Consider the following 56,494-nt stretch of genomic DNA (forward strand, 5'->3'; position numbering starts at 1 on the left):
CCTCGCGCGGCGCCCGGGTGGCGCTGCTGGCGCGCCGCCAGGCCGCCCTGGAGAGCCTGGCGGCCGAGATCCGCGCGGCCGGCGGCCAGGCGCTGGCATTGCCTGCCGACGCGACCGATGCCGCTTCGGTCCAGGCGGCCGCGCAGGCGGTGCGCCGCGAGTTCGGCTGCGCCGACCTGGTTTTCAACAATGCCGGCCTGATGCTGCCCGGCGCCGTGGGCGAGCAGCCGTTCGAAGAATGGCAGCGGCAGATCGACATCAACGTGACCGGGGCCATGCGCGTGATCCACGCGTTCGTGCCGCAACTGGAGCAGGCCGCGGCCCGGGGCGGCCCCTCGGACCTGGTCAACACCTCGTCGATCGCCGGGCAGTACGTCTATGGCAATTTCGCCGTCTATTCGGCGACCAAGGCCTACGTCAGCCACCTGACCCGCCACCTGCGCCTGGAGCTGGGGCCGCGCGACATCCGGGTCGGCATGATCGAGCCGGGCATCACGGCCACCGAGCTGCAGGATCATTTCACCTTCCAGGGCGCCAAGGACTGGCTGGCCGGCGCGGCGCAGTCCATCGAGTTCCTGCGGGCCGAGGACGTGGCGCAGGTGCTGGGCTTCATCGTTTCGCAGCCCAGGCACGTGAACCTGCAGCAGGTGGTGGTCATGCCGACCCGCGAGGGCATCTGAGCGGCGGCCCGCGTGCGCGGCCAGGCTGCTTTACCATAGCGTCGCTGCATCGTTTCCCGGACATAGGCATGATGAACCGATTGTTGCTGGCGCTGTTGTGCATCCTGGCCCTGAGCGCGGGCCGCCCGGCGGGCGCGGCCGCGCCGCAGGCTCCCGCCGGCGAGGCCCCGCGGCAGGCGCAGGCCATCGCCGTGGGCGATATCGCCTGGCAGGCCGACGCCGACGAGCAGTTGGCGGGCGAGATCGCCGCGCGCGCGGCGCAGGCCGATCCCCTGGGGCGCATCGAGCCGGCGCTGATCGCGCTGGAGCGCTCGGTCGGCGACAAGCGCGCCATGTTCCGCAGCGAAGACCTGCTGGTGCTGCCGCAGCTGCAGCTAGACAGCCTGGAGCGGCATTGGCGGCTCGATGCCGCCCGGCTGGCGCGCTGGAAAGCGGACCTGCGCGTGGCGATCGGCCCGAGCCTGCGCGACGTGGCCGACATGGCCGAGCGCCGCCAGGCCTGGCTGGCCACGCGGGCGGCCCATCCCGCCGGCTCGCTGCCGCAGGCCCTGTCCGACCGCATCGATGCGGTGCTGGCGCAGATCGCGCTGGCCGAGGCGGCGCTTTCCGCGCCGCTGGCACGCCAGATGGCCCTGGCCCAGCGCGTGAACGTGCTGGAGAACAGCGTGCAGGCCGGGCAGGAAGCGGTGGCCGACGCCATCGATCATATCGACCGGCGGCTGCTGCACGTCGATGCGCCGCCGCTGTGGCGCGCCGAGCAAGCCGGCGCGGCGGCCGGGGTGGGCGCGGGCCTGGGGATGCAGCTGGCCTTCCTGCGCCAGTACGGCGAGGCCGGCGGCGGCGGGCGGCGCGCGCTGGCGCTGCTGCAGGTCCTGATGCTGCCGCTGCTGGCCGTGCTGGCCGTGCGCGCGCGCAGGCGCGATGCGCCGCTGCGCGATCCCGAATCGCTGCGCATCCTGCAAAGGCCGGTTTCCGCCTGGATCCTGCTGACGATGATCGGCGTGCTCACGCTCGAGCGCGACGGCCCGCCGCTGCTGCACCAGATCGCCATGGTGCTGGCCTTGCTGCCGGTGCTGCGGCTGCTGCCGACCCGCCTGCGCGAGCAGCTCGGCGCCTGGCCCTATGTGGTCAGCGGCTTTTACCTGCTGCAGCGCGGGGCCTTCCTGCTGCTGGCCGACAACCTGCTGTATCGCTGGTACACCTTCTGGCTGGCCTTGGCGGCCCTGGCCCTGACGCTCTGGCTGGTGCGGCGCCCGGGCGCCGCCGCCGGCGCGCGCACCGGCGGGCTGCTGCGCGCGGGCGCCTGGTGCGCGGCGGCGCTGCTGGCGCTGTCGGTGCTGTGCAACCTGCTGGGCAACGTCTCGCTGGCCGAAATGCTGGTCAACGGCGTGATCCTCACCGCCTACATGGGCCTGGTGCTGTACGCCGCCGTGGCGGTGTTCGAAGCCTTGCTGCGCGAATGCCTGGGCCTGTCCTACGTGGCGCGCCTGCACCTGGCCCGCGTGCGCGGCCAGGCCATCGTGGCATCGCTGGTGCGCGCCTTCACGGCGGTGGCGGTGCTGGCCTGGGTGGTTTTTACGCTGGACGGCTTCCGGCTGTTCCGGCCCTTGTACGGCTGGCTGCACGCGGCCCTGACCGCCCGCATGAACTATGGCGAACTCTCGATCAGCCTGGGCACCGTGCTGCTGTTCGTGTTCTCGGTGTGGCTGGCGTTCTGGATCGCGCGCACGGTGCGGCTGGTGCTGCGCGAAGAGGTGCTGCCCCAGGTCGCGCTGCCGCGCGGGGTGGACAACAGCATCGCCTCGCTGAGCTATTACGCGCTGGTCTTGCTGGGGCTATATGTGGCGCTGTCGGCGGCGGGCTTTCAGATGGGGCAGATGGCCTTCCTGTTCGGCGCCCTGGGCGTGGGCATCGGCCTGGGCCTGCAGGGCGTGGTGAACAATTTTGTCTCGGGCCTGATCCTGATGTTCGAGCGGCCCTTGCAGCCGGGTGACGTCGTGGACATCGGCGGCACCGCCGGCAGGGTGCGCAGCATCGGCATGCGATCGACCACGGTGCGCACCTTCGAAGGCGCCGACGTGGTGGTGCCCAACGGCATGCTGCTTTCGGAAAAGCTCACCAACTGGACCTTGCTGGACCGCACCCGGCGCGTCGACGTCGAAGTGGGGGTGGCCTACGGCAGCGACGTCGAGCGGGTCAAGCAGCTGCTGCACGAGGCCGTCGCGCGCGTGCAGGGCATCCTGGGCGAGCCGGCGCCGGTGGTGCTGTTCACCGGCATGGGCGAGAGCGCGCTGGATTTCGTGGTGCGCGGCTGGACCGCCGATTTCGACAACTGGGCGGGCATACGCAGCGAGCTGGTCACCAACGTGTACACCGCGCTGCAAGAGGCCGGCATCGAGATTCCCTTCCCGCAGCGGGACCTGCACCTGCGCAGCGTGGACGGGCAGGCGGCGCGCGCACTGGGCGCCGGCGCGCCGCCCGCCGGGCAGGACTGAGCGGCGGGGCGAGCGCTCAGAACCTGTAGGTGGCGCTGGCCACGATGCTGCGGCGCGCGCCGTACCAGCAGTCGCCGCGCGACAGGCAGGTGGCCACGTAGGTCTTGTCGGTCACGTTGTTCACGTTAAGCGCATAGCGCCAGTGGCGGGTTTCGTACGAGACCATGCCGTCCCACAGCACGACCGATTGCGTGGTGGGCGCATCGCCGTCGCGAAAGGCGCTCATCCAGCGCACGCCGGCGCCGGCCGCAAAGCCGTCGATGCCGGCCACCGAGAAGCGGTACTTGCCCCAGGCCGCGGCCTGGTGGCGCGGCATGCCCTCCAGTTCGTCGTCCAGGTCGATGTAGTTGTAGTGCGCGATCAGGTCCACCGACGGGCTGATCTGTCCGCGCCACTCCAGCTCCAGGCCGTTGTTGCGGGTCTTGCCGGTCTGCACGTTGTTCAGCGGGCCGCTTTCGTCGGGCACCAGGCGGTTCTTTTCCTTTAGGGTATAGACGGCGGCGGTGAACAGGTTGCGGCCGTCCTCGGACAGGTGCTTGACGCCCACCTCCCACTGCTCTCCGCGCAGGGGTTCGTAGGTTTCCGGCACGCCGCCTTCCGGGGTGCTGCGCGTGGTGCTGGCCTGCGGGGTGAAGGATTCGCTGTAGTTCACATAGGGCGACCAGCCGTTGTCGGCCACGTACATCACGCCCAGGCGCTTGGTGGTCGCCTGGTCCTTGTCGGTGCGCCCGCCGTCCAGGCCGCTGCGCGCGCGGTCGTGCCGCAGGCCGGCGGCCACGATCCAGTTGCGGCCGATCTTCATCTGGTCCTGCAGGTAGATGCCGGTCTGGCGCAGCTTGAAGCGCGGCTCCTCGGTCAGCGTGGGCGGCGTGAAGTTGCCGTAGACCGGGTCGTAGGCGTCGATGGTGCTGTAGCCGAAGCCGCTTTCGCGCTCGCGCCGGTACTGCAGCCAGTCAACGCCCAGCAGCAGGCGGTGCTCGACGATGCCGGTGCGCAGGCGGCCCTGCAGGTGCTGGTCCAGCGTATCGATGCGCACCTCGGTGATGCTGTCGTCGGCATAGCGGCCGATGATGCGCTGGCCGTCCGGATCCGCGGCCCAGCCCCCCGGCAGGCTGAACGAGTCGGCATAGTGGGTGAAGTAGTCGACCTTGTTGCGCGCGTGGCGATACCCCTGGCTGAAGGACCAGTCGTCGTTGAAGCGGTGCTCGAACAGCCAGCCCACGCTGCGGCGCCGGGAGTCGTAGCGGTCGTGGTCGGGCTCGCCGATGAAGCGGCGCGTGGGGATGCGGCCGTTGGGGTTGGGCGTGCGCATGCCGGCCCAGGGCAGGAATTGCGAGGTCGAGCCCGATTTGTCGTCCTGGTACAGCGCCTGCAGCGTGAGCGAGGTGGCGGCGCTGGGGCGCCAGGTCAGGCTGGGCATGAGCACGGTGCGGTCGTCCGGCACGTGGTCCACCTGGGTGTCGGCCTGGCGCTTGAGCGCCACGATGCGGTAAAGCCATTGCCCGTCCTCGGTCAGCGGGCCCGTCAGGTCGGCCTGGATCTGCTTGCGGTCGTGGCTGCCGTATTGGATGCCCACCTCGCCCTGGAAGGTGTCTTGCGGCCGCTTGCTGACCATGTTGACGATGCCGGCCGTGCTGCCTTGCCCGTACAGCATGGCCGCCGGCCCGCGCAGCACCTCCAGGCGCTCGAGCGTATAGGGCTCGGTGCGGGTGGTGCTGGTGTAGTAGTCGAAGGCCTGGCGCAGCCCGTCCAGGTAGGTGTCGGGCGAGGAGCCGCGCACGCGCACGGAATCGGTGCGCGAATCCAGCCCATAGGCGTCCGAGCGCACCCCGGCCGCGTAGCCCAGCGCGTCCTGGATGTTGGCCGCGCCCTGGTCCAGCATCTGCTCGCGCGTGACGACCGTGACCGATTGGGGCGTCTCGATCAGGGGCGTGTCGGTCTTGGTGGCCGTGGCCGAGCGCTGGGCGGCGTAGCCCTGCACCGGCCCGGTGGCGGTTTCCTGGATTGCATCGGACTGGACCGTGACCTGGGGCAGGGTGGTGACCGCCGGGCCGGGCTGGGCCGCCAGCAGGCCGGGCAGGCCCGCCAGCGCGAGCATCAGTCGTGAGGGCGAAGGAAAAGGGGTGCTCATGAGTTTAATAAAGATAATCAGTCTTATTAAGTTTTATTAAAAGACGCAGTGAACGCCAAACCTCAAGGACTGTCAAGGCCCCGGGCGCGGGCCGGGGCGGCCGGCGCAGGCGGGCGGTGCCGCGCCGGCAGGGCTGCTGCCGCTAGCCCTGGGCTGTGGGCCGGCTGGCCTGGCCGGCGGCCTGCTGCGTCGTGCGGTGCAGGGCGCGCACCAGGTCCGACTGGGTGACGATGCCGGTCAGCACGCCGTCCTGGCGCACGATCGGGATGTGGCGGTGGCCGCGCTCGGCGAACAGCGGGACCAGGCTGCTGACCGGCTGGTCGGGCCAGGCCGTGTCGACCTGGCGCGTCATCGCCTGGCCCACGCGCGGCGCGGCCCAGGGGCGGCGCGCGCCCTTGCGCCATAACGCGCGCAGCCCCGCGCCCCAGCCGCCGCCGGCGGGGGCGCCATCGTGCGGCAGGAAGTCGGCGGCGGTCACGATGCCCAGCAGCTTGCCGTGCGGATCGACCACGGGCAGCGCCTTGACCCGGCGCGCGCGCATCAGCGCCCAGGCGGCTTGCTGCGTCATGTCCGGCGGGACCGCCGCCGGCCGGGCCGACATGATGTCCCGGCAGCGCAGGTGGCCGAAGGTGCGCGCGTAGGCCGCGGCCTGCACATGGTGCAGCAGGGCCGCGAGGTCTTCGCGGCTGACGTCCAGTACGTGGTTGTAGCGGGCCAGCGCGGCATCCAGGTCTTGCGGGTCCAGGCCGCCGCGCGGGGGCGGCCCGGCCGCGGCGCGCCCGGCTGCCTGCGGATACGGCCTGCCGGTCAAGCGGTTGTATGCGATGGCGGCGGCCACCAGCAGCACCGAATTGACCAGCACCGGCAGCAGCGCCGCGCTCCATTCGGCCTGGCCCAGGGCCGCAAGCAGCGCCGCCGCCGCGCCGGGCGGATGCAGGCAGCGCAATGCGAACATCAGGGCGATGGCCAGCGCGACCGCGGCGGCGGCGGTCAAAGCCGGGTCGGCGGCCAGCATGCCGCAGGCCACGCCGGCCACGGTGCACAGGGTGTTGCCGCCGATCACCGGCCAGGGCTGCGCCAGCGGGCTGGATGGCAGCACGAACAGGATCACGGCGCTGGCGCCCAGCGGCGCGGCCAGCCAATATGCGCCGCCCAGGGCTTGCATGGCCCAGCGGCTGCCCAGCGCCATGCACAGAATGCCCAGGGCCGCGCCCACGACCGCGCGCAGGATCTCGCGGCTGTCGACCGAGGGCGCGCGGGGCCAGAGCCAGGCCGGCAGCTTGCGCGCGCCTTGCCCGGCGGCGGGGGGCGCAGGCGGCGGGACGGTGGGAGAAGGGGGCGGCGGGCAGGCGTCTCGGGGCTTCATTTTTTTCACCATTCTAGTGCAGCCCGCCTGAAGCCCACTTGAACGCCGGCGTCCCGGACACGGCATGTCTTTGCTTTGCCATGCAATGCCAGTAGAATTTTTCGCAGTTTGTCCCTCTATCTACTGGTCGGAAGGTTTCATCCATGAGCAATGCCTATCTCGACGCGCTCAAGCAGCGCCGCACCCAATACGCGCTGGGACGCAACGTCTCGCATTCCCGGCAGGCGCTGACCGGGCTGATCCAGGAGGCGATCAAGCACAGCCCCTCGTCCTTCAATTCGCAAAGCTCGCGCGCGGTCATCCTGTTCGGCGAGCAAAGCGAAAAGCTCTGGCAGATCGCCGTGGACGAGGTGCGCAAGGTGGCGCCGGCCGAGGGCTTCGAAAAAACCGAGGCCAAGCTCAGGAGCTTTGCCGCCGGCGTGGGCACGGTGCTGTTCTTCGAAGACCAGGACGTGGTCAAGAAGCTGCAGGACCAGTTCACCCTGTACGCGGACAACTTTCCCGTATGGTCCGAGCAGTCCGGCGGCATGGCCCAGCTTTCGGTTTGGTCGGCACTGGCCAACGCGGGAGTGGGCGCCAGCCTGCAGCACTACAACCCCCTGATCGACGAGGCCGTGGCCAGGCAATGGAACCTGCCGCCCTCGTGGAAGCTGCGCGCCCAGATGCCCTTCGGCTCGAACGAGGGCGGCTTTCCCGAGAAGACCTTCATGGACGACGCCGAACGCTTCCGCGTTTTCGGCTAGGGCCACGCGCCGGCCGCCGCTGCGCGCGTTTCTGTCGCGCGCGTAGCCTTCGCTTATAGTCGTGCGGGTGTATTCCTAGGCGGAGCTCCCGACAATGATGAAGCGTTACGCGGTCTATTTCCTGAGCATCGTGCTGGCCGTGCTGGCCTTTGCGCTGGCGCCGGCCTGGCCGGCCTGGGCCGGCGCCGGCACGGTCTTCGCGCTGCTGGCCGGGCTGGGCACCTGGGATATCGTGCAACGGCGCAGCACCTTGCGGCGCAACTATCCCATCCTGGCGCATTTCCGCTACGGGCTGGAATCCATCGGCCCGGAGATCCGCCAGTACTTCGTGCAAAGCGACCTGGAGGACGTGCCGTTCTCGCGCCAGCAGCGCTCGCTGGTCTACCAGCGGGCCAAGCGGCAGCTGGACGTGGTCGCCTTCGGCACCTTGCGCAGCACCTATGCCACCGACTACGAGTGGATCAACCATTCGCTGGCCACCACCGAAATCCAGAGCCACGATTTTCGCGTGACGGTGGGCGGGCCGCAGTGCACGCAGCCTTACTCGGCCAGCGTCTTCAACATCTCGGCGATGAGCTTCGGGGCCTTGTCGGCCAATGCCGTCCGCGCCCTGAACGAAGGCGCCCGGCGCGGCAACTTCTATCACGATACCGGGGAAGGCTCGATCTCGCCGTATCACCGCGAGTGCGGCGGCGACCTGGTCTGGGAAATCGGCTCGGGCTATTTCGGCTGCCGCGACGAACTGGGGCGTTTCGATCCCGAGCGCTTCGCCCGCAACGCCGCCGACGCCCAGGTCAGGATGATCGAGGTCAAGCTGTCGCAGGGCGCCAAGCCCGGCCACGGCGGCGTGCTGCCGGCAGCCAAGGTCAGCCAGGAAATCGCCGCCACCCGCGGGGTGACGGTGGGCATGGACTGCATCTCGCCCTCGCGCCATTCGGCCTTTTCCACGCCGATCGAGCTGCTGCAGTTCGTGGCGCGGCTGCGCGAGCTGGCCGGCGGCAAGCCGGTGGGCTTCAAGCTGGCCATCGGCCACCCCTGGGAGTGGTTCGGCATCGCCAAGGCCATGATGCAGACCGGCCTGCTGCCGGACTTCATCGTGGTGGACGGCGCCGAGGGCGGCACGGGCGCGGCGCCCGTGGAGTTCGCCGACCATGTGGGCGTGCCGATGAACGAGGCCCTGATGCTGGTGCACAACACGCTGGTGGGCCTGGAACTGCGCGAGCATATCCGCCTGGGTGCGGCGGGCAAGATCACTAGCGCCTTCGAGATCGCCCGCACCATCGCCATGGGCGCGGACTGGTGCAACGCCGGCCGGGGCTTCATGTTCGCGCTGGGCTGTATCCAGTCGCTCAGCTGCCACAACGACCGCTGTCCGACCGGCGTGGCCACGCAGGACCGCAGCCGCTGGCGCCACCTGGACGTGCCCGACAAGGCCACGCGCGTGCACCAGTATCACGCCAATACCCTGCGGGCCCTGCGCGAACTGCTGTCGGCCGCCGGCCTGACCCATACCTCGCAGCTGGGCCCGGAGCACATCGTGCGGCGCGTCTCGCCGGTGGAGATCCGTTCGCTGGCTTCGCTGTACAACTTCCTGTCGCCGGGCGACCTGCTGCGCGGGGTGCCCGGGCATGCGGTGTTCCAGGCGTTCTGGACGCCGGCGCGGGCCGATACGTTCGAGCCGCCGGAAGGGATACGGGCGTTGCGGGAGAGCAAGTCGCGATGAAGGGGGCGCTTTCCTGACGCCCCCCGACATGCCCATCCCCGCTTCTACCACTGATACCCGACCCCCACGGCCCCTCCGAGATCCCCGCGCGAAGTCCCGTTGGCCGCGGCCTTTACCACCCACGACCCGCCCCGCGTGACGTGCGAAAGCCCCATGGCGTAGCCGCTTTCGCCGTTCCAGGCGCCACCGGCCATGGACACCATGCTGCGGCCGGGCAGGTAGGCCTGGGGCAGGGCGGCCGTGGCCATGGCGGCGGCCACGCCGCCGCGCAGCGAGCGGTCGACGGTGTGGACGTCCGAGCGCAGGTCGGCCAGGTGCCGCTGCGTGTCGGCCGAATGCTGCTGCACGCGCTGGTCCACGGCCCGCAACTGCCCGACGTTCACCGCATCGCCGTCCTGGCTGCCGGCCGCCACGCCGGTGATCTGGCGCCCGCCCACGTTGACCTCGCCGCTGGAGGACTGCGGGGCCTGGATGCCGTAGGCCGCGTAGTCCTGGCTGGCGCCGCGCGCCGCCTGCGAGCCGGCGCCCAGGGCCACGCTGTTGGCCGCCGTGGCGCTGGCCTGCGTGCCGATGGCCACGCTGTCCGAGGCGCCGGCCGAGGCGGCCGTGCCCACGGCCACCGTGCGGCTGGCGGTGTTGCCGCGGTTGGCGTCGCTGCCCAGCGAGATGTTGTCGTCGCCGGCCACGCCGATGCCGGCGCCGGTGCCCTGCGCGACGTTGTTCGAGCCGACCACCTGCCGGCCCGCGCCCAGCCCCAGGGCCTGGTTGTTGTTGCCGCGCACTTCGCTGCCGGCATACGAACCCGAGGCGATGTTGTTGTCGCCGGCCACGGTCTGGCCGGCATTGCGGCCGCTGGACTGGTTGCCGTCGCCTTCGACGAACTGGCCGGCATTCTGGCCGTTGGCCAGGTTGCCGTGGCCCGTGACGTTGCGCCCGGCGCCTTGGCCCATGCCCTGGTTGCTGCTGCCGGTGACGTTGCGTCCGGCGTTCGAGCCCACCGACAGGTTGTTGCTGCCGACGGTGTCGGTGCCGGCCCAGAAGCCGAAGCTGTCGTTGTAGTCGCCGCTGACGTTCTGCCCGGCGCTGCGGCCGATCGACTGGTTCCAGCCGCCGTTGACGTTGGTGCCGGCGTAGTAGCCGATCGCCTGGTTGGCGTTCTTGCCGCTGACGTTCGAGCCGGCGCCCTCGCCGATGGCGGTGTTCCAGTTGGTGCTGACGTTGTTGCCCGCGCCGTTGCCGATGGCCTGGTTGTTGCTGCCCGCGACGTTGCGCCCGGCGTTCGAGCCGATGGCGTTGTTCTGGCTGCCCGTCACGCCGGTGCCGGCCCAGAAGCCGAAGCCCTGGTTGTAGCTGCCGGTCACGTCCTGCCCGGCGCTGCGGCCGATGGCCTGGTTCCAGCCGCCGTTGACGTTGTTGCCGGCGTAATAGCCGATCGCCTGGTTGGCGTTGTTGCCGCTGACGTTCGAGCCGGCGCCCTCGCCGACGGCGGTGTTCCAGTTGGTGGAAACGTTCTGGCCGGCGTTTCCGCCCACGGCGATGTTGGTGGGGTTGGGCGCGGGCTGGGCCAGCGCGCCCGTGGCCCAGCAGGCCGCCAGGGCCAGGGCCGCCTTCTGGCCGGCGCGTGCAGGCATGGATGCGATTGCGTGCATGATGGTGTCCTGTCTGTCGTCTTCAGAGGGTGGTGGCCATGGCCGGATCGCTGACGCCGTCCTTGCCGTTTTCCAGGCGGCCGGCGAAGCGGCGGCTCAGGCCTTCGGCACGCAGGCTGAAGTCGTACCAGTTGCCGCTGTCGGCCAGGGCCCAGTGCTGTTCGGCGACCTGCCCGGGCGCGATGTCCAGCGTCCAGGGGCCGTCCTGGCGGTAGGCGTTGGGGGCCAGCTCCACACGTGCGGCCGTCTCGCCGTGGTTCGATACCTTGGCGTAGACGGTGGCGTTGTCCGGGTCGTAGCAGACCTGCAGTTCGCAACGCGGATCGTCGTGGGTATTGCCGCTGAAGGTGCGCACGAAACCGTTGGTGCTGTAGACCCACAGGTCGTAGTCGCCGCCGTCGGCGCGCGCATCCCAGACGTCCTGGAGCTGCTTGCCCGGCTCGACGGTGTAGCGGCGCGGGATCAGGTCCAGGTGTTTCCTGTCGTACACATGGAATACCGCGCCTGCCGTACCGGTATTGGCGAACAGCAGTTCGACCTCGCCGCTCTGGCGCAGGCGGGCGCTCACGTGCAGCTCGTAGGGCAGGGCGCGCGAATAGCGCACGCCGGTTTCCTGGTACAGCGGCTGCGGCGCGGCGGGCGGCGCTGCGCGCGGCATGGCGCGCTGCTGCGCTTCCATGGCGGCGTAGCTGCTCATGTCGGGCAGCTCGGGAAAGGCGGCGCGGTTGGGCGTCTCGAAGTCGAAGGCCGATGTCAGGTCGCCGCACACCGCCCGGTGCCAGGGGCTGATGCTGTCCACCGTGATGCCGTAGCGTTTTTCCAGGAAACGGCCGATCGAGGTGTGGTCCAGCGCTTCGGAACACACCCAGCCGCCCCGGCTCCAGGGCGAGATCACGTACATGGGCACGCGCGGACCCAGGCCCCAGGGCCGCGTGGTGCCGCTGATGGTGTCCTCCGGATTGAGATAGGCGCGCGCCGGGTCCGAGAAATACTCGCCGTCCAGCGGCACGGTGGACTTGCCCATCAGCTTGCCGGACGCGTCGTACGAAGGCACGGCGGGCGGGGGCACGTGATCGAACAGCCCGTCGTTCTCGTCGAAGGTGATGAAAAAGGCCGTCTTGCTGAAGACCTCCGGATTGGCCGTGAGCGCATCGAGAATGCGCGAGAGATAGTCGGCGCCCTGGGCGGTGCTGCCGCCGCCGCTGGGATGTTCGGAGACCGAGGGCCAGGGCAGGATCCAGGAGACTTCCGGCAGCGTGTTGTTGCGCACGTCCGCTTCCAGCCGGTCCAGGTCGAAGTGGGACATGCCCTTTTCGTACAGCGGCGAGCCGGGCTGGGCGTTGCGGAAGCTCTCGAAGGCCAGGCCGCCATGCATGGCGCCGGTCCAGTTGTTGTTCGGGTCCTGGTAGATGCGCCAGCTTACGCCGGCCTGCTCCAGCAGGTCGGGCAGGGTGGCCCACTTGAAGGCCGAGCCGGCATAGGTGTAGCCCGGGTCCGGCCAGGTGCCCGTCACCCAGCAGCGCAGGTTGTTGGGTTCGGAGTCGGCGTCGGTGCAGTTGATGCCCAGGCGGCCCAGTTCGGGGTTGAAGTTGGAGCCGGACCAGAACACGATGCGGTTCGGATCGGTCCCGGTGGTGATGGAGCAGTGGTAGCCGTCGCAAATGGTGAAGGCTTCTGCCAGCGCGTACTGGAAGGGCAGGTCGGCGCGACGGTAGTATCCCATCGAAGGCGGGTTCTTGAACTTGGCCCAGTAGCCGAACTTGCCCTGGTTCCAGGCGGCCTGCGAATCGGAGAACGAGTGCGGCGTGCCCGGCACGAAGATGGCGTTCATCGTCTCCTTGTCCAGGTGAAAGGGCGGCACTTCGCGCGTGCCGTCCGACTGGTACCAGACGGACTTGCCGCTCTCGAGCGGGATCGGAAAGCGGTCGCCAAAGCCGCGCACGCCGCGCATGGCGCCGAAGTAGTGGTCGAACGAGCGGTTCTCCTGCATCAGGATCACGATGTGCTTGATGTCCTGGATGGTGCCGGTCTGCACGTCGGCCTGCACGGCCAGGGCGCGCTGGATCGAGGCGGGCAGCATCGACAGGGCGGAGACGGCGCCCAGGGTGCCGGCGGACTTGCGCAGGAAGTCGCGGCGCGGGGCGTTGCTGGGAAATCGCGGATCGGTCGGGCTCATGGAAAGTCTCACACGTTGGGTCGGAAGGCGGTCGGTGTTTTCAGGGCGCGCAGCGCAGTTGCGGTTCCTGCGGCGCCTGCGGGCCGCCGGGCTGGGTGGGGGGCGGCTCGTTGGCGCCCGGCTCGTCGGAGTCGGAATCGCCGCCGCCGCAGGCGGACAGCAGGCTGGCAAGCAGGAAGGCGGCGGCCAGGCGGCGGCCGTGCAGCAAAGCGAAGGACATGGAAGGCTCCTGGATGAGAGGAAGACCGGATCAGGCCACCTTGCGGCGCAGCCGCGCGGCGAACAGGTCCAGCAGGAATACGGTGAAAAAGATGGCCACGAGGATGGTGCCGACGTGGCCGTACTGGTACATGTCGTAGCGGCCCTTCAGCTCCTGGCCGATGCCGCCGGCGCCGACCAGTCCCACGACGGTGGCCATGCGTACGTTGCGGTCCAGGATGTAGAGCGTGTAGGCGATGAACTGGGGCAGCACTTGCGGGCCGACGGCGTACATCAGCACCCGCAGCTTGCTCGCGCCGATGGCCTGCAGGGCCTCCTGCGGCTTGGGGTCGGCGGTCTCGATGTCCTCGGCATAGAACTTGCCCAGAAAGCCCATCGAATGGATGGCCAGCGCCAGGACGCCGGCGATGGGGCCGAAGCCATAGGCCAGCACCAGGAACAGCGCGGTGATGAGTTCGGGCATCGAGCGAAACAGGCTGACCAGGGCGCGCGCAGCGCCATATACCACGCGATTGGGCGTGTAGTTGCGGGCGCTGGCGTAGGCCAGCGGCAGGCTGCCCAGCACCGCCAGCACAGTGGCCCACAGGGCGATCTCGATGGTCTCGAGCATCTTCACCGCCACGTGCGTCACATAGCCCAGCGGCTCGACCAGATAGCGCCGTTCGGAGACGGTTTCCTCCATGCGCAGGGTATGGGGATTGAGGCTGGCCTCGGTCTGGCGCAGCGTCTCGACGCGCGAGAGCCAGGGCAGCCGGTCGGGATCGAAATGCTCCAGGCGGGCGATCTCGGTGCGTTCGGCGATCTGCAGCGGGAACAGGCTGCCAGCCACCTTGCCCAGGCCCGCGCCGACCTGCGAGCTTTCCTGCAGGCCGACCGCCGAGAGCAGGCCCTGCAGGCTCAGCGCGGCCATCCTGTCCATGTCCACGCGCTGCCCGCCGTAAAGGAACAAGGCCAGCGCCACGATCACGGCCAGGATGGTGCGGGCGCCGTATGGGGGGTCCAGCTTCCAGGAAGGCGAAGGAGTGCCGGATGCGTTGCTGTGCGGGGCGGTCATGATCAGCCTTGTTCGACAGGGGCCAGGGAGTGCGCCGGCATGGCGGGCGCAGGCGGGGCGCCGGCCGGCGAAGCGGGCGCGGCGGCATACAGGGCGGCGGCGGCGGCCGGGCCGAAATCGGCTGGCGGGCCGTCGAACATCACGCGCCCGTGGCGCAAGGCGACGATGCGGTCCGCATAGGCGCGCGCCAGTTCGACCTGGTGCAGGCTGCACAGCACGGTGGTGCCGCGCTCGCCCGCCTGCTGGCGCATCAGGGCCAGCACCTGCGCGCTGATGCGCGGGTCGAGGCTGGCGACCGGCTCGTCGGCCAGCAGCAGCGGCGGGTTGAGCATGAAGGCGCGCGCCAGCCCCACGCGCTGCTGCTGGCCGCCGGACAGTTCGCTGACGCGCCGGTGCAGGTGCTCGGGCTGCAGCCCGACCTCCTCGAGCAGCGCGCAGGCGCGCTCGCGCAGCTCCCGGGGGTACCGCATCAGCAGCGCGCGCCATGCCGGCAGCACGGGCAGCGCACCGGACAGCACATTGGCCGCCACGCTGGCGCGGGTCACCAGGTTGAACTGCTGGTGGACCATGCCGATGCGCGGGCGCAGGCGGGCCAGGCTGGCCGGCGAGACCGGCACGCCTTGCACCGATACCCGCCCGCTGGTGGGCCGCACCAGGCCGTTGACCATGCGCAGCAGCGTCGATTTGCCTGCGCCCGAAGAGCCCAGCACGACGCAGAACTGACCGCGCGGCAGCGCCAGGCTGACCGAATCCAGGGCTACCGTGCCGTTGGCGTAACGCATGCCGACCGATTCGAAGCTGAGCATGATGCGTCCTCCTTGGCGATCAGCGCTGCGCGGCCTTCTTGAGGATCTCGCCCTTTATCTCGTCGGTGAGCAGGGCCATCTTGGCGGCCGGGCCGGCGAACTGCTCTTCGGAGAACTCGGTGTCGTAGCGGTCCAGCTTGGCGCCGCCGTAGCCGCGGATCATCTCCGGCGTCACGCCGGGGGCCTCGTGCACCTTGGCGAAGGCCTGCTTCAAGGTGGCCTTGAGCGCGTCGGGCAGGGCGGTGTTCATCGCCAGCGGGGGATAGGGAATGGGTTCGCTCTTGAAGATCACCTTGACCGTCTTGGGATCCACCGCGCCGCCGCGCACGGCCTTGTCGAAGGAATCGAAGGACAGGGCGGCGGCGTCGACCTGGCCCTGCACCAGCGCGGCCAGGCTGCTGGCGTGGCTGCCCGTCATGCGCAGCGCCGACAGGTCGCGCGCCGGGTTCATGCCCGCGTCCAGCATGGAGGCGACCTGGAAGGTGAAGCTGGAGGCCGAGTTCACGTCGCCAAAGGCGGCGCTGCGGCCCTTCAGGTCGGTGATGGCGCCGATGGGCGAGTCGGCCTTGGCGAACATGGCCGCGTAGTAGGCGGATTCGCCGTTCTGCACGCCCACGGCCAGCAACTGGGCGCAGCCGCGCTGGTGCGCCTGCACGTACGAGACCGGGCCGAAGAAGGCGATATCGGCCAGCCGGTTGCACATGCCTTCGACCACGGCGCCGTAGGACTGGCCGACCTTCAGGTCGAAATGCAGGCCGGTGGTGCGGCTGATGGCATTAAAAACGGGCTCGTAATCGGCGCGGGTGCCCGATTCGGTGCCGCCGTCGGCGGGAATCAGCAGCACGCGCAAGGGGCGTTGGGCGCTGCCGTCGGCGCTTTGTTGCGCTTGGACGGCGGCGGGCAGGCTGAGCAGGGCGCACAGGGCCAGGACGAGGGAGCGGGGGCGAAGAGCGGTCACGGCGGTTTCCTTGCGTGGTGTGGGGAAGAGACGTCACGGGATGCAAGGTTAGGTAGCCAACATGACATTCAAATGAACGTTGTTCAGAAATCACAGATGTAAAACTGAGAAATCTTCAATAGAATGGCAGGATGATTCCGGCGCCCGGGCCGCGATCGGCCGGCCCCCCGCAAGGCGGTGCGCAGGCTCCGCGGCCAGCCCGCCGCCATAGCCCAGCCGAACCTCGATGACCTTGCTACCCCGACCCGATGCCGACTTTTTCACCGAACCGAGCCCGCCGCGCCCGCGCATGCCGGCCGCCGCCCATGCGCCTGCCCGGCCCTGGCGGCAGGAGGCCCAGGGCCTGATCGTCGATCTGGACGGCACCTTGATGCGCGAGGACGAGCCCATGGCCGGGGCCAGCGAACTGCTGCATGCCTATGCCGGGCGCTTCGTGATCGTCTCCAACAATTCGACCCATACCGCGCCGCAGCTCGCGCGCAGGCTGGCGCGGGCCGGCCTGCCGGTTGTGCCGCAGGACCTGGTGCTGGCCGGCGAGCAGGCAGTGCGCCACCTGGCGCGAACGAGCCTGGACCGGCGCCTGCTGTTATGTGGGTCCACGGGCTTGAAGCGGCTGGCCAGCACGCTGGGATGCCGGCTGGTCGAGCGCGATGCCGAGGTGGTGCTGCTGGCGCTGGACAAGTCCTTCAGCTACCGGCGCCTGGCCCAGCTCACGCGCGAGCTTGCCCAGGGCGCGCCGCTGGTGGTCACCAATCCCGACCTGACCCACCCGGGGCCGGACGGGCAGATCGTGCCCGAGACCGGGGCATTGCTGCAGGCCTTGCGCGCCTGCGTGCAGCCCGCGCATACCCATGTGGTGGGCAAGCCCGGGCGCGCGATGTTCGCCGAAGCCGTGGGCCGGCTGCATGCGGCCGGCGCAGGCCGGCTGGTGGTGATCGGCGACAACCCGGACACGGATGCGGCCGGCGCGGTGGCGATGGGGCTGCCCTATCTGCTGGTGGGGCCCGGCCCGCATGCCGATGCGCCGGATCCGGCGGGCTTGCTGGCGCTGCGGCGCCCTGCACGCCGCGGCTTGCCAGGCGCCGCCATGCCGCGCCAGGCTAGTAGCGCTTGAGCGAAAGCACGTCGAACGTGCTTTTCAGGGTGGCGACGGAACGGTCGCTGTCGGCCAGGGCAAGGCAGGCGATCAGCGTGTCGATGATGGCCAGCTGCGCGAGCCGGCTGGTCATGGCTTCCGTGCGAAAGCGGGTCTCGCGCGCCATGGTGTAGAGCAGGATGTCGGTATAGGCGTGGATCGGCGACTTGCCGAAGTTGGTGATGCAGATGGTGCGCGCGCCGGCCTCCTTGGCCAGCCGCGTGGCCAGCACCGTTTCGTAGCTGCTGCCCGAATGGGAGATGGTCAGCACCGCCACATCGGGGCCGGTGCGCGAGGCGCTGATGGCCTGGATGTGCGAGTCCGTCACGGCCACGGCGTTCAGGCCGATGCGCAGCATGCGGTAGTAGGCGTCCTCGGCGATGGTGGCCGAGCTGCCGATGCCGTAGATCTCCACGCGCCGGGCGGCGCGGATGGCTTGCACCGCCTGTTCCAGCGACCCTACGTCCAGCACCGAGGACGTCTCCTGCAGGGTCTGGATGTTGCTGTGGAATATCTTGCTGACCACCGCGCCCGTGCTGTCCGAGGTTGCCAGGTCCTCGTGGATGTACTGCACCGGCTGCACCAGTTCCTGCGCCAGCGCGATCTTGAGCTGCTGGAAGCCCTTGGCGCCGATGGTCTTGCAAAATCCCACGACGCTGCCTTCGCTGGAGTCGGTCTGCTCGGCCACTTCGCTGACCGACATATGCACCACGCGTTCGGCGTTCCGGAGCACGAATTCTCCGATGCGCTGCGCGGCCGGGCCCAGCGTGGGCAGCAGGCTTTCGATGCGCGCGCGCGTGGCGGTCAGGGAGGCGATCGTCTGGGTGTCGGCCTGCGGGGCCGAAGGCTTCTTGCTCATGAGGTTTCCGTTTGCCGGCGCGGCAGAACGCGCGAAGGACAGTGCGCGGATTGTACGAGGGGAATCATGACGCCGGGCATCCCGGAATGCGAGCCGGGCGCAGGGGCATCGAGCCGCGCTATATGCCCAGGGCGGCCAGCATCAGGAAGGTGGCGAACAGCACGAAGTGCGTCATGCCTTCGATGGCGTTGGTCTGGCCGTCGTTCAGGTTGATGGCCGTCACCACCAGGGTGACCAGCACCATCAGGGTCTGGATGGGCGTCATGGCCATCTCGAAGGGTAGGCCGGTGATCAGCGCCAGCGCCTCGATGACCGGCACGGTCAGGATGACCGTGGAAAGCGAGGCGCCCAGCGCGATGTTGACCACTGCCTGCATGCGGTTGGCCAGGGCGGCGCGCAGGGCCGTCAGGATTTCCGGGCTGGCGGAGATGAGCGCGACCACGATGGCCGGCACCGCCGCCGGCACGTCCAGTTCGGCCAGGGATGCCGCCAGGCTGCGCGACATCAGCTCGGCCAGCACGCCGATCAGCACGATGCTGGCGCCCAGCAGCGCGACGGCCGCGCGCACCGGATGCGCCTGGGCGGCCCGCTCGCTGCGCTTGCGGCGCTTCTCGGGGTAGCTGTAGCTGAAGAAGTAGCTGTGCGGGCCGGTCTGCATGCGCAGGAACACCGCGTACAGCGTGACCATCGCCACGATGGTGAATATCGAATAGGCGCGCCAGGCGCGCTGCGGCACGAACTCGGGCACCACCATCGAGACCGCCATCGCGGTCAGGATCATCACGCTGTAGGTGCGCGCCGAATCATCGTTGTAGGACTGCTCGCCGTGCTTGATGCCTCCCAGCAGGGCGGCCAGGCCCAGGATGCCGTTGATGTCGAGCATCACCGCCGCGTAGATGGTGTCGCGGGCCAGGGTGGGCGAGTGCGCATGGAACATCACCAGGCTCAGCACCACGACTTCGACCAGCACGGCCGAAAGCGTCAGGATCATGGTGCCGTAGGGATCGCCCAGCCGGTGGGCGATGCGCTCGGCGTGGCTGGCCGCGCGCACCGAGGCGCAGACGATGACCGCGACCAGCGCCACCGTGGAAACGTAGGCCGCCGCGGGCGTGCCCCTCAGCACGCTGGCCGGCAGCACCGCGCCGGCCAGCGCCGTCAGCGCGGCCAGCACGAGCAGGGCTTCTTGTCTGAGCAGGTTCATGCCTGGGCAAGGCGGCGGTGCACAGGCCGCAGTGTACGCCTGCGCCGCCGGGCCGCGCCTGCCGGGGCGTTGGCAGCGTGCGGCGCAGGCGCTAGGACCGGGCCGCCTGCGGGTTGACGGCCTTCTTGGCCAGCACGCTCAGGTCGTGGTCGGTGCGCTTTTCTTCCTCCAGGATGTCCAGCAGGGCCGTCATGTCGCCGTCCAGCCCCAGCTGCTTGGCCCAGGTCGCCAGCGAGCCGTAGACGGCGATCTCGTAATGCTCGATGCGCTGCAAGGAGCTGATCAGGCCGGCGTCGCGCAGGGCCGGCACGTCGATCTTGTCGGCCCAGCGGCCGGCCTCCTTGAGCAGCGTGCCCATGGCGCTGTCCCGGTGCGCCGCGGGCTCGGCGCGATGGCCCTGGATCAGCGCGTCCAGGCGCTCGCGCTGGCGCTCGGTCTGCAGCGCGTGCCGGTTGACCGCCTGGCGCAGGTCGCTGGCCGAGGCCTTCTCTGCCAGGCGCGGCAGCGCGTCGGCAAGCTGGTCCTCGGCCGAGCGCATCTCCTGCAGTTCGGCCAGGTACATGCGTTTGAAAGTGTCGTATTCCATGGATCCTCCGTGGGATGCCCGCGGCCTTGCCTGGCGGCCGCGCGGCGGTTGGCGCAAGGGCGCTAGGCCTGCCTGCGCAGTTCGGCGGGCGGCAGGTTCAGCTGCGCCCGGTACTTGGATATGGTCCGCCTGGCCACCACGATGCCTTCGTCGGCCAGCAGGCCGCAGATGCGCACGTCCGAAAGCGGGCGATCGGGACTTTCGGCCTCGATCAAGGCCTTGACCCGGGCGCGCACGGCCGCGGTGGCGTGCTCCTTGCCCCCGCCTTGCGGCAGCGCGCGCGAGAAAAAGCGCTGGAAAGGCTGCAGCCCTTGCGGCGTCATCATGTATTTGTTGGCGACGGCCCGCGAGATGGTCGATTCGTGCATCTGCAGGGCGTCGGCCACTTCCTTGAGCAGCAAGGATTGCAGGCCGCGCTCGCCTTCCGCGAAGAAGCGCTGCTGCCGGGTGACGATCTCGGCCGCCACGCGCTCGATGGTGCTGTAGCGGTGAGCCGCGTTGCGGATCAGCCAGCGGGCCTCGTCAAGTTCGCGCGGCAGTTCGCCGCGCTGATGGCCGGGCAGGGCGCGCAGCATCTGCGCGTAGGACCCGTTCAGGCGCGGCGTCACGCGCGCCTGGCGGTTGGGCGCGATCAGCCAGCGGTCCGTGCCGCGCACCACGTAGACGTCGGGCACCACGTACTGGGGGGCGGCGCTGTCGTAGCGATAGCCCGGCTTGGGATCGAGCGAGCGCACCAGGTCGCAGGCCGCGTGCACGTGCGCGGCGCAGGCGCCCAGCGCGCGCTGCAGGGCGCCGTAGTCCTTGCGGGCCAGCAGGTGCAGGTGGTCCTGCACGATCGCCTGCGCCATATCGCGCACCGGGCAGGCCGGCCGCGCCTGCAGCTGCAGGCTCAGGCATTCGCGCAGGTCGCGCGCGGCCAGGCCCGGCTGGGCCAGGTGCTGCACCAGCCTGAGCGCGGCGCGCCATTCGCCTTCCTTGGGGCGGCGCTCGAACAGGCCCGCGGCGGCCAGGTCCTCCAGCGGCGCGCGCAGGTAGCCGTCCTCGTCCAGCGCGTCGATGATGTGCTGCGCCAGCAGGCTGTCGTGGGCGGACAGCGTGTAGGCGCCCAGTTCGCGCAGCAGGTGCTCCTTCATCGTCATCGATGCATGGATCCAGTCCGTCGGGTTGCCCGTGCCGGCCCTGGCGTGCGGCTCGCGTACGCGGGCGGCGGCCTCGGCCGGCGGCGGCTCGCTTGCCGGGGCGATGTCCAGCTGCAGTTCGCTGCCCGACAGGGGCAGGGGGTCCGGGCCCGCCTCGACCACCACTTCCTGTCCGGCCGCCTGCCATGCCGCCTCGCCCGGCGCCTCCAGAAAGGGATTGCTGGCCAGGGCGCCTTGCAGCAGCATGGAGAATTCCACGGTGGACATCTGCAGCAGTTTTACGGCTTGTTGCAGGCGCGGCGCCAGGCGCAATTCGTGGCGCAGGTGCAGGGCCGCAGCGGTGTGTAGAGATTGCATTGCTGTCCTTCCGTATTGCGAAGGCGGCGTCGATGCGGGACATCGCGGCGCATATGGTGGTTTGGAAAGCAATCGCCGTGCCTGGTCGCGAGCAAGCCGCGTACCCGGGTGTAGCGGCGCGCCGGCCCGGCGCGCGGGCCCGATTGGGCGGCAAAACTTACTGGCCCTGAAAAATTTTCGTGCCGCCGGCGCGCAGCGCCGCAGCCGGTGCCGGGGCGCCGGCGCGTGGGCACGGCGCTTGCTGGGCATGGGGCGATTGCATGTTCTTACATAACCGCCATCCCATCCCCGGAGTGTCTCGATGAATGCTTCTGTCCAGCCCATGCCGTTTGACGCCGCTTTCCTGGACGCGCGCGCCGCCGCACGGGCCGTCGACCTGGTCATGCCGATGATGACGGCCTCGCTGGACGACCCGCGCGTGGGCCAGAGCGGCTTTCTGCACGTCGTGATCATGCATCCGCTGGCCGACCCGCAGCGCCATGCGCTGGAGGCATCCATCCTCTATGAGGCCAGCGTCGGCGACCGCGCCAAGTGGGATGCCGACTACGCCGCCTATGCGCGCGGCAAGGCCGAGATGGCCTGGCGCACGCGCATGGACGGCCATGCCGCCTGCGCCCTGTACCCGCACCTGCTGCGCCAGGGCATGCAGCCCTTGTGGGGCAGCGTCTACGCCCACGGCATCGCGGTGGGCGTAAGCGGGGCAAACCCCTGGTTCGACGAGGCGTTCGCCGGCGCCGTGGCCTATGCCCTGCGGGCCGTGGCCAAGGAAGGCGTGCAGTCGATCGTGCAGCCATGAACGTGGCCAGCCGGGAGGTGCTGCGCACCGTGATGCGGGCGCTGTGGCGCAACCGCGGCCGCACGGCCGTGGCGGTGGTGCTGCTGGTGTGCGCCAAGCTGATGATGGTGCTGGTGCCGGTGGCGCTCAAGCACATCGTCGATGCCTTGAGCGCCGCGCCCGCCGCGTTGACGCTGCCGGTCTTCCTGCTGCTGGGCTATGCGCTGCTGCGTTTCGCGGGCAGCGCGCTGACCGAACTGCGCGACCTGGTGTTCGCCCGGGTCGCGCAGCGCTGCGCGGCCGATTTCACGCTGCGCATGTTCGACCATGTGCTGCGCCTGGGCGCGCGCTTTCATGCCAGCCGGCAGACCGGCGTGCTGGCCCGCGACATCGAGCGCGGCACCGCCGGCGTGGCCTTCCTGCTGGGCACGGGGCTGTTCACCCTATTGCCCACGCTGGTCGAGATCGTGACCGTCGTGGGCGTGCTGGTGGCCGGCTACGACGTGCGCTTCGCCCTGGTGGTGGCGGCGACCTTCGGCCTGTACTTCTTTTGCACCTTCTTCCTGACCGAGCGGCGCACGGCCGTCCTGCGCGAGCTCAACGAGCTGGATTCCTCGGCCGGCGGCACGCTGGTCGATAGCTTGCTGAACTACGAGGCGGCCAAGGTCAACGCCAACGAGGCCCTGGAAGGCCAGCGCATGCGCAGCGTGCTGATGCGCTGGGTCGATGCCGGCATCCGCAACCAGCGCTCGCTCAGCGCGCTGCATGTCGCGCAAAGCGCCATCATCGCGGCGGGCGTGGCCACCGTGATGCTCATGGCCGGCCAGGCGGTGGCGGCCGGTACGATGACGGTCGGCGACCTGGTGCTGGTCAACGCCTACATCATCCAGATCTGCCTGCCGCTCAATACGCTGGGCCTGGTGTTCCGGCAGTCGAAGGAAGCCTTCATCAACGCCGAGCGGGTGTGCGGCCTGCTGGCGCTGCCGCTCGAGCCCGCCGGCGCGGCGGCGCTGCCGCCGGTGCGGCCCGGGCAAGGCAGCGTGCGCTTCGAGCACGTCAGCTTCGGCTACGAGCCGGGACGCCAGGTGCTGTGGGACGTGGACTTCGAAGTGCCGGCCGGCGCAACCGTCGCGGTGGTGGGCGGCAGCGGTTCGGGCAAGTCCACGCTGGCCCGGCTGCTGCTGCGCTTTTACGAGCCCGATGCCGGACGCGTGCTGGTCGACGGCCAGGACATCGCCACGGCCGAGCCGGCCAGCCTGCGGCGCAGCCTGGGGCTGGTGCCGCAGGACACCCTGCTGTTTAACGAGACCATCGCCTACAACATCGGCTACGGCCGGCCGCAGGCCTCGCGCGAGGAAATCGTCGAGGCTGCGCGGGGCGCGCGCGTGCACGACTTCATCCAGGCGCTGCCGGCCGGCTACGACACCGTGGTCGGCGAGCGCGGCGTCAAGCTCTCGGGCGGCGAGCGCCAGCGCGTGGCGATCGCGCGGGCCTTGCTCAAGAACCCGCCCATCATGATCTTCGACGAGGCCACTTCGGCGCTCGATACGCGGACCGAGCGGGCCATCCAGACCGAGCTGGACCGCATGGCGCAGGGGCGCACCACCCTGGTCATCGCCCACCGCCTGTCCACCATCGTCGATGCGGATCTCATTCTGGTGATGGACCACGGGCGGGTGGTGGAGCAGGGCACGCATGCGCAGCTCATGGCGCAGGACGGCATGTATGCGCAGATGTGGGCCTTGCAGCGCCAGCAGCACGCGCTGGATGATACGGGCGAGCGCTTGAGCCGCCAGCCCGTCAACCTGGTGGCGGTGGTGGCCGGGGTGCTCGATGCGGCGCGCGAGCTGACCGTGCGCAAGGCAGTGAACCTGTACACCACGATTTCCGACCAGGCCGCGCGCATCACCGCCGACCCCAGTACCGTGCAGCAGCTGGTCTGGGACCTGTGCGCCTATGCCATCGGCGTGGCGCCCCCGGGCGGGCGGGTGGAGATCACGCTGGCGCGCGAGGGCGCGCTCACGCGCCTGTCCGTCGGCACGGGCGGACCCGGCGCGCCCGGGCCGGCGCCTGTGCGGGCGGACGCGCAGGATGCGCCCTTCGCGGCCGGACCGCCAGGCGAGGGCCTGCACGCGCCCGAGCCGGCGCGCATCGCGGCCCGGATGGAAAGCCTGGGCGGCGCCTATGCCTGGCAGCCGACGCCCGATGGCGGGCAGCGCCACAGCCTGAGCTTTCCCTTGCGCGCCGTGGCGCCGGCGCAGCCGGCCGACGAAGGCCAGGAGATCGACCTGGCCGGGGCGAGGGTGCTGGTGGTGGACGACCAGGCCGAGGCGCGCGAATTGCTGGCGGCCCTGCTCCAGGGCCATCACGCCGAGCCGGTCGGCTGCGCCAGCGGCGAGCAGGCCTTGTCCTGGCTGCAGTCCCAGGCGCCCGCACGGTGGCCGGATGTGCTGATCTGCGACATCTCGCTGGGAGACATGGAAGGCTACGAAGTGATCGCCGGCGTGCGCGCCATGGAGGCGCAGCGCGGCGCCTCGCTATCGGACCGCCTGCCGGCCATCGCCCTGTCCGGCCATGCCCGTTCGGAAGACCGCATGCGCGCCTTGCTGGCCGGCTTCCAGTTGCACCTGGCCAAGCCGGTGGATACGGGCGAGCTGCTGGCGGCCGTCTCGGGCCTGCGCCGCTCGGCCGCGCGGCCCGCCGGGCCCGGCGCGGCGGCGGCCGGCGGCGAGTAAGTTTTACCAGGACCGGAAAGAAGTGCCGGATCACTTCTTTTTTCCGGCCCGGCCGGCCCTCTTGGCCGGGTGCGGCATACCGCTTGCTCTATGCGGGTAAGGGATCCATCCCCGTACCTACATGGAGTGCGACATGAAACGAATTGCGATAGTCAGCGAGCATGCTTCGCCGCTGGCGCTTGCCGGAAGCGTCGACAGTGGCGGGCAGAACGTCTACGTCGCGCAGATCGCCCGCCAGTGCGCCCTGGCCGGGCATCAGGTGGATGTGTACACCCGCTGGGACGATGCCAGCCTGCCCGAGGTCGTGCCCTGGCACGATGGCGTGCGCGTCATCCATGTGCCGGCGGGCCCGCGCCGCTATCTGCCCAAGGAAGAGCTGCTTGGCCACATGGACGAGTTCGGCGCGGCCCTGCTGCGTCACGTGGCGCGCCAGGGCGGGCGGTACGACGTGCTGCACGCCAATTTCTTCATGTCGGGCCTGGCGTGCCTGCCGGCCGTGCGCCGCTACGGCATCCCGCTGGTGGTGACTTTTCACGCGCTCGGACGGGTGCGGCGGCGCCACCAGCAGGAGGCCGACCGCTTTCCCGACAGCCGCTTCGAGATCGAGGAGATGCTGGTGCGCGAGGCCGACAGGATCATCGCCGAGTGCCCGCAGGACCGCAGCGACCTCATCGAGCTGTATGGCGCCGAACGGCGCCGGATCGACGTGGTGCCTTGCGGCTACGACCCCGCCGAGATGTTCAGCCTGGATGCGGCGGCCGCGCGCCGCTCGCTGGGCTGGGAGGAGGGGCCGTTTCGCATCCTGCAGCTCGGGCGCATGGTGCCGCGCAAGGGCGTGGACAACGTCATCCGGGGGCTGGCCCGGCTGCGCCGGCGCCACGGCGTGGATGCCCGCCTGTGCGTGGTCGGCGGCAACAGCGAGCAGCCTTGCGAAATCCAGACGCCCGAACTGGGCCGCTTGCGCGCCATCGCGCGGGAAGAGGGCGTGGCGCCCTACGTCGATTTCGTCGGCCGCCGCGACCGCATGGCCTTGCGCGCGTACTACGGCGCCAGCGACGTGTTCGTGACCACGCCCTGGTACGAGCCCTTCGGCATCACGCCGGTCGAGGCCATGGCGTGCGCCCGCCCGGTGGTGGGCGCCGACACGGGCGGCATCCGGACCACGGTGGTCGATGGGCGCACCGGCTATCTGGTGCCTGCGCGCGACCCGGATGCGCTGGCCGAGCGGCTGGCGCGGCTGGCGGCCGACCCGCAGCTGCGCCTGCGCATGGGGCTGGCGGGCCAGCGGCGCGCGCGGCGCGACTACACCTGGAGCAAGGTCGCCCATGCCTTGCTGCGCATCTATACCCGTCTGCACCGTGCCAGCGTGCTGCACAGCGAACGGGTCCACACCACCGCAGCCTAGGAGACGAAGACGTGGCGGAACATGATTCATTGCAGGACAAGGTCGTACTGGTCACCGGCGGAGGCAGCGGCCTGGGCGCCGAAATCTGCCTGACGCTGGCGCAGGCGGGCATGCGGGTGGCCGTGGCGGACCTGCGCCTGCCCAGCGCCCAGGACACCGTGCGCCGCATCGAGTCGGCCGGCGGCACGTCCTGGGCCGTGGAACTGGACGTGGGCTCGGCCGAGGACGTGCAGGCCGGCCTGGCCGATACGGTGGCGCGCCACGGCCGGCTCGATGCCGTGGTCAACAACGCCGGGGTGGACGTGACCGCGCCCATCGGCGAGCTGTCGGTCCAGGACTGGGAGCGCGTGCTGCGCACCAACCTGACGGGGCCCTTCCTGATGGCCAAGCTGGCTTGCCAGCACCTGCCCCAGGGCGGGCACATCGTCAACATCGCTTCGACCGCGGCGCGCCGGGCCTGGCCCAACGCCAGCGTCTATCACGCGAGCAAGTGGGGCCTGATGGGCCTGTCCCAGGCGCTGCACAGCGAACTGCGCGGCGCCGGCATCAAGGTCAGCGCGGTGATCGCCGGCGGCATGCGCACGCCTTTCCTGCTTTCGCGCTTTCCCGATATCGACGAAGGCTGCCTGCAGGATCCGGCCAATGTCGCGCGGGCCGTGAAGTTCGTGCTGCAGCAGCCAGACGAGACCGTGGTGCCCGAGATCATGGTGCTGCCCATGCGGGAGACCTCATGGCCCTGACCCCGGCAATCTTCCTGGACAAGGACGGCACGCTGCTGGCCGACGTGCCCTACAACGTCGAGCCCGCGCGCATGGCGTGGGCGCCGGGCGTGCGCAAAGGCGTGCAGGCGCTGGGCCGCACCGGCCTGCCCCTGGTCGTGGTCAGCAACCAGCCGGGCGTGGCGATGGGGCTGTTCGACGAGGCGGCGCTGGCGCAGGTGCGGCACACGCTGGCCGGCATGTTCGAGCAGGCCGGCGCGCGGCTGGCGGCCATGTACTGGTGCCCGCATGCGCCCGGGCCCGCCGGCGCGCCGGCCTGCGCCTGCCGCAAGCCCGCGCCCGGCATGCTGCTGCGCGCCGCGGCCGAACTGCGGCTGGACCTGCCGCGCTCATGGATGGTGGGCGACATCCTGGACGACGTGGAGGCGGGCCATCGCGCCGGCTGCCGCGCCATCCTGGTGGACACCGGCGGCGAGACGCAATGGCGCGACGGGCCGCTGCGCCGGCCCGAGCATCATTGCCGCAGCTTCGGCCAGGCGGCGGCCACGCTGGTCCAGGCGCTGCAAAGCCGTCCGCAGGCGATGGAGGCCGGGGCATGAGCCCGCTGACCCGGACGCACGACTGGTCGGATGTGGACCACATTCTGTGCGTGCGGCTGGACAACATGGGCGATGTGCTCATGTCCACGCCGGCCATGCGCGCCTTGCGGCAATCGGGCCGCGCACGGCGGCGCCTGACGCTGCTGGGCTCGCCGGCCGGTTGCGCGCTGGCGCCGCATCTGCCGCTGGTGGACGAGTGCATCGCCTACGAGGCGGCCTGGTCCAAGAACGGCTCCACGGGCAACGCGCAGGACCTGGCCGCCATCGAGCGCCTGCGCCGCAGCGGCGCCCAGGCCGCGGTGATCTTCACCGTCTACAGCCAAAGCCCGCTGCCCGCGGCCCTGCTGTGCCACCTGGCCGGCATCCCGCGTGTGCTGGCCTATTGCCGGGAGAATCCGTATCGCCTGATCAGCCATTGGCAGCGCGAGACCGAGCCCGAAGGCGGCTGGCGTCACGAAGTGCAGCGCCAACTCGATTTGGTGGCCGCCGTCGGCGCGCACACCGACGATACGCGCATGGCCTTTCACGTGCGCCAGGCCGACCGGGCCGCGCTGGCCGCCAAGCTGCGGGCCATCGGCGCGCCGCCGCGCGGCTGGATCGCCGTGCACGGCGGCGCCACGGCGGCCTCGCGCCGCTATCCGGCCAAGCTGCTGGCCGGCGCCGTGGCCGGCCTGCGCCGCGCCACCGGGCGACCGGTCGTGCTGCTGGGCGGCGAGCAGGAGCGGGCGCTGAACGCGCAACTGATGCGCGAGTGCGGCCCCGGCGTGCTGGACCTGGGCGCACGCCTGAGCCTGGGCGAGCTGGGCGCGGCCATCGAGGCGGCCGACCTGCTGGTGTGCAACAACAGCGGGCCGGCGCACATCGGCGCGGCGCTGGGCACGCCCATCGTCGAGCTCTATGCCTTGACCAACCCGCAGCACACGCCCTGGCGCACGCCGCACAGGGTGCTGAACCAGGACGTGCCCTGCAGGAACTGCTATCGCAGCGTCTGCCCGCAGGGCCACCACGCCTGCCTTGCGGGCGTGCCGCCCGAGCAGGTGGTGCGCGCCGCGTGCGAATTGTTGGGCCGGTCCGTGGCGCTTGCCGCGTCCACGGCCGCTTGAAGAGGAGTCAGCATGTATACGCTAGGCATCAACGCAGCCTTCCACGATTGCGCCGCCGCCCTGGTGCGCGATGGCCAGGTGGTGGCCGCCGCCGAGGAAGAACGTTTCACCCGCATCAAGCATGGCAAGCGGCCCGTCCCGTTCACCGCCTGGCAGCTGCCCTACCATGCCATCGACTATTGCCTGGCGCAGGCCGGCATCGCGCTGCGCCAGGTCGATCACCTGGCCTATGCCTTGAACCCCGAGCTGCTGGACCGCAGCCAGCTGGTGGACGGCAAGATGATGCTGCCGCTGGAGCCTTCGGCGCAGCCGCGCGCGCATTACGAGGGCTCGCCCTGGGATCCGCTGTTTCTTTCCTATGTGATCAATGCCCCGCGCCAGCTGGCCGACGGGGTGCCGCACCACCTGAGCCGGCGCTGGGAAGGCATGACGCCGGACCGCGCCCAGGAACGCTGGATTTTCCTGGACCATCACACCGCGCACGAGGCCAGCGCCTACCTGGCCGCGCCCGAGCCGGATACGGCGGTCCTGACGCTGGACGGGCGCGGCGAGCGGGTGTGCACCAGTTTCGGCCGCTACCGGGACGGCCGCTACGAACGCTACAAGCAGATCGAGGTCCCGCATTCGCTGGGCCTGCTGTACGAGGAAGTGACGCGCTATCTGGGGTTCCTGCATTCGTCCGACGAATACAAGGTCATGGCGCTGGCTTCCTACGGCAAGCCCCGTTACGCGGACGAGTTCGCCGAGATCGTGCAATTGCAGGAAGACGGCGGCTATACCATCTCGCCGGCCCGCCTGGCCGAGCGTTTCGGCCCGCCGCGCAAGCGCGGCGCGCCCTTCGAAGCGCACCACCAGGACCTGGCCAGTTCCCTGCAGCACCGGCTCGAACAGGCGGCCCTGCACATGACCGGGTGGCTGCGCGAGCGCAGCGGCGCGCGCCATCTGGTCATGGCCGGCGGGGTGGCCCTCAATTGCGTCATGAACGCCCGCATCGCCGCGTCGTGCCAGTTCGAAAGCGTCTGGGTGCAACCGGCCGCCGGCGACGCGGGCACGGCGCTGGGCGCGGCGCTGTACGTGGACAACCAGCGCCGCGGGCAGGGCCGCAGCTGGACCATGGAGCACGCCTACCTGGGGCCCGAGTTCGGGGACGAGGAGATCGGCCGCTTCCTGGAGTCTTCCAAGATCGCGCACCGCCGCGTCGACGACGTGGCTGGCGAGGCCGCCGGGCTGTTGGCGCAGGGCAAGATCCTGGGCTGGTTCCAGGGGCGGATGGAGTTCGGCCCGCGCGCGCTGGGCGCGCGCTCGATCCTGGCATCGCCCCTGGACAGCGCCATGCAGGCGCGCCTGAACGGCCTGAAGGACCGCGAGGATTTCCGGCCGGTGGCGCCCGTGGTACTGGAGTCCAAGGCCCATGAATGGTTCGATGCGCGCGGGCGCGACAGCATCTGCGCGCCTTTCATGCTGTTCGTGTACGACGTGCTGCCGCATCGCGCCGCCAGGATCCCGGCGGTGCGCCATATCGACGGCACGGCCCGGGTGCAGACCATCCGCCGCGAGCACAACCCGCGCTACTACGACCTGCTGGCGGCCTTCGAGGCGATCACCGGCGTGCCGGTGCTGGTCAATACCTCCTTCAACACGCGCGGCGAGCCGGTGGTATGCACGCCGCGCGATGCGCTGGAGAGCTTCTGGACCTCGCCGCTCGATGCGCTGGTGATCGGCTCGTACCTGGTGGAGAAGACATGAGCCTGGCGCGGGATCCCGAGGGCGCGCCGCGGGTGTCGGTGGTGGTGCCCACCTACCGCCGCCCCGATCTGCTGGCGCGCTGCCTGCAGGCCCTGCTGCGCCAGCGCGGCGTGCTGGGCGGCTACGAGGTGCTGGTCTGCGACGATGCCGCCAGCCAGGACACGCAGGCCCAGGTCCAGGCCCTGGCGCAGGCGCGCGGCGGCCAGGCCCCATTGCGCTACATCCCGGTGCGCGCCACGCGCGGGCCGGCTGGCGCGCGCAATGCCGGCTGGCGCGCGGCGCGGGCGCCTGTCATCGCCTTTACCGACGACGATACCGAGCCGGCGCCGGACTGGCTGGCCCAGGGCCTGTTGGCGATGGCGCCGGGCGTGGACGCCGCCTGCGGACGCGTGGTCATGCCCGTGCCGGCCGTGCCCAGCGACTACGAGCGCGATGCCGCGCACCTGGCGAGCGCCGAATTCGTGACCGCCAATTGTTTCGTGCGGCGCCAGGCGCTGCTGGCCGTGGACGGATTCGACGAGCGCTACGCCCTGGCTTGGCGGGAAGATTCCGACCTGCATTTCAAGCTGCTCGAGCGCGGCATGCGCATCGTGCGCGCGCCCGAGGCCATCGTGCTGCATCCCTTTCGGCCCGTGCCTTTCGCCGCAGGGCTGCGCATGCAGAAGAAGGTGATGTACGACGTGCTGCTCTACAAGAAATTTCCGCGGCTTTACCGCGCCAAGGTCCGCGCCGGCCCGCCGTGGCGCTACCTGCTGCATACGGGCTGCCTGGTGCTGGCGCTGGCGGCGGCGCTGGCCGGCTGGTCCGCGCTGGCGCTGGGCGCGGGCGCGGCATGGCTGGCGCTGACCCTGGCCTTTTTCCTGCAGCGGCTGCGCGGCACGCGCCGCACGCCGGCCCTGGTGGCCGATCTTGCCTTGACTTCCGCCCTGATCCCGCTGCTGTCCATCGCTTGGCGCGTGGCGGGGGCGATCCGTTTCCGCAAGGGTTTGCCATGACCGCCGATACGTTTTCGCTGCCTGGCGCGCCGCGCCGCATCGTCGTTTTCCGGGCCTTGCAACTGGGCGACCTGCTGTGCTCGGTGCCGGCCTTGCGGGCCTTGCGCCGCGCCTATCCGCAAGCCCGGATCGTGCTGGCCGGCCTGCCCGGGGCGGCAGGCTTTGTCCAGCGGTTCTCGCATTACCTGGACGGCTTGCTGCCCTTTCCGGGGATAGCGGCCTTTCCGGAACAGGCCGCACGCACGCAGGCGCTGCCCGGCTTCTATCGCCAGGCCCGCGCCCAGCGCTTTGACCTGGCCCTGCAGATGCACGGCAGCGGGGCGCAATCGAACGCCGTGGTCCGGGCCATGGGCGCGCGGACCTGGGCCGGGTTCGTGCCCGAGCGCGCGCAGGCCGTGGCGGGCTTGCGCCTGCCGTGGCCGGACGAGCTGCCCGAACCGGCGCGCTATCTGGCGCTGCTGCGCGAGCTGGGCTTGCCGGCCGAAGATGCCACGCTGGAGTTTCCCTTGAGCGGCAGCGACATGCTGCAAGGGCAGCAGTTGCTCAACGAAACCGGGCTGCGTCCCGAGCGCACGGTGCTGGTGCATCCCGGCGCGCGGCTGGCCTCGCGCCGCTGGCCGGCCGAGCGTTTCGGGGCGGTGGCGCGCGCCTTGGCGCGGCAGGGCTGGCAGATCGGCGTGACCGGCACGCCGCAAGAGGCCGCATTGACCGCCTGCGTGGCGCGGCTGGCCGGGCGCGGGGCGGTGGACTTGTGCGGGCGCACCGACCTGGGCACGCTGGGCACGCTGGTGCAGCGCTGCCGCCTGCTGGTGTGCAACGATACCGGCATCTCGCACATCGCCGCGGCCACCGGCACCCCCAGCGTCGTGGTGGCCTCGGGCAGCGACGTGGCGCGCTGGGCGCCCCTGAACCGCGAACGGCACCGCGTCTGCTTCGCCGACATGCCCTGCCGGCCCTGCGCCTACGACGTGTGCCCCATCGGCCATCCCTGCGCCCTGAACGTGGGCGTGGACCAGGTACTGTCCTGCGCGGCCGGCCAGCTCAAGGAGGCGGCATGAGCCCACCTGGCCGCCCCAAGGGCGAATACCGCGGCGCGCGGCGCTTGCGCATCCTGACCTGGCACGTGCATGGCAACTACCTGTATTCGCTCACGCAGCTGCCGCACGATTTTGTGGTGCCCTACCTACCCGGGCGTGCGGGTTATGGCGCCCTGGGCGAGAAGATTCCCTGGGGCGAGAACGTGCGACAGGTGCCGGCCGACGCCTTGCGCGAGCAGGCGCTGGACTGCGTGATCTACCAGTCGCGCGGCAACCTGGAGGACGCCGCCGCCTTGCTCGATGCGCGCCAGCAGGCGCTGCCATGCGCCTATATCGAACACAACCCGCCCGAGCCGCATCCCACCGATACCGTGCATCCCTTCCGGCACGAGCGCGGCGTGCTGGTGCACGTCACCCACTACAACGCGGCCATGTGGCATGCGCCCGGCATGCCGGCGCAGGTGATCGAGCACGGGGTGCCGGCGCCGGCCGGGCCGCTGTACCGCGGCGAGCTGGCGCGCGGCATCGTGGTGGTCAACCACCTGGCCAGGCGCGGCCGGCGCGTGGGCGCCGACCTGTACCAGGCGCTTTCGCGCAGCGTGCCGCTGGACCTGATCGGCATGGACGCCCAGGCGCTGGGCGGCATCGGCGAGGTGCCGAACATGCAGGTCGGGCGCTTCATCTCGGACTACCGCTTTTTCTTCAGTCCGGTGCGCTACGCCAGCCTGGGGCTGTCGCTGGTCGAGGCCATGCTGTGCGCGGTCCCGGTGGTCGGCTTTGCGGCCACCGAGCTGCCTTGCGTGATCCAAAGCGGGCATAACGGCTATGTGGACACGAGCCCGGCGCGGCTCGAGCAGGCCATGCGCGCGCTGCTGCAGGACAGGGAGCTGGCGCGCCAATGGGGCGAGGCGGGGCGGCGGACCGCCTTGCAACGATTCTCCATGGACCGGTTCGTTGCCGACTGGCAACGGCTGCTCAATACGCTGATGGAGGCGGCATGAACGTATCTTCACCCTTTTCCTTGCGCATCCTGGTAGCCGGCGGCGCCGGCTTTCTCGGCTCGCACCTGTGCGAGCGGCTGCTGTGGGAAGGCCACGAAGTGACCTGCGTGGACAACTTCCATACCGGCAGCCTGCGCAACGTGGCCCATCTGCTCGATCACGAGCGTTTCCGGCTGCTGCGCCACGACATCACCGAGCCGCTGCAGGTGGAGGCCGACCGCATCTACAACCTGGCGTGTCCGGCCGCGCCGCCGCATTACCAGGCCGATCCGGTGCGCACCTTGCGCACCTGCCTGCTGGGCGCCATCAACCTGCTGGAGCTGGCGGCCAAACAGGACGCGCGGTTCCTGCAGGCCTCGACCAGCGAGGTCTACGGCGATCCGCTCGAGCATCCGCAGCGCGAAAGCTATTGGGGCCACGTCAACCCGGTCGGCCCGCGCGCCTGCTACGACGAGGGCAAGCGCTGCGCCGAGACGCTGGTGACCGAACATGCGCGCAAGTACGGCTTTCAGGCGCGCATCGCCCGCATCTTCAATACCTATGGGCCGCGCATGTCCAGCCAGGACGGCAGGGTGGTATCCAATTTCATCGTCCAGGCCCTGGCCGGGCAGCCGCTGACCATCTACGGCGACGGCACGCAGACGCGTTCGTTCTGCTACGTGGACGACATGATCGAAGGGCTGGTGCGGCTGATGGAGGTGCCCGGCGAGCTGCCCGGGCCGGTGAACCTGGGCAATCCCACCGAGCTGACCATGCTGGAGATCGGCGCCCTGATCCAGGAGCTGGCCGGCTCGCGCTGCGCGCTTGCCTTTCGGGACCGGCCCGCCGACGATCCGGTGCAACGCAAGCCCGATATCGGCCGCGCGCGCCAATACCTGGGATGGACCCCGGCCATCGGCGTGCGCGAAGGCCTGTCGCGCACCGTTGCCTACTTCGAGTCGCAGCGCGCCGTCCCGCGCGAGCCCGGGCCGCCCGATGCGCAGCTGGGCGTGGTGCTGGCCGCGCGCCTGCCCCACGCGCCCGAACCGGAGAGCCTGCAGTATGGCCGAGGCTGACGCCGGTGACGGGGCCTGCCCCGTGCCCGGCCGCCTGCTGGCCGTCTCGCCCCACCTGGACGACGCGGTATTTAGCTGCGGCGACCTGTTGGCGCGGGCCGGGCAGGCCTGCGTGCTGACGGTATTCGCGGGCGACGCGCCCCAGGGCGAGCTGTCCACGGACTGGGACCGGCGCTGCGGATTTTCCAGCGCGGCGCAGGCCATGGCCGCGCGCCGCGAGGAAAACCGCCAGGCGCTGGCGGCGCTGGGGGCGCACGAGATCACGCTGCCCTGGCCCGACAGCCAGTACCGCCACGAGGCGCCGGCGGGCCTGCGCGAGGCGCTGCGCTGCGCCTTGCGGTCCTGGCGGCCCGATGCGGTGCTGGTCCCGCTGGGCCTGTTTCACGAAGACCATTGGCGCGCCAGCGATGCGCTGCTGCGGATCGGCGCCGAAGGCATGCTGGCGCCCGGACGATGGTGGGCCTACGAAGAGGCGCTGTACCGCCGCAAGCCCGGCCTGGTCCAGCAGCGCCTGGCCGCCTTGCTGGCGCGCGGGGTGGCCGTCACGCCCGCGCCGCACCTGAGCTGCCCGGCGCACCCGTCCAAGCGCGCGGCGGTGGCCGCCTATGCCAGCCAGTTGGCCGCGCTGGGCCTGGGCCCGGGGCAGGGCGGCGATACGATGCTGCCCGAACGATACTGGCGGCTGGACTGGCTGCACGCGGCATGAGTGCGGCGGCGCGCATCACGCTGGTCCTGCTGACCTACAACCGGCGCCAGGAGGCGCTGCGCACCATCGCCGCCAACCTGCGCAGCGCCGGCTGCCCGCTGGTCGTGGTGGACAACGGCAGCCAGGACGGCACGGCGCAGGCGGTGCGCCAGGCCTTTCCGCAGGTCCGGCTGGTATGCCTGGAGCGCAACCTGGGGGCGGCGGGCCGCAATGCGGGCGTGCGCCAGGTGACCACGCAGTACGTCGCCTTCGCCGACGACGATACGTGCTGGGAGCCCGGCGCGCTGGCCCAGGCGGTGCGGCTGCTCGATGCCTATCCGCAGGCCGGCATCCTGAATGCGCGCGTGCTGGTGGGGCCGCAGCGCAGGCCCGATCCGGCCAATGCGCCGATGGCGGCCAGCCCCTTGCCCGGCCCGCCCGGCCTGGGGCCCGAGCTGATCGGCTACATGGCCGGCGCCTGCGTGATGCGCACCGGCTTGTTCCTGGAGGTGGGCGGCTACCATCCGCGCCTGTTCATCGGCGGCGAGGAAGCGCTGCTGGCCCTGGACGCCATGCAGCGGGGCTGGCGCATCCACTATGCGCCGGCGCTGGCCACCTGCCACCGGCCTTCGCCGCGGCGCGACTCGGCGCTGCGCCGGCGCATGCTGGCGCGCAACGCTGTCTGGACGGCATGGCTGCGGCTGCCGGCCGCGCAGGCCTGGCAAGCCACGCGGCGGCAGCTGGCCTGCGCCGGCGGGCTGGCGGCACGCATGCGGCTGGCCAGCGACGTATTGCGCGGCCTGCCCTGGCTGGTCCGGCACCGGCGGGTGCTTGACCCGGCGGTCCTGGACAAGCTGCGGCGCGTGGCCGCAGGCCCGCGGCCCAGGCGCCGGGATTCAGGCCGAGGCGGCTAGCTTCCTGGCATGCCGGGCCACCAGGTCCAGCAATTGGTCGGTGTCGATGGGCTTGACCAGGTGCACGTCGAAGCCGGCCTGGCGCGAGCGCTGCCGGTCTTCCTCCTGGCCCCAGCCCGTGGCGGCGATCAGGAAGATGCCCGCTCCCCAGGGCGCGGCGCGCACCGCGCGGGCCACCTCATAGCCATCGCGCCGCGGCAGCCCGATGTCCAGCAGCATGACGTCCGGCGGTTGCGCCTGCGCCAGCGCCAGGGCCTGGTCGCCGTCGGTCGCCACGCGGGTGCGGTGGCCGGCCAGTGTCAGGAATTCGCTCATCAGCCACGCAACGTCCTCGTTGTCGTCCGTCACCAGCACGTCCAGGCCCGCCGCGGCCGCTACACGCGGCCCGGCGGCGGCCTGCGCCAAGGGTTCGCCTGGCGCCTCGTCCAGGGGGATGCAGACGGTGAAGCGGCTGCCCTGGCCGGCGCCCTTGCTCTCGCCGCGGACCTGCCCGCCATGCAGCGTGACGATGGCCCGCACCAGCGCCAGGCCGATCCCCATGCCTTGCAAGTCCTGGGTGCTGGTGGGCGCCTGCTTGAACATCTGGAACATCGATTCGACCTGGTCAGGCTCCATGCCGATGCCGCTGTCCTGTACGACGAAGCAGTATTCCTGCGCCGCGCGCCGCGTCGACAAGGTGATGCGGCCCGGCTCGGGCGTGTACTTGACGGCATTGCCCAGCAGGTTGGACAGCACCTGGCTCAATCGGACCGGATCGGCATGCAGCAGGGTATCGGCGTCGCCGATCTCCAGGGACAGCGTGTGGCCGGCCGCCTCGGCCAGCGGCCTGACCGTTTCCACCGCGCTGTCCACGATCTCGCCGGCCCGGACCGCCCGGCGCTTGACCGACAGCTTGCCCAGCCGAAGCCGGGACATGTCCAGCAGGTCGTCCAGCAGCACCTTCATGGTGCGCGACTGGCGCTGCACGATGCTGATCAGCTGCGTGTAGCGGGGGTCCTGGGTGGCCCCGTCCTTGAGCATGTCGCCGGCGCTGTGCAGCGCGGCCAGCGGATTGCGCAGCTCGTGCGACAGTATGGCCAGGAACTGCTCCTTGCCGGCGTCGGACTGCTCCAGCGCCGCCAGCGCGCTTTCCTTTTCCTGCAGGGCCCGTAGCAGCTTGGCCTGGCCCTGGCGCAGCTGTTCCTCGCTGGCGCGCAGGGCATCCTCGGCCAGCTTGCGTTCGGTGACGTCGCTGGCCACGATGAGCACCGAGTCGGGCCTGCCCGCCGCATCGGCCAGCACGTTCACGCTGTTGTGCAGCCAGATGATGCCGCCGTCCTGGCGCACGCAGCGCTTCTCGACCTGGAAGGACACGCCGTCCTCGACCAGGCGCTTGATCTGCTCGATGCTTTGCTTGCGGTCTTCGGGGTGCACGTGATCGAGCAGGGACGAGCCGATCAGCTGCGCTCCGGTGGCGCCCAGCATGCTCTGGTAGCAGCGGTTGGCAAAGGTGATCACGCCCTGCAGCGTGGTCTGCACCACGCCCACGGTCGCTTCGGTCACGATGGCCGCATAGCGCGCCTCGGACGCACGCAGCAGCTCCTGGTCGTTCTTGCGCTCGGTGATGTCGACAAAGGCGATCACCACGCCGGCGATGCGGTCCTCCAGCGTCCGATAGGGCCGCACCCGCACCATGAGCCAGCGGCCGCCGGCCTGCCCGACCTCGCGTTCGATCGGCACCAGCGTCTCCAGCACCTGCCGGGCGTCGTGCTCGAGCCCGGGATAGTCGATGCGCGTCTTCAGGTCGGAAAGCGGACGGCCCACGTCGGTGGGGATCAGGGTGAACAGCTCCACCGCCGAGGGGGTATAGCGCGTGATGCACAGCTCCCGGTCCAGGAACACCGTGGCGATGGCCGTGGCGTCCATCAGGTTCAGCATGTCGCTGTTGGCGCTGCTGAGCTGGTCCACCTTGCTCTTGAGCTCCTGGTTGACCGTGGTCAGCTCCTCGTTGATCGATTGCAGTTCTTCGCGGCTGGTCTCGAGTTCCTCGGTGGCCGAACGCAATTCCTCGTTCATGGCCTGCAGCTCTTCGTTGCTGGCCTTGAGCTCCTCGGTGGAGGCCTCGTACTGCTCCACGGTCTCGCGCAGGTGGAACTTGAGCCGCTCCAGTTCCTGCTCCAGCTGCTGGGCGGGGGCGTCGCCGTCGGCGGCCGCCGCAGGCACGGCCTGGGCCGGCTCGGCCGGGCGCGGCAGCAGGAACACCACCAGCAGGCCGGGCGCCAGCTCGCCGGCCGGCGCCACCCGCAGCGCCACGCGCAGCGGCTCCCCGCCGGCCTGCAGCGCCAGCGGCGCGATCTCCACCGGCGCGCCGGACTGGCCGGCGCGGTACAGCGCCGCCCGCAGCTCGATGCGCAGCGACGGGTGGATCAGGCGCAGCAGGTTGCGGGTGGGTTCGCCGCCGGCGTGAACCAGGAAGCGGCCGGCCGAGTGCGAGGAGTGGACGATGTCGTAATCGGCATCGACCAGCACCGAAGGCGGGGCCAGCAGGTCGATCAGCTTCAGGTGCATTTCGGCCCACGAGCCCGCCCGGCCCTCCAGCGCCAGCGCAGGATGCATGGGCGCCTGCAGGGCGAAGGCGCTGCCGGGGATGACAGGCGTGGCGGCGGCGTGGCGCGCGCGGGCGCGCGCGGCCCAGACTGCCTGGTCGGGCTGCAGCAGCCCGGCACGCGGGCGCGAACGCTGGACGTACAGCCGGTGCTTCTTGTCCAGCAAGGCGAACTGGGGGCTGCCTTCGTCGATGGACTCGGCCGCGCCCAGGAACAATATGCCTTGGGGATTCATCGCGAAGTGGAAGGTGTCCAGCACCCTGGCCTGGGCGGTCTTGGTCAGGTAGATGAGCAGGTTGCGGCAGGTCAGCAGGTCGATGCGCGAGAACGGCGAATCCTTGAGCACGTCATGGACCGCGAACAGCACCGATTCGCGCAGCTCGCGGCGGATCCGGTAGCCCTGTTGCTCCTTGATGAAGAAGCGGCGCAGGCGCTCGTCGCTGACGTCGGCCTGGATGGTGTGCGGGTAGACGCCTTCGCGGGCCGCACGGATGGCGTCCTCGTGCAGATCGGTGGCAAACACCTGTATCTGCGGCGGCGCATCCAGGGTGCGCGCATGTTCGGTCAGCAGCATCGCGATGCCGTAGGCCTCTTCGCCGGTGGCGCAGGCGGCCACCCAGACCCGTACCACGTCGGCCGGGCCCTTGCCGGCGAACAGCTCCGGGATGCGCTGCTCCAGGGCGGCGAAGCATTCCGGGTCGCGGAAGAAGTTGGTCACGCTGATCAGCAGGTCCTGCAGCAGCGCGCCGGCTTCGCCGGCCCGGGTGCGCAGGACGGACAGGTAGCCGGCCAGGTCGTCCACGCCGTTGACCTGCATGCGCCGGCCGATCCTGCGCAAGATGGTGGCCCGCTTGTAGTTGGTGAAGTTGCGGCCGGTGCGGCTGCGCAGAAAGACCAGGATTTCCTCCAGCGCGGCTTCCTGGTCCTGGCCGTTGCGGCCCTCGGCCAGCGGCGCCTGTTCGGCGGGCAGGCGCACGCGCGCCTCCATGCGCTGGTATTCGAAGACCCGCTGGGCCATCTGCTCGACCGGCAGCACCCAGTCGACCATGCCTGTTTCGATCGCCGAGCGGGGCATGCCGTCGACCTGGGCCTGGTCCGGGTCCTGCACGATGGTCAGGCCGCCGCGTTCCTTGATGCGCTTGATGCCGATCGAGCCGTCGCCGTCGGCTCCCGAGAGCACGATGGCCGTGGCATGCGGGCCGTGCGCGTCGGCCAGCGTGCGAAAGAACATGTCCACCGCGATGTGGCGCGGACGGCCCGGCGGCAGTTCCTCGACCGAGATGAATCCGTCCATGGTACGGATGAGCTTGCGCGGCGCGATCACGTACACGGTGTCCGGTTCGAGGCGCTCGGCCTGCGTGACCTGCACCACCCGCATCGGGGTGGCCTGCTGCAGCAGCTGGTCCAGGCTGCTTTCATGATCGGGCGACAGATGCACCACCACCACGAAGGCCACGCCGGGCGAGGGCGGTACGGTCTGCAGGAAGCTGCGCAGCGCGGGCAGGGAACCGGCCGAGCCGCCCAGGCCCACCACGCGTAGCGTTTGGTAACCGAAGCTGGGCACCATGTCGTCCAGTTCGTGGGTTTCGCTGGCGTCGTTCGGGGGCAGGGCGGCAGAGGGCATCGGTTCGTCAGCAGGAAAAAAGGAAAAACGGCCTGTCGCGCCGGACGCGCCAGCGCATTTGTCCCCAAACTAAAGGGTGACGCGCTGGCTGTGCATGGCCCGGCCGGCTTTATTTGGTATCGATTTGTGTCGCTGTTTGGCAAGGACGTGCGTCGCCGGCAGCTTTTGTATCACGACGCAACGCCGGCTGGCGCGCCCGGCCTTTGCACCAGCACGAGCCGTCCTGCACCATCGCCGCGCCTTGCGGGGTATGCCACGTGTCGGTCCCCCGGGGCCGCCGACGATGGCACGGTTGTTGCTTCAGGCAGGCGTATCCCGGCCCCATTGCGCCGGATCCCTGAAGGAACGCCGCCGGCAACGATGAACAAGCACACGCTGGACATTGAATCCGTGACCCACCGCTATGGCAGCTTCGTGGCCGTGGACGACGTGGACATCTCCATCGACGGGGGCGAGATCCTTGCCTTGCTGGGGCCCTCGGGCTGCGGCAAGACCACGCTGCTGCGCATCGTGGCCGGCTTCGTGCGGCAGACGCAGGGCCGCGTGCGGGTCGACGGCCGGGCCATCGACGACCTGCAGCCCAACCGCCGCGACATCGGCATCGTGTTCCAGAACTATGCGCTGTTCCCGCACATGACGGTGGCGCAGAACGTCGGATACGGTCTGGTGGCGCGCGGGCGATCGCGCGCGCAAGTGGCGCAGCGGGTCGGGCAGTGCCTGGAGATCGTGCAGCTGCCGCACCTGGCCGGGCGTTATCCCAGGCAGCTGTCCGGCGGGCAGCAGCAGCGCGTGGCGCTGGCGCGCGCCATCGCCACCGAGCCGCGCATCCTGCTGCTGGACGAGCCTTTCAGCGCGCTGGACAAGAACCTGCGCCTGGACATGCAGATCGAGATCAAGCGCCTGCAGCGCCAGCTGGGGCTGACGGCCATCCTGGTCACGCACGACCAGGAGGAGGCCATGAGCGTGGCCGACCGCATCGCCGTGATGCATCGCGGGCGCGTCGAGCAGCTGGGCACGCCGGTCGAGGTCTATGACCGGCCCCGCACCCTGTTCGTCAACAGCTTCATCGGCACCACCAACCTGCTGGCCGGCCTGGTCGCCGGGCGCGAGGCCGCCGGCCTGCGCGTGGACCTGGATGCCGGGGCAAGCATCGTCGTGCCGCACGAGCAGGCGCTGCCCGCCGGCCAGCGCGTGACCGTATCCCTGCGGCCCGAGCACCTGGCGCTGGCGGCCGAGCAGGGCGCCGGCCGCTGGCCGGTGCAAGTCGGCCTGAGCCTGCCGCTGGGGCCGACGGTGGTGCACCAGGTGACCACGCGCGACCGGCAGGCCCTGAAGGTGATCGCCGCGCGCCACGGGGCCGTGCGCGTGCCCGCCGGGCAGGCCTGGTGCGGCCTGCGGCCCGAGGCGCGTCCCTGCCTGTTTCCCGCCACGACTCCCGCCAACTGAAAGGAAAGCACATGACGCACGATCCTCTACGCCGCCGGCTGCTGGCCGGCACCGCCGCCCTGGGCGGCCTGGCCCTGCTGCCGCGCCTGGCCCATGCACAAGGCACGGTCACCAGCGCGATCTATCCGGGCTCCTGGGAGGAGGCCTACCGCTCCATCGTTGCGCCGGCCCTGAAGCAGGCGCACGGCGTGGACCTGCAGATGCAGCCGCTGTACGCCGTGGACCAGATCGCCAAGGCCCGCGCCGCGCGCGGCAACCCCTTCTTCGACACTTTCCTGCTCGATCCGGGCCCGCGCGTGACGGCCATCGAGGCGGGCCTGTTCGAGAAGTTCGATCCCTCGCGCCTGTCCAACGCATCCAAGCTGCAGCCCGGCATGGCCGACGAGCACGGCGTGACGGTGGCCGCGCAGTTCGTGGGCATTGCCTACAACCCCAAGAAGTTCGACAAGCCGCCTGCCGATTGGCCGGACCTGTTCGCCGAGCCCTACGTGTCGCGCCTGGGCCTGACCGGCTTTCAGACCACCTTCGGCACGGTCTCGATCCTGGAGATGTCCAGGGCCTTCGGCGGCCAGGGCACCGACGTCGAGCCCTTCTTCGCCGAGCTGAAGAAGGCCTTGCCCAGGATCGCGGCCATCGGCGCGCCGGCCTCGATGCCCAGCCTGTTCCAGCAGGGCCAGTGCGACATCATGTACACCAACACCCAGACCGTGGGCACCCTCAAGGGCCGCGGCGTGGATATCGAATTCGTGCGCCCGGCCAGCGGCGTCATCACCTTCTTTACCACCCTGCATATCGCCAGGGGTGCTGAGCAGGCGGACAACGCCTATCGCTACATCGACACGGTGCTCTCGGCGCCGGTGCAGGAGCAGTTGATGAAGGCGCCGTATTTCATGGCGCCGGTGGCCTCGGACGTGCCGCTGGACGATACCCTGCCGCTGTCCGAGCTGTCGGAGATGGCCTCGATGGTGCAGCACGACTGGGCGCAGATCAACCCGCTGCGCGCAGGATGGATCGAGCGCTTCAACCGCGAAGTGGCGCGTTGAGCGTGGCCGCCGTCTCCGACCGGGCCGGCGGCTGGCCGCTGGCGCTGCCGCTGACGCTGGCCTTCATGGCCTTCTTCGCGGCGCCGCTGCTGATGCTCCTGGCCACCAGCGCCTATGACGACGATATGCTGACCCGGCCGGGCCTGGACAACTGGCGCAAGTTCGCTGGCGATCCCTTCTACTGGAAGGTCACGCTCGATACGCTCAGGCTGGGCGCCTTGACGGTGTGCGCCACGCTGCTGGTCGGCTATCCGCTGGCGGTGGCCTATATGCAGGCCGGCGAACGCTGGCGCCGCATCATGCTGTTCGTCATCGTCATGCCTGTGCTGCTCTCGGTGGTGGTGCGCACCTTTGCCTGGATCGTCATCCTGGGCAACGAGGGCGTCATCAACCAGGCGGTGATGGCACTGGGCCTGAGCCCGGTGCCGCTGCGCCTGCTGCAGACCGAACTGGGGCTGGTGCTGTCGCTGACCCAGATAGAAATGCCGATGATGCTGCTGCCCCTGATCGGCGTGATGGCGCGCATCGACCGCAATCTCATCGACGCCTCGGTGGCGCTGGGCGCCTCGCGCTGGCGCACGCTGTTCAAGGTCATCCTGCCGCTGTCGCTGCCGGGGCTGGTGGCCGGCTGCACGCTGGTGTTCGCCAGCTCGACCACGGCCTTCATCTCCCAGTCCGTCATCGGGGGCAACCGCCTGGTGTACCTGCCTCTGGTGATCTGGCAGCAATCGCTGGTGGTCTACAACTGGCCGCTGGCGGCGGTGGCCAGCGTGGTGCTGCTGGCCTCGGTGATGCTGTGCATCCTGCTGATCGCGGCGCTGGGCCGGCGCGGCATGAGGTACCTGCATGTCTAGAAGAAGCTCCGTCTCGGACCTGAGCTACCACCTGGCGATGAACGGCGTGGCGGCGCTGGCCTTGCTGATCCTGATCGGGCCGGTCGTGGTGGTGCTGCTTACCTCGCTGACCGACAGCCAGACGCTGCGTTTCCCGCCGCCAGGGCTGTCGCTGGACTGGTATCGCCGGCTGTTCGACCCGGCCGTCTCCGGGCCCATCCACCGCGCCGCGGCCAACAGCCTGACGGTGGCGGCCTGGTCGGCCTGTGCGGCCGCGGCCTTGGGCGGCATGGCTGCGCTGGCGCTGGCGCGCTCGGCCAGCCGCAAGGCCCGCGCGCTCGATGCCTTCTTCATGTCGCCGCTGATCCTGCCAGGCATTGCCTTCGGATTGGCCGCGCTGGTGTTCTTCAGCTGGCTGGGCCTGCGTCCTTCGCTGATGCTCATGACCATCGGCCACGCGGTGATGATCGTGCCCTTCGTGCTGCGCACCACCAGCGCGAGCCTGCTCCAGCTCGACGCCAGCCTGCTCGAATGCTCGGCCAGCCTGGGGGCGGGGCGCCTGCATACGTTCCGGCGCATCACGCTGCCTATCGTGTTCCCGGGCCTGGCGGCCGGCACCTTCATGGCCTTCATGGCCTCGATCGACAATGTGCCGATCTCGCTGTTCCTGTCCAGCCCGCGCAGCGACATGCTGCCCATCCGCATGTGGGGCATGATGGAATCCACCCTGGACGTCCGGGTGGCGGCGGTCTCGGGCGTGCTGATCGTCGGCGTGCTGCTGCTGATGCTGCTGATGGAGCGCCTGACCGGCCTGACGCGCCGGCTGCAGGGCCATTGACCCGTCCGGCCCGCGCCCTGGCGCGCGCCGGCCCATGAAGAAGGAGGATGACCATGCATCGCGTAAGAGTGGAACCGCTGACCGCCGAGGCCTTCGCGCCTTATGGCGACGTACTGGAGCTGCCCAGCCGGCCCGGGCGCATCTATTACAACGACGCGCTGGGCAACTTGCGGCCGCAGGCGGCGGCCAGCCTGTCGCTGACGCTGCGCGAACCGAGCCCGCCGCTGCCGCTGCGCGCCACGCTGCTCGAGCGGCACCCGTATTCCTCGCAAACCTTCGTGCCCCTCGACGTGGCGCGCTACCTGGTGGTGGTGGCGCCGCATCACCCGCAAGGCGGGCCCGACCTGGGACAGGTGCGCGCCTTCCTGGCGCGCGGCGACCAGGGCGTGACCTACCGGCCCGACACCTGGCACCACGGCCTGACCGTATTGGACAGGCCGGCGCGCTTTGCCGTGTTCATGTGGGCGACCGGCGGGGAAGGCGACGAGGAATTCGTCGATGTCGAACCTTTCGATGTGCTGCCTTCAGGAGAGTAGACCCATGTCTTGGCAACCCACGCGCGACTTCATCGGCTATGGCGAGCATCCGCCCGACCCCAGGTGGCCCGGCGGGGCGCGGCTGGCGCTGAACTTCGTGATGAACTACGAGGAAGGTTCCGAGCCGTCCTTCCAGGACGGCGAGAACCACACCGAGACCGGCTTGACCGAGGCCCACGGCCTGAACCAGATGGGCAAGGGCCGCGACCTGGCCGCCGAGGGCATGTTCGAGTACGGCAGCCGGGTAGGCTTCTGGCGCCTGGTGCGCCTGTTCGAGGAGCGCGGCCTGCCCATGACGGTGTTCGGCTGCGCCCTGGCCCTGGAGCGCAACCCGGCGGCCGCGGCCAAGATCCGGCAGATGGGCTACGACGTGTGCTGCCACGGCTGGCGCTGGATCAAGCATTTCGAGCTGGACGAGGCGCAGGAGCGCGAGCACATCCGCATGGCCATCGCTTCGCTGGAAAAAACGGTGGGCGCGCGCCCGCTGGGCTGGTATTGCCGCTACGGCCCCAGCGTGAACACGCGCCGGCTGCTCATGCAGGAAGGCGGCTTCCTGTACGACTCGGACTACTACGGCGACGAGCTGCCGTTCTGGCAGCTCGTGCAGGGCAGGCCGCAGCTGATCGTGCCCTATTCGCTGACCAACAACGACGGCAAGTACGCCGGCTGGATGGGCACCTCGGACCAGTGGTTCGGCTTCCTGAAGGACGCCTTCGACATGCTGTACGCCGAAGGCGCCCGCGCGCCCAAGATGATGTCGGTGGGCCTGCACATGCGCCTGGTCGGCCATCCGGCGCGCGCCGCCGGGCTGCAGCGCTTCCTGGACTACGTCATGAAGCACGAGGGCGTGTGGGTGACGCGCCGGCTGGACATCGCCGAGCACTGGCGCAGGACCCATCCGTACCCGGGCTAGCGCGGCGCGGCCCGCAGCGGGCGGCTGCGGGCAAACCGCTTGGCCTGCCGGGCTTGACGGCATAAGATGACAGGCCCGCCGGCCTTTGCCGCTTCCGCCCCGACGCCTGTCCCGCCTCGACGCCCGCCATGCCCGATACCGCCTCGCTGATTGCCTTTGCCCTGGTCTGCCTGGGCATGGTGCTGACTCCCGGCCCCAACATGATCTACCTGATCTCGCGTTCGATCTGCCAGGGCCGCATGGCCGGCCTGATCTCGCTGGGCGGGGTGGCGCTGGGCTTCCTGTTCTACATGGCCAGCGCTGCGCTGGGCATCACCGCGGTGCTGATGGCAGTGCCTTATGCCTACGACGTGCTGCGTTTCGGCGGGGCGCTCTACCTGCTGTATCTGGCCTGGCAGGCCATCAAGCCCGGCGGGCGCTCGCCGTTCCAGGTCCGGCAACTGCCGCCCGACAGCCCGCGCAAGCTGTTCCTGATGGGCTTTTTGACCAATCTGCTCAACCCCAAGATCGCCATGGTCTACCTGTCGCTGCTGCCGCAGTTCATCGATCCGGCCCGCGGCGACGTACTGCTGCAAGGCCTGGTGCTGGGCGCGACCCAGACGGTAATCAGCGTGACCGTCAACGGCCTTATCGCGCTGGCCGCCGGCTCGATCGCCTCGTTCCTGGGCAGCCGGCCGTTGTGGCTGGTGGCGCAGCGCTGGCTCATGGCCACCGTGCTGGCGGGCCTGGCCGTCAGGATGGCGACCGAGGCGCGCAGATAGCAAGGAGAAGCCATGGAGCAACTGCCCGACGACATCTACGCCCAGATCGAAGCTTTGTCCGAGGCCGGCAACGACGCCAGCGACCTGGGCGAGCATGCCGACGCCATCGTGCACTGGCGCCGCGCCCTGGCGCTGCTGCCCGAGCCGCGGCGCGAGTGGGAGGCCTACGAGTGGCTGCAGGCCAGCATCGGCGATGCGCATTACCAGATGGGCGACTATGCGCAGGCCAAGGATTGCCTGTTCGAGGCCCTGAATACGCTGGCGGCGCAGGAAAACGCCTTTGCCCATTACATGCTGGGCAAGGCGATGTGGCATCTGGGCGAGGAGCCCGCCTTCGACCGGCTCATGCGCGCCTATATGCTGGAAGGCGCGGAGATCTTCGAGACCGACCCGCCCGAGGGCCCGCAGATGCTGGCCGCGCTGCGCGAGCGCGGGCTGCTGGCCGGCCCGGGCGGGCCGGCAGCCTAGAACCGGTGCGAGATGCTGGCCGGCTGGCCGGGGCGCACCGTCAATTGCACGTTGTGCGGCGGCAGGTCGGCGTTGCGCACCGTGACCGCATAGGTGCCCGGCGCCAGCTGCAGGCTGCGCAGCGGCGGGCTGATGCCGCGCGAGATCCCGTCCACCAGGATCTCGCCCCAAGGCTGCACGTCGATGCTCACGCGCACGGGCGCGGGCGCGGGCGGCTCGGGCGTCGCCTGCGCATCGGCCTGCTGCCCGGTTTCGCCCGGCTCCAAGGCGGTTAGCGCCCTATCGGCGTGCTCCATCGCTGCCTGCTCCATTGCAGCCTGTTCCGCTGCGGCTTGCTCCGTTGCCTCTAGTTGTGCCGCCTGCGGCCCGCCCGCCTCGTGGGCTGTTTCGGCCTGCTCCGGCGCGGGCGCTTGTGCCGCCGCCCCATCGGCGGAAGCGGCGGACGGCGCCGGCAGGGGCGGAGAGAGCGCGTCCGAGGGCGCTGGCTGGCCAGCCGCCAAGGCCGCGCCGGCCGGATCGGGTTCGCCCGGCTGCGCGGGCGCCTGCTCCGGGGCCGGCGGGACGTGCGCCAGGGCGGGCGGTTGCGGCGCCTGGCCGGCGTCCGGGGCCGGATCCTGCATGGCGGGTGCGTCGGCGGCCAGGGCGGGCGCCGGATCTTGTGCCGCGGCAGGCGGCGGGGCGGCAGGGGCGGCGGGCTGTTCCCCGGCGTGAGCGGCGGGCGGCACCGGCTCGGCATCGCCGGGGGCCGGGGCCGTCATGGCCTGGCCCGCCGCTTGGGCCGACGGGTCCGGGGCCGTATCCCTGCCCAGCAGCCACCAGGCGGCCGTACCGGCCAGCAGCGCCAGCACGGCCACGACCAGGCCCCAGGGCGCGCGCTGCGCCGGCGCGGGGGCGGGTTCGGGCCGCTGCCCGGCATCGGCCGGCGCGGCCGGGGCCGGCCGGGCGGCGGGCTGTGCCGGTGCAGGTGCAGGTGCCGATGCCGAAGCGGCGGCCGCCGCCGCGGCGCTGGAACGCGGCGCTTGCGCGGCCGCGGCCGCGTTGCCGGCCTTGGCCCGGGCGGCCGCCGCCGGAGGCGCCGGCTCGCCCTGGGCGCAAACCTGCAGGGCGTGCTCGTAGTCGGCCAGCGAGCGCGCCCGCTCCTGCGGGAACAGGAGCAGGCCGCGGTCCACCGCCTGAAGCAGCGCGGGCGGCACCTCATGCAGCCCGCGCTGGCCCAGCGGCACCCAGGTGTCCTGCACCACGCGCTCGGGCGCCGGAGGCGGGGGGCTGCCGGTGATCCACGCGCAGACCAGCGCGCTCAGGGCGTAGACGTCGGTCCAGGGGCCCAGCGGCTGCGCCGGGTCGTCCAGGTACTGCTCCAGCGCCGCGTAGCCCGGCGCCAGGCCGGCACCCAGGGGCAGCACCGGATCGGCGGGCCGCGGATCGCCGCCGGGCGGGCGCAGCCTGGCCCAGCCCTCGGCGTCGATTTCCACTGCGTCGGGCACGATGCCGCCGTGCAGGCGCCCGCTTTCGTGCAGGACCGCCAGCCCCGGCAGCATGCCGTCGAGCATGGCCAGTATCTTGGCGGGAGGCAGGGGGCTGGCGCCGGGGGCGAAGGTCTGCATGGAACTCATGGCGGGTTATCCCTGGAGGGCAAGCGCGAGGCGGGAAACAAAGAGTACATCGTCGGCCTGTCACAGACGCGAGCGGGCCAGCGGCACGAACAGCCGGGCAAATAGCGTGGCATTGAGCGCGCCGCCGTGCACGTAGGTTTGCAGGGCGGCGCCGTCGGCCTGGTTGGTCCACCAGTAGCTGGTGTGCGAGGCCGGGTTGAAGCACTCGGGCAGCTCGGGCCAGCCCGCCGGCCCATGCGGGGCGGGCGCGGGCGCATCGGGCAGCCCGGCGTTGAGGATTTCCAGGATATCCTGGCCGGGCGAACCGTGCGCGGCCGGCTGCGGCGCGGCCTGCAATCCGGCCGCGGCCTGAGCCAGCGCGCGGTCGAGCTGGTCGGCGCCGCTGCCGTGGCGCACCGCGCTCAGCAGCGCGCCGCCGGCGTCGCGATAGAACGGCCCGGACTGCGCCAGCATGCCGGGCTCGTAGCCGCGCACCGGGATCTCCCACAAGGCCCAGAGCGGATAGGCCCGGCCCACCCGGTCGCGGCTGGGCATGACGCAGCCCAGCTGCACCGAGCCGGCGCCCGGGCCGGCCGGCACGGCGAAGTTCCACAGCGGCGCGGCCAGGAACTCGCGCTGCGCCTCGGGCGGCAGCTGGCGCAGCGCAGCCAGGCCGTGCTGCGCCCATTTGTCCCACCAGGCCGCCAGCTCGCGCGTGACGCCCCGGTGCAGGAAATCGCCGGCGGCCGGGATCTTGCCGTACCAGCCGTGCCGGCCGCGCGCCGCGCCATCGTGCCTGCCCCACATCATGGCTGCCCCGGGCAGGAGAAGCCGCGCATCTCGGGCAGGCTGAAGGGGCTCTTGATGCTGCTGGCCACGATTTCCAGCACGACCTTGCGCCCGCCCACCTCGAAGGTGGCCTCGGTGATCTCGGGCGAGGCGCCGGGCCGCAGCCGCGCGCGGTCCAGCATGCGGTTCAGGGCCCACGGGCCGCTGGTGGCCAGGCCCGACTCGCCCTGCACCGGCGTGACCGCCAGCCGGACCTGGTTGGTGCCGCGCGGGCCCGGCCAGCGCACGGTGGTGCCCACCTGCGGGCCATGCGCATAGCGCACCACCTGGCCGTCGACGTCCAGCACGAACTGGGTGATCTGCGCGTCCATCTCGACCGGGCGGATGGTGACCTGGTAGGAGGGCAGCGTGTCGCCGCCCGAGAAATACACGTCGCGGATCACCGTCGCGCGCTGGAAGGCGTCCAGATAGCCCGAGCCGCCCGCGGGCAGGCCGCCGTCGATGCCCGGCTTGAAGCGCCAGCTGCCGGCCGAGACGTCGATCTGGCTGACCAGGTGCTTTTGCAGGAAGTCGTCCATCATGCCGTTAGGCGCGAACAGGCGCGCCATGTCGCTGGGGGCGACCTCGCGGCTGGCCGTGGGCGAGAAGGGATAGCGCCCGGCGATGGCCTGCCGGCAGAACAGCCCGATGGTGGCGCCCACGTTCTCGCCCAGCCGCGCGCGCATCAGGGTCGAGACCTGGTCGGTGGCGGCCACCGAAAGGTTTTCCAGCAGCCCGCCCACCGGCGCGGGCATGCGTCCGGCCTCGGCGCGCAGCTTGGTGACCACCTCGGCATTGGGCGGGGTGTTGGCGCTGCGCAGCGCGGCATCGGCCGCCGTCAGGTAGGTATAGAGCTCGTTGATCAGGCCGGTCGTCGCGGCGATGGGGGGCGGGCCGCCGCCCTCGCTGGACACCAGCCGGCGGTAGGGTTCGAAGTGCCGGTCGACGATGCGCTCGGGCCGGTCCTCGCCCGCTTCGGGGCGCGGGGCGTTGACCGGGGCGACGCTGCCGAACATCTGTTCGAGCGTGCGGCGGGTGCTGCTGACGCTCTCGCGGGCCTGGTCGGCCAGCGAGTAGTCCTGGCTGCGCGAATCGCGCAGCAGCGTGGTCTGGCGCGCCACGCCCTGCACCAGCCTGACCAGCGGCGAATCGGGCGCGGACAGCGTGCGCGCCACCTGGATGTTGTGCAGCAGCGATTGCCCGGGCGCGATGCGCAGGTCGTCCAGGTAGTTGTCCCACTCGGTCACGTAGTCGTTCAGGTACAGGCGCCGGATCTCGGCCGAGAGCTGGCTGCGCGCCTGCGCATCGAGCACCCCGGGCGCGGGCAGGCCCAGCACCCAGGCGTCGTCGCGCCGCAGCGATTGCGCCACCTCGTCGATGCGCTTGGCGAAGATATCCCAGTAGCCTTCGTAGCTGTACAGCCCCGGTATGCCCTGGGTCAAGGGCAGGCCGCTGGCGCGGATGAACACCGAGGCGGCCTGCGGGCCCGCCAGCGTGGTGACGGTGGTCGGCTCCAGGTTCTCGTTGTCGGCCAGCATGCGGCGCAGGCGGCTGTAGGCCCGCTCGGCCAGGGGGTAGCTGGCCAGCCGCTGGCGCGTGCGCTCGACCAGCGCGTCGTTTCTGGGAAAGGGCGATACCACCACGCGGTCGCGCGCCAGCGCGCGCAGATGGGCCGACAGGTTGTCGTATTGCTGCCGGGTGTAGTCCGGCGGCAGCACCTGCTGCATGTCGGCCAGCAGCCAGGCATGCATGAACTCCGGATCGTAGTGATCGGTCTCGTACAGCATCTGGTAGGCGCGCAGCGCTTCGTAGGAGAACTCCAGGTCGTCGGGGCTGGCGCCTTCCAGGGCCGCCTCGATGCGCCGCGCCACCAGCGGCAGCAGCACTTCGTCCAGGGTGCGCCGGTACACCCCCTGGGCGGCCGCCGACATCTTGCCGCCCTGGTACAGGCCGAAGCGGTAGCCCAGCGGCGGCCTGGCGATGTCAAAGCCAGGCGTGGCCGGCAGGCCGCTCAGGCTGTCCAGGTAGGGCATCAGCCCGAGCACGTCGCCGCTGCCGCTGATCCTGACCTCTTGCGCGCGCGCCTGCACCTGCGGCACGCGCGCCTGCACGTCGGCAACGTAGTTGGCGTTGTTGCGATAGCTCAGCAGCCAGCCGGCCAGCAGGCCGCCCAGCGCCAGGGTGACGAGCGTGTAGCCGGCCCAGTGCACCGCGCGATAGCGGCGCTCCCAGCGCAGGTTGCGGCCGGCCAGCCCCGCTTCGCGAAAGACCACCTGCTGCAGCAGGTTCTTGAGGAAGTAGCTGCGTCCGGGCTGCTCGCCCGGCAAGGAGGCCGGCTGCGGGCTGCCTTCGATGCGCAGGTAGCGCTTGAGCCGGCCGGTCACCTGGTCGAAGGTCTCGCCGCCCTGCGTGCCGCTGGTGAAGTACACGCCGCGCGGCATCAGCCGGGCCTCGAAGCGCGAGGCGCCGAACACGTCGCTCAGGAAGTGGCCCAGCACGTTCTGCAGGCCGGCGAACTGCTGCGGCAGCATATAGGCCAGCGCGCGCCGGGCCGGGTCCGGCTCGGCCGCCAGCACGTCGGGCAGGGCATCGTCCAGGCGCCGCTGCAGCAGCCGGTATTCGGCATGGTAGGCCGCGTAAAGGTCGAAGTCCGGCTCGAGCGACTTGGCGTAGGGCAGGGTAAAGCCCCAGACCTGCGCCAGGTCTTCGCGGCTGAACGAGGCGAAGTACTCCTCGAAGCCCGAGAGCAGGTCGACCTTGGTGACCAGCACGTAGATGGGGAACTGGATGCCCAGCTGCTGGCGCAGTTCCTGCAGGCGCTGGCGCAGCACCGCGGCATGCTGCACGCGCTCGCTGTCCGAGGCCGACAGCAGGTCGGCCAGGCTGATGGTCAGGATGGCGCCGTTGATGGGCTGGCGGCCTCGAAAGCGCGTAAGCAGGCCCAGGAAGCCGCGCCACTCCTTCTCGTCGCCGACCGGGTTGCTTTCGTGGGTGGTGTAGCGCCCGGCGGTATCGAGCAGCACCGCCTCGTCGGTGAACCACCAGTCGCAATTGTGCGTGCCGCCCACCCCGCGCAGGGCCACCTTGCCGTAGCGGTCGGCCAGCGGGAAGTTCAGGCCCGAGTTGACCAGCGCGGTGGTCTTGCCCGAGCCGGGCGCGCCGATGAACACGTACCAGGGCAGCTGGTACAGGTGCTGGCGCGACAGGCGCGACCAGGGCCGCTGCTTGCCCGGCCCGAAGCGCATGGTGCGCAGCCGCTGCATGGCCTCGTCGAAGCGTTCGGCCAGCTCGCGCATCTCGGGGTCGGCGCCGGCCGGCTCGGCCTTCTTCTTCTGGGCCGGCTTGCGCAGCTGGCCCAGCAGCTGCGCGTTGAGCCTGCCTTCGCGCCATTTGCGCCAGAGCAGGCGCAGCAGCCACAGCGCGAACATGGCCGCGATCAGCAGCATGCGCGCGCGCTCGCTCTCCAGCGGGCGCCAGGCGCCGATGGCCAGCAGCGGTCCGGCGATCCACACCAGGAAGGCCAGCGCCACCAGGCCCAGGAAGTTCCAGAAACCCCGGCCCGTCAGCAGCCGGATCAGGTCGTGGATCATTGCGTGGCCTCCGGGTTGCGCGGCGGTGCGCCGCCATCGGCGCCGCGCCGGGCGGCCGCCTCGCTGGCCGCGTCCGAGGGCGCCAGCAGCAGCGTGATCTCCACCCTGCGGTTGCGGGCGCGGTTGGCCGGCGTATCGTTGGGCGCGACCGGATCGGCCTCGCCGCGTCCTTCGGCGCGCACCCGGTTGGGCACGCTCAGGCGCTCTTCCAGCAGGGTCTTGACCGCGTCGGCGCGGGCCTGCGAAAGGTGCCAGTTCGAGGGAAAGCGGGCGGTGCGGATGGGCACGTTGTCCGAATAGCCGCTGACCAGGATGCTGCCGCGCGTACCGTTCATGGCGTCGGCGATGCGCGCCAGCACCGGGTAATAGCGCTCGCGCACGCTGGCCGAGCCGGAATCGAACAGGCCGTCGCCGCGCAGGACCACCACGCTGCGGTCGGCCTCGTCGCGCACCGTCACCAGGTCCTCGCGGATCTCGGGCGCCAGGAAGGTCGCCAGCCTGGGCGCGGGGGCGGGCGCCGGTGCGGGTGCGGGCGCCTGGCTGCGCACCGCTGGCGGTTCGAGCGCGCTGACCGCGGCGAAGGCCGCGTCCGAGGTGCCGCCCAGCCGCCAGTTCAGGAAGGAATAGGCCAGCAGGCCGGCCAGCACGCCCAGCGCCGCGAAGGCCCACAGCGGCACCACGGGCCGGCTTGCCTGGGCCAGCGCGGGCGCATCGCGCCAGTGCGGCGACAGCTCGCGCGGGTATTCGCCGCGCGCGCCGCGCAGGATGTGCAGCAGCCGCTGGCGCAGGGTCTCGAGTTGCGTGCGGCCGTTGTCCACCACGCGATAGCGTCCCTCGAAGCCCAGCACCAGGCAGTAGTAGAGCAGCTCCAGCAGGTCCAGGTGCTGGCTGGGGTTTTGCGAAAGCTTGGCCAGCAGCTGGAAGAACTTCTCGCCGCCCCAGGTCTCGTTGTGGAAGGTCACCAGCAGGCTATGCGAGGACCAGACGCCCGCGCCCCAGGGCGTGAGCGCGGCCGCCTCGTCCAGCGCCGTGCACAGGCAATAGCGCGCGCCCAGGATGGTTTCGTTGGGCAGGCCGGCCTGCTGGGCGCGCAGTTCGAACTGCCGGATTTCGTCGACCAGGTGTTCGCGCAGCATCGCCGGCGAGGGGTGGCTTTCGGTGGCGCGGATCTGCGGGATCAGGTCCAGCACCGGGTTGGCTGCGGCCACCAGCGGGTTGCTGCCGCTGATCACGTATTCGTCGGGCCGAGGGCGCGCGGGCTCGGGCGCGCCGCGCAGGCCCGGCCCGGGAGCCGGGCCGGGGGAAAGATCGGAACCGTACATGCGTCTTGTCCTGTGTATTCAGTCTTGGCAAGCGCGGCGGGCAGGCGCGCGCCTGCCCGCCGGCTCAGTCGCGGATGGCCCAGAATTCCATGCTCAGGCCGGGGAACTCGCCGGCCAGGTGCAGCGCCATCGCGCCGGTCTGTTCAAGCTGGCGCCACAGTTCGCTGTGCTTGTCCAGCTCGAAGTAGACGTAGCCGGCGTGGTACGGGATCTGGCGCGGCACCACCGGCAGCGCGCGCACCGGCACGCCCGGCAGCTGCAAGTGCACCAGGTCGCGGATGCGCTCGACCGGGCCGATCTTGACCTGGGCGGGGAAGTGCGCGCGCAGCGCCTCGCCGGGCATCTGGGCATGCACGGCCAGCACGAAGCCGGCCTGGCGCAGCAGTTCGCGGTCGGCGACCTGGGCCACCTTGACCCCGCGGCCGCGGTCCTCCAGCGGGATTTGCAGGGCGTTCTGCTCCAGCACGGCCGACAGCGAGCGGCGCAGCTCGTCCATCAGCGGCCCGAAGCTGGCTTGCAGGTCGTCGTGGGCATAGGCCGGCGGATCGGTCCAGCGGCGTTGCGGCGACGTGTAGGTGGCCAGGTCGCAGGCCAGCATCAGCCAGTCGTGGAACAGCCGCTCGGGATGCAGGCCCTCGATCTGGCCGGCATGCCAGAGCGAGCCGGCGTAGCGGTTCACCAGCGAGAGCAGCATGAAGTCGGCCACCTCGGCCACCCCGCCGCGCCCGGGCTGGGCCAGCCGCGCGGCCAGGGTCTGGGCCCGCGCGTGCAGCAGGCCGGCGAGCTCCTGGACGTAGCCGGCCAGCCGCGGTTCGGCGCCGGCCGACAGCCAGGGCGCAATGTAGGCCTCGTCCAGCACCACGCGGTTGTCGGGACGGCGCTCGGCGATACGGGCCACGCCCAGCGTCAGCCATTCGTCGCCGGCCTCGTGTTCGAGCAGCAGGCGCAGCCGCGGGCGGCCGGCCTGCAGCAGCACGGGTTCGAGCCCGCCCTCGGTGCTGTCCTGCAGCTCGATCTCGATCACGTCGTGGCGCGCCAGGGCATCGTGAGCGGCCTCGTAGACCGCGTCGGCCGTGCCTTCGCGCTGGCGCGCCAACGCCAGCATCACCCGCTGGCCGCGCGTGCCGGGCGGTACCTCCAGCGCCAGCGGGGCGTCGGCGGGATGGTCGAATTCGAAGGCGGTGCCGTCGGGGAACACGCCCTGGGCCGCGCGCAGCGCCACCTTGCCCAGGGCCAGCGCATCGCTGTCCAGCGCCAGCCGGGCATAGCCCCAGAACAGCCCCTGCAGGGGCGCCGTGCGCAGGTGCAGCGCGCGTTCCAGGTAGCGTTCCTGCTGCTGGAAATGCTGCGGGCGAAGGAACATGCCTTCGGACCAGATCACCTTGTGATGCAATGCCATGTCTTAGCGTTCTCTTGTCTCGGTGCCGGAGATGCCGGCGTTCAGAAGCGCCACCAGGGGCTGTCTTCCTCGGCCGCGGAAATGCCCTGGCGCGCGGCCACCACGCGCAGCACGTGGGCGCTGGGCGACATCTGCCAGAACTTGTAGATGTTGGTGCTGCGCGCCTCGGGCAGGGGGATGGTCAGGCGCCAGTCGCTGTGCTCCAGGTCGCGATAGGCCGCCACCACGCCCAGCGCCTGGGCCTGCGGGTCGCCCGCGCCGCGCAGCTCGTGCACCTGGCCCGGGCGCAGGATCACCTGCTCGACCGCGATCAGCTCCTCGCCCAGCAGCTGGCGCGGATCGCCTTGCAGCGCGAAGAAATCGCTCTGCTCGAAGCCGCGCGTCGAGCGCAGCGTGTAGACGGTGATCTGCACCGGCGAGGGACGCTGGCGGGCGTCGGGATTGACGTCGTCGCTGGCGATGAGCCTGACCTCGTAGGGCACGCCCACGCGCTTGGCGGTGGAGGCGCAGCCGGCGGCCAGCAGGGCGGCCAGCAACAGGACGGCGCCCAGCGCCAGGCGCTGGACGGGCGTGAGGGGTCTTGGAACTGCCATGCCGGGGATTGCCTCCTGTCGTTGCGGGGTGGGCCGACCCCACATGACAAAACAGAAAAAAGAAACTTTTGTTAAGA

The 56,494-nt window shown here is 70.6% G+C and carries 45 protein-coding genes (1 of these 45 only partly in view); 26 read left to right on the plus strand and 19 right to left on the minus strand.

The genetic code is table 11. The annotated features are described in order from the left end of the window. Both V8Z80_RS03060 and V8Z80_RS03065 read left to right on the plus strand, forming a co-directional pair. Positions 1–680 carry the 3' portion of an SDR family oxidoreductase gene (locus V8Z80_RS03060; protein ID WP_336060961.1) on the plus strand. 88 nt of this gene lie to the left of the window's left edge, so the window shows 680 of its 768 coding nt (coding positions 89–768); its start codon lies beyond the left edge, outside the window; it ends in the stop codon at positions 678–680. Positions 681–748: 68 nt separating this feature from the next. After that, on the plus strand, positions 749–3,175 hold the full coding sequence (locus V8Z80_RS03065) for a mechanosensitive ion channel family protein (protein WP_336060962.1): 2,427 nt from the start codon (positions 749–751) through the stop codon (positions 3,173–3,175). Positions 3,176–3,191: 16 nt separating this feature from the next. On the opposite strand, the gene V8Z80_RS03070 is transcribed toward V8Z80_RS03065, so the two are convergent. After that, positions 3,192–5,306, minus strand: coding sequence for a TonB-dependent siderophore receptor (locus V8Z80_RS03070; RefSeq protein ID WP_442951927.1), 2,115 nt, complete (start codon positions 5,304–5,306; stop codon positions 3,192–3,194). 142 nt (positions 5,307–5,448) lie between these two features. Further along, positions 5,449–6,672 (minus strand): HPP family protein, encoded by a 1,224-nt coding sequence (locus V8Z80_RS03075; protein WP_336060963.1) that lies wholly within the window; start codon positions 6,670–6,672, stop codon positions 5,449–5,451. A gap of 143 nt (positions 6,673–6,815) precedes the next feature. Between V8Z80_RS03075 and V8Z80_RS03080 the strand changes: the two genes are divergently transcribed. Together V8Z80_RS03080 and V8Z80_RS03085 are read left to right on the plus strand one after the other, a co-directional pair. Continuing rightward, positions 6,816–7,415, plus strand: a complete 600-nt coding sequence (locus V8Z80_RS03080; RefSeq protein ID WP_155196011.1) for a nitroreductase family protein — start codon at positions 6,816–6,818, stop codon at positions 7,413–7,415. A gap of 94 nt (positions 7,416–7,509) precedes the next feature. Continuing rightward, positions 7,510–9,138, plus strand: coding sequence for an FMN-binding glutamate synthase family protein (locus V8Z80_RS03085; protein ID WP_336060964.1), 1,629 nt, complete (start codon positions 7,510–7,512; stop codon positions 9,136–9,138). Between the two features lie 44 nt (positions 9,139–9,182). On the opposite strand, the gene V8Z80_RS03090 is transcribed toward V8Z80_RS03085, so the two are convergent. The 6 genes from V8Z80_RS03090 to V8Z80_RS03115 are packed head-to-tail and all read right to left on the minus strand — an operon-like array spanning position 9,183 to position 16,000. After that, on the minus strand, positions 9,183–10,787 hold the full coding sequence (locus V8Z80_RS03090) for a YadA family autotransporter adhesin (RefSeq protein ID WP_336060965.1): 1,605 nt from the start codon (positions 10,785–10,787) through the stop codon (positions 9,183–9,185). 22 nt (positions 10,788–10,809) lie between these two features. Next, positions 10,810–12,963 (minus strand): phosphocholine-specific phospholipase C, encoded by a 2,154-nt coding sequence (locus V8Z80_RS03095; RefSeq protein ID WP_155196008.1) that lies wholly within the window; start codon positions 12,961–12,963, stop codon positions 10,810–10,812. A 40-nt stretch (positions 12,964–13,003) separates the two neighbouring features. Continuing rightward, positions 13,004–13,183 carry a hypothetical protein gene (locus V8Z80_RS03100; RefSeq protein ID WP_155196006.1) on the minus strand — a complete coding sequence of 60 codons (180 nt, stop codon included), beginning with the start codon at positions 13,181–13,183 and terminating at the stop codon, positions 13,004–13,006. Positions 13,184–13,213: 30 nt separating this feature from the next. After that, positions 13,214–14,236, minus strand: a complete 1,023-nt coding sequence (gene phnE / locus V8Z80_RS03105) for a phosphonate ABC transporter, permease protein PhnE (protein ID WP_336060966.1) — start codon at positions 14,234–14,236, stop codon at positions 13,214–13,216. A 2-nt stretch (positions 14,237–14,238) separates the two neighbouring features. Continuing rightward, complete coding sequence (locus tag V8Z80_RS03110) at positions 14,239–15,042, minus strand: phosphonate ABC transporter ATP-binding protein (protein WP_336060967.1); 804 nt, start codon at positions 15,040–15,042, stop codon at positions 14,239–14,241. A 19-nt stretch (positions 15,043–15,061) separates the two neighbouring features. Then, positions 15,062–16,000: a phosphate/phosphite/phosphonate ABC transporter substrate-binding protein gene (locus V8Z80_RS03115; protein ID WP_336060968.1), complete on the minus strand. Its 939-nt coding sequence runs from the start codon at positions 15,998–16,000 to the stop codon at positions 15,062–15,064. 226 nt (positions 16,001–16,226) lie between these two features. Here V8Z80_RS03115 and V8Z80_RS03120 point away from each other — a divergent pair, with 226 nt between their 5' ends. Next, on the plus strand, positions 16,227–17,114 hold the full coding sequence (locus V8Z80_RS03120) for an HAD-IIA family hydrolase (protein ID WP_336060969.1): 888 nt from the start codon (positions 16,227–16,229) through the stop codon (positions 17,112–17,114). Here V8Z80_RS03120 and V8Z80_RS03125 read toward each other — a convergent pair. From V8Z80_RS03125 to rpoN, 4 genes are all read right to left on the minus strand, one after another. Further along, the gene (locus tag V8Z80_RS03125; protein WP_336060970.1) at positions 17,101–17,994 is read right to left on the minus strand and encodes a MurR/RpiR family transcriptional regulator; all 894 of its coding nucleotides are present in this window, start codon (positions 17,992–17,994) and stop codon (positions 17,101–17,103) included. The genes V8Z80_RS03120 and V8Z80_RS03125 overlap by 14 nt on opposite strands. 118 nt (positions 17,995–18,112) lie before the next feature. Beyond that, positions 18,113–19,195: a calcium:proton antiporter gene (locus V8Z80_RS03130; protein ID WP_155196001.1), complete on the minus strand. Its 1,083-nt coding sequence runs from the start codon at positions 19,193–19,195 to the stop codon at positions 18,113–18,115. A gap of 91 nt (positions 19,196–19,286) precedes the next feature. Next, positions 19,287–19,781: a DUF892 family protein gene (locus V8Z80_RS03135; RefSeq protein ID WP_155192561.1), complete on the minus strand. Its 495-nt coding sequence runs from the start codon at positions 19,779–19,781 to the stop codon at positions 19,287–19,289. Between the two features lie 62 nt (positions 19,782–19,843). Continuing rightward, positions 19,844–21,277: an RNA polymerase factor sigma-54 gene (gene rpoN, locus V8Z80_RS03140; protein ID WP_155192559.1), complete on the minus strand. Its 1,434-nt coding sequence runs from the start codon at positions 21,275–21,277 to the stop codon at positions 19,844–19,846. Between the two features lie 301 nt (positions 21,278–21,578). Here rpoN and V8Z80_RS03145 point away from each other — a divergent pair, with 301 nt between their 5' ends. The 13 genes from V8Z80_RS03145 to V8Z80_RS03205 all read left to right on the plus strand — a co-directional run bounded on the left by V8Z80_RS03145 (position 21,579) and on the right by V8Z80_RS03205 (position 36,046). Continuing rightward, a complete protein-coding gene (locus V8Z80_RS03145; RefSeq protein ID WP_442951928.1) occupies positions 21,579–22,073 on the plus strand; it encodes a hypothetical protein in 495 nt (164 codons plus the stop codon). After that, positions 22,070–24,787, plus strand: a complete 2,718-nt coding sequence (locus V8Z80_RS03150; protein ID WP_336060971.1) for an ATP-binding cassette domain-containing protein — start codon at positions 22,070–22,072, stop codon at positions 24,785–24,787. The genes V8Z80_RS03145 and V8Z80_RS03150 overlap by 4 nt, the downstream gene beginning before the upstream one ends. Before the next feature lie 133 nt (positions 24,788–24,920). Then, complete coding sequence (locus V8Z80_RS03155) at positions 24,921–26,192, plus strand: glycosyltransferase family 4 protein (protein WP_155192555.1); 1,272 nt, start codon at positions 24,921–24,923, stop codon at positions 26,190–26,192. Positions 26,193–26,203: 11 nt separating this feature from the next. Beyond that, positions 26,204–26,932 (plus strand): SDR family oxidoreductase, encoded by a 729-nt coding sequence (locus V8Z80_RS03160; protein WP_336060972.1) that lies wholly within the window; start codon positions 26,204–26,206, stop codon positions 26,930–26,932. Continuing rightward, positions 26,923–27,510, plus strand: coding sequence for a D-glycero-alpha-D-manno-heptose-1,7-bisphosphate 7-phosphatase (locus V8Z80_RS03165; RefSeq protein ID WP_336060973.1), 588 nt, complete (start codon positions 26,923–26,925; stop codon positions 27,508–27,510). The genes V8Z80_RS03160 and V8Z80_RS03165 overlap by 10 nt, the downstream gene beginning before the upstream one ends. Continuing rightward, on the plus strand, positions 27,507–28,613 hold the full coding sequence (locus tag V8Z80_RS03170; protein WP_155192552.1) for a glycosyltransferase family 9 protein: 1,107 nt from the start codon (positions 27,507–27,509) through the stop codon (positions 28,611–28,613). The genes V8Z80_RS03165 and V8Z80_RS03170 overlap by 4 nt, the downstream gene beginning before the upstream one ends. Before the next feature lie 12 nt (positions 28,614–28,625). Then, a complete protein-coding gene (locus V8Z80_RS03175; RefSeq protein WP_155192550.1) occupies positions 28,626–30,359 on the plus strand; it encodes a carbamoyltransferase family protein in 1,734 nt (577 codons plus the stop codon). Further along, positions 30,356–31,354 (plus strand): glycosyltransferase family 2 protein, encoded by a 999-nt coding sequence (locus tag V8Z80_RS03180; RefSeq protein ID WP_336060974.1) that lies wholly within the window; start codon positions 30,356–30,358, stop codon positions 31,352–31,354. The genes V8Z80_RS03175 and V8Z80_RS03180 overlap by 4 nt, the downstream gene beginning before the upstream one ends. Then, a complete protein-coding gene (locus V8Z80_RS03185; protein WP_155192546.1) occupies positions 31,351–32,412 on the plus strand; it encodes a glycosyltransferase family 9 protein in 1,062 nt (353 codons plus the stop codon). Before V8Z80_RS03180 ends, V8Z80_RS03185 begins: the two co-directional genes overlap by 4 nt. Then, on the plus strand, positions 32,409–33,392 hold the full coding sequence (locus V8Z80_RS03190; RefSeq protein WP_155192545.1) for a glycosyltransferase: 984 nt from the start codon (positions 32,409–32,411) through the stop codon (positions 33,390–33,392). Before V8Z80_RS03185 ends, V8Z80_RS03190 begins: the two co-directional genes overlap by 4 nt. After that, positions 33,389–34,447 carry a UDP-glucuronic acid decarboxylase family protein gene (locus V8Z80_RS03195; protein WP_336060975.1) on the plus strand — a complete coding sequence of 353 codons (1,059 nt, stop codon included), beginning with the start codon at positions 33,389–33,391 and terminating at the stop codon, positions 34,445–34,447. Before V8Z80_RS03190 ends, V8Z80_RS03195 begins: the two co-directional genes overlap by 4 nt. Further along, the gene (locus tag V8Z80_RS03200) at positions 34,434–35,153 is read left to right on the plus strand and encodes a PIG-L family deacetylase (protein WP_336060976.1); all 720 of its coding nucleotides are present in this window, start codon (positions 34,434–34,436) and stop codon (positions 35,151–35,153) included. Before V8Z80_RS03195 ends, V8Z80_RS03200 begins: the two co-directional genes overlap by 14 nt. Further along, on the plus strand, positions 35,150–36,046 hold the full coding sequence (locus tag V8Z80_RS03205) for a glycosyltransferase family 2 protein (RefSeq protein ID WP_336060977.1): 897 nt from the start codon (positions 35,150–35,152) through the stop codon (positions 36,044–36,046). Before V8Z80_RS03200 ends, V8Z80_RS03205 begins: the two co-directional genes overlap by 4 nt. Here the strand turns inward: V8Z80_RS03205 and V8Z80_RS03210 are convergent. Then, positions 36,029–40,255, minus strand: a complete 4,227-nt coding sequence (locus V8Z80_RS03210; RefSeq protein ID WP_336060978.1) for a chemotaxis protein CheB — start codon at positions 40,253–40,255, stop codon at positions 36,029–36,031. The genes V8Z80_RS03205 and V8Z80_RS03210 overlap by 18 nt on opposite strands. 360 nt (positions 40,256–40,615) lie before the next feature. On the opposite strand from V8Z80_RS03210, the gene V8Z80_RS03215 reads away from it, so the two are divergent. From V8Z80_RS03215 to V8Z80_RS03250, 8 genes are all read left to right on the plus strand, one after another. Then, positions 40,616–41,701 carry an ABC transporter ATP-binding protein gene (locus V8Z80_RS03215; RefSeq protein ID WP_336060979.1) on the plus strand — a complete coding sequence of 362 codons (1,086 nt, stop codon included), beginning with the start codon at positions 40,616–40,618 and terminating at the stop codon, positions 41,699–41,701. Positions 41,702–41,712: 11 nt separating this feature from the next. Next, entirely contained in the window at positions 41,713–42,744 is a 1,032-nt protein-coding gene (locus V8Z80_RS03220) for an extracellular solute-binding protein (RefSeq protein ID WP_336060980.1), read from the plus strand. Positions 42,745–42,746: 2 nt separating this feature from the next. Beyond that, a complete protein-coding gene (locus tag V8Z80_RS03225; protein WP_336060981.1) occupies positions 42,747–43,598 on the plus strand; it encodes an ABC transporter permease in 852 nt (283 codons plus the stop codon). Continuing rightward, positions 43,591–44,415 carry an ABC transporter permease gene (locus tag V8Z80_RS03230; protein ID WP_336060982.1) on the plus strand — a complete coding sequence of 275 codons (825 nt, stop codon included), beginning with the start codon at positions 43,591–43,593 and terminating at the stop codon, positions 44,413–44,415. The genes V8Z80_RS03225 and V8Z80_RS03230 overlap by 8 nt, the downstream gene beginning before the upstream one ends. Before the next feature lie 53 nt (positions 44,416–44,468). Further along, positions 44,469–44,951 (plus strand): ureidoglycolate lyase, encoded by a 483-nt coding sequence (locus tag V8Z80_RS03235; RefSeq protein ID WP_336060983.1) that lies wholly within the window; start codon positions 44,469–44,471, stop codon positions 44,949–44,951. Between the two features lie 4 nt (positions 44,952–44,955). Then, positions 44,956–45,864, plus strand: coding sequence for an allantoinase PuuE (locus V8Z80_RS03240; RefSeq protein ID WP_155192527.1), 909 nt, complete (start codon positions 44,956–44,958; stop codon positions 45,862–45,864). A gap of 128 nt (positions 45,865–45,992) precedes the next feature. Then, positions 45,993–46,625: a LysE family translocator gene (locus V8Z80_RS03245; protein ID WP_336060984.1), complete on the plus strand. Its 633-nt coding sequence runs from the start codon at positions 45,993–45,995 to the stop codon at positions 46,623–46,625. Positions 46,626–46,637: 12 nt separating this feature from the next. Beyond that, complete coding sequence (locus V8Z80_RS03250; protein ID WP_336060985.1) at positions 46,638–47,093, plus strand: hypothetical protein; 456 nt, start codon at positions 46,638–46,640, stop codon at positions 47,091–47,093. Here V8Z80_RS03250 and V8Z80_RS03255 read toward each other — a convergent pair. The 6 genes from V8Z80_RS03255 to tssJ form a co-directional block, all read right to left on the minus strand. Continuing rightward, a complete protein-coding gene (locus V8Z80_RS03255; protein ID WP_336060986.1) occupies positions 47,090–48,706 on the minus strand; it encodes a hypothetical protein in 1,617 nt (538 codons plus the stop codon). The two genes, V8Z80_RS03250 and V8Z80_RS03255, sit on opposite strands and share 4 nt — an antisense overlap. 60 nt (positions 48,707–48,766) lie before the next feature. Further along, positions 48,767–49,492, minus strand: a complete 726-nt coding sequence (gene tagF / locus V8Z80_RS03260; RefSeq protein ID WP_442951929.1) for a type VI secretion system-associated protein TagF — start codon at positions 49,490–49,492, stop codon at positions 48,767–48,769. Further along, positions 49,492–53,103, minus strand: coding sequence for a type VI secretion system membrane subunit TssM (gene tssM, locus V8Z80_RS03265; protein ID WP_336060987.1), 3,612 nt, complete (start codon positions 53,101–53,103; stop codon positions 49,492–49,494). Before tssM ends, tagF begins: the two co-directional genes overlap by 1 nt. Next, positions 53,100–54,425, minus strand: coding sequence for a DotU family type VI secretion system protein (locus V8Z80_RS03270; RefSeq protein ID WP_336060988.1), 1,326 nt, complete (start codon positions 54,423–54,425; stop codon positions 53,100–53,102). The genes tssM and V8Z80_RS03270 overlap by 4 nt, the downstream gene beginning before the upstream one ends. A 64-nt stretch (positions 54,426–54,489) precedes the next feature. Next, entirely contained in the window at positions 54,490–55,824 is a 1,335-nt protein-coding gene (gene tssK, locus V8Z80_RS03275) for a type VI secretion system baseplate subunit TssK (protein ID WP_336060989.1), read from the minus strand. Positions 55,825–55,865: 41 nt separating this feature from the next. Beyond that, complete coding sequence (tssJ, locus tag V8Z80_RS03280; protein ID WP_155192511.1) at positions 55,866–56,417, minus strand: type VI secretion system lipoprotein TssJ; 552 nt, start codon at positions 56,415–56,417, stop codon at positions 55,866–55,868. Positions 56,418–56,494 lie beyond the last annotated feature (77 nt).

This window comes from Orrella sp. JC864 (assembly GCF_037026685.1).
GTDB lineage: Bacteria > Pseudomonadota > Gammaproteobacteria > Burkholderiales > Burkholderiaceae_B > Orrella.

Excerpts from the sequence above, each read along its gene's own strand:
- V8Z80_RS03065 (WP_336060962.1), top strand. The coding sequence starts at position 749 with ATGATGAACCGATTGTTGCTGGCGCTGTTGTGCATCCTGGCCCTGAGC.
- V8Z80_RS03070 (WP_442951927.1), bottom strand. The coding sequence starts at position 5,306 with ATGAGCACCCCTTTTCCTTCGCCCTCACGACTGATGCTCGCGCTGGCG.
- V8Z80_RS03075 (WP_336060963.1), bottom strand. The coding sequence starts at position 6,672 with ATGAAGCCCCGAGACGCCTGCCCGCCGCCCCCTTCTCCCACCGTCCCG.
- V8Z80_RS03080 (WP_155196011.1), top strand. The coding sequence starts at position 6,816 with ATGAGCAATGCCTATCTCGACGCGCTCAAGCAGCGCCGCACCCAATAC.
- V8Z80_RS03085 (WP_336060964.1), top strand. The coding sequence starts at position 7,510 with ATGATGAAGCGTTACGCGGTCTATTTCCTGAGCATCGTGCTGGCCGTG.
- V8Z80_RS03090 (WP_336060965.1), bottom strand. The coding sequence starts at position 10,787 with ATGCACGCAATCGCATCCATGCCTGCACGCGCCGGCCAGAAGGCGGCC.
- V8Z80_RS03095 (WP_155196008.1), bottom strand. The coding sequence starts at position 12,963 with ATGAGCCCGACCGATCCGCGATTTCCCAGCAACGCCCCGCGCCGCGAC.
- V8Z80_RS03100 (WP_155196006.1), bottom strand. The coding sequence starts at position 13,183 with ATGTCCTTCGCTTTGCTGCACGGCCGCCGCCTGGCCGCCGCCTTCCTG.
- phnE (WP_336060966.1), bottom strand. The coding sequence starts at position 14,236 with ATGACCGCCCCGCACAGCAACGCATCCGGCACTCCTTCGCCTTCCTGG.
- V8Z80_RS03110 (WP_336060967.1), bottom strand. The coding sequence starts at position 15,042 with ATGCTCAGCTTCGAATCGGTCGGCATGCGTTACGCCAACGGCACGGTA.
- V8Z80_RS03120 (WP_336060969.1), top strand. The coding sequence starts at position 16,227 with ATGACCTTGCTACCCCGACCCGATGCCGACTTTTTCACCGAACCGAGC.
- V8Z80_RS03125 (WP_336060970.1), bottom strand. The coding sequence starts at position 17,994 with ATGAGCAAGAAGCCTTCGGCCCCGCAGGCCGACACCCAGACGATCGCC.
- V8Z80_RS03130 (WP_155196001.1), bottom strand. The coding sequence starts at position 19,195 with ATGAACCTGCTCAGACAAGAAGCCCTGCTCGTGCTGGCCGCGCTGACG.
- V8Z80_RS03135 (WP_155192561.1), bottom strand. The coding sequence starts at position 19,781 with ATGGAATACGACACTTTCAAACGCATGTACCTGGCCGAACTGCAGGAG.
- rpoN (WP_155192559.1), bottom strand. The coding sequence starts at position 21,277 with ATGCAATCTCTACACACCGCTGCGGCCCTGCACCTGCGCCACGAATTG.
- V8Z80_RS03145 (WP_442951928.1), top strand. The coding sequence starts at position 21,579 with ATGAATGCTTCTGTCCAGCCCATGCCGTTTGACGCCGCTTTCCTGGAC.
- V8Z80_RS03150 (WP_336060971.1), top strand. The coding sequence starts at position 22,070 with ATGAACGTGGCCAGCCGGGAGGTGCTGCGCACCGTGATGCGGGCGCTG.
- V8Z80_RS03155 (WP_155192555.1), top strand. The coding sequence starts at position 24,921 with ATGAAACGAATTGCGATAGTCAGCGAGCATGCTTCGCCGCTGGCGCTT.
- V8Z80_RS03165 (WP_336060973.1), top strand. The coding sequence starts at position 26,923 with ATGGCCCTGACCCCGGCAATCTTCCTGGACAAGGACGGCACGCTGCTG.
- V8Z80_RS03170 (WP_155192552.1), top strand. The coding sequence starts at position 27,507 with ATGAGCCCGCTGACCCGGACGCACGACTGGTCGGATGTGGACCACATT.
- V8Z80_RS03175 (WP_155192550.1), top strand. The coding sequence starts at position 28,626 with ATGTATACGCTAGGCATCAACGCAGCCTTCCACGATTGCGCCGCCGCC.
- V8Z80_RS03180 (WP_336060974.1), top strand. The coding sequence starts at position 30,356 with ATGAGCCTGGCGCGGGATCCCGAGGGCGCGCCGCGGGTGTCGGTGGTG.
- V8Z80_RS03185 (WP_155192546.1), top strand. The coding sequence starts at position 31,351 with ATGACCGCCGATACGTTTTCGCTGCCTGGCGCGCCGCGCCGCATCGTC.
- V8Z80_RS03190 (WP_155192545.1), top strand. The coding sequence starts at position 32,409 with ATGAGCCCACCTGGCCGCCCCAAGGGCGAATACCGCGGCGCGCGGCGC.
- V8Z80_RS03195 (WP_336060975.1), top strand. The coding sequence starts at position 33,389 with ATGAACGTATCTTCACCCTTTTCCTTGCGCATCCTGGTAGCCGGCGGC.
- V8Z80_RS03200 (WP_336060976.1), top strand. The coding sequence starts at position 34,434 with ATGGCCGAGGCTGACGCCGGTGACGGGGCCTGCCCCGTGCCCGGCCGC.
- V8Z80_RS03205 (WP_336060977.1), top strand. The coding sequence starts at position 35,150 with ATGAGTGCGGCGGCGCGCATCACGCTGGTCCTGCTGACCTACAACCGG.
- V8Z80_RS03210 (WP_336060978.1), bottom strand. The coding sequence starts at position 40,255 with ATGCCCTCTGCCGCCCTGCCCCCGAACGACGCCAGCGAAACCCACGAA.
- V8Z80_RS03215 (WP_336060979.1), top strand. The coding sequence starts at position 40,616 with ATGAACAAGCACACGCTGGACATTGAATCCGTGACCCACCGCTATGGC.
- V8Z80_RS03220 (WP_336060980.1), top strand. The coding sequence starts at position 41,713 with ATGACGCACGATCCTCTACGCCGCCGGCTGCTGGCCGGCACCGCCGCC.
- V8Z80_RS03230 (WP_336060982.1), top strand. The coding sequence starts at position 43,591 with ATGTCTAGAAGAAGCTCCGTCTCGGACCTGAGCTACCACCTGGCGATG.
- V8Z80_RS03235 (WP_336060983.1), top strand. The coding sequence starts at position 44,469 with ATGCATCGCGTAAGAGTGGAACCGCTGACCGCCGAGGCCTTCGCGCCT.
- V8Z80_RS03240 (WP_155192527.1), top strand. The coding sequence starts at position 44,956 with ATGTCTTGGCAACCCACGCGCGACTTCATCGGCTATGGCGAGCATCCG.
- V8Z80_RS03245 (WP_336060984.1), top strand. The coding sequence starts at position 45,993 with ATGCCCGATACCGCCTCGCTGATTGCCTTTGCCCTGGTCTGCCTGGGC.
- V8Z80_RS03250 (WP_336060985.1), top strand. The coding sequence starts at position 46,638 with ATGGAGCAACTGCCCGACGACATCTACGCCCAGATCGAAGCTTTGTCC.
- V8Z80_RS03255 (WP_336060986.1), bottom strand. The coding sequence starts at position 48,706 with ATGAGTTCCATGCAGACCTTCGCCCCCGGCGCCAGCCCCCTGCCTCCC.
- tagF (WP_442951929.1), bottom strand. The coding sequence starts at position 49,492 with ATGTGGGGCAGGCACGATGGCGCGGCGCGCGGCCGGCACGGCTGGTAC.
- tssM (WP_336060987.1), bottom strand. The coding sequence starts at position 53,103 with ATGATCCACGACCTGATCCGGCTGCTGACGGGCCGGGGTTTCTGGAAC.
- V8Z80_RS03270 (WP_336060988.1), bottom strand. The coding sequence starts at position 54,425 with ATGTACGGTTCCGATCTTTCCCCCGGCCCGGCTCCCGGGCCGGGCCTG.
- tssK (WP_336060989.1), bottom strand. The coding sequence starts at position 55,824 with ATGGCATTGCATCACAAGGTGATCTGGTCCGAAGGCATGTTCCTTCGC.
- tssJ (WP_155192511.1), bottom strand. The coding sequence starts at position 56,417 with ATGGCAGTTCCAAGACCCCTCACGCCCGTCCAGCGCCTGGCGCTGGGC.